A 57,671-nucleotide genomic window follows, 5' to 3' on the forward strand; every position below is an offset into this window, starting at 1 on the left:
TATTGCCAAACTGTTACAAATAATTCCTCAATTTTTAATTAAGAGCTTATCTAAAGATTTTAGAGAAATTGATGATCTATTGTTTTCGCTACTGAGAGAATGTGGACTATCTATTTTTGAAGATTCCTTAGACCGAGTTTTAAACTTATTGTATAAAGACCAACCTACAGGTCATGTAACCAATCTCCAAGATTACGAAAAGTTACTGCCAGAAATTCCACTACCAGCGATCGCTAGTACTTATCAGCAAGATGAAGTATTTGCCTATATGCAGGTAGCAGGCTTCAATCCGGTAATGATTGAGCGAATAGAAACTCTAGGCGATGGCGTTCTGTCCACCGTAGGCGATCGCTTCCCCGTCACAGACGAACATTTCCAAGCAGTCATGGGTAGTGACGACTCTTTGAGTGCAGCCGGGCAACAAGGTAGACTTTACTTAGCAGATTATGGAATTTTGGAGGGTGCAATCAACGGCACATACCCACATGAGCAAAAATATCTCTATGCTCCCTTAGCGTTGTTTGCCTTACCCCAAGGTTCAGAATCGAACCGTCTCTTGCGCCCTATAGCTATTCAATGTGGACAAACCCCAGGCCCAGACTACCCCATCATTACCCCGCAATCGGGTAAGTATTCTTGGCTATTTGCCAAAACCGTTGTGCAAATTGCCGATGCAAACTTTCATGAAGCCGTCACTCATCTAGGTAGAACTCACTTGTTCGTCGGCCCCTTTGTGATGGCAACCTATCGACAATTACCCACCAATCATCCCCTACGTATTTTATTACACCCCCATTTCGAGGGAACTTTAGCAATCAATGATGCGGCACAAAGGATTCTTATTGCTCCTGGTGGTGGGGTTGATAGGCTACTTTCATCCACTATTGATAACGCTAGAGTTTTAGCTGTGCGTGGTTTACAAAGTTACAGCTTTAATAATGCCATGTTACCAAAACAACTCAAGCAACGTGGTGTAGATGATCCGAACTTGTTACCTGTATATCCTTATCGAGATGATGGGCTGTTGATTTGGAATGCTATTCATCAGTGGGTATCGGACTATCTAAAACTTTACTACCCTACAGATCAAAATATTCAAAAAGACACAGCACTGCAAACATGGGCAGCCGAGGCACAAGCTTATGACGGGGGACGTGTGCCTGATTTTGGCGAAAATGGTGGTATTCAAACGCGCGATTATTTAGCTGATGCTGTTACTTTAATTATTTTTACCGCCAGCGCCCAACATGGAGCAGTCAACTTTCCCCAAAAAGACTTGATGGGCTACGCTCCAGTACTACCTTTAGCTGGTTACTTACCAGCTTCTACCCTGAAAACAGAAGTAACAGAGCAAGATTACTTAAATTTACTGCCACCTTTGGATCAAGCGCAAAGACAACTAAATCTTCTATCCTTACTAGGTTCTGTCTATTACAACAAGCTTGGTGATTACCAAAAAGAATACTTTACCAACCCAAAGGTAAAACCATTGTTACAAGCCTTTCAAACAAATCTCCAACAGATTGAAGATACCATCAATCAGCGTAACTTACACCGCCCATCTTATGAGTATCTTCTACCTTCACGAATCCCTCAAAGCATCAATATCTAACTTAACCTCATAATACTATGGAACTTAAAGATAAAATTCTCAAAAACCACGATCGCCAGATCAAACTCTCCTATACTTTAGCTAAAGTCGGCTATGATACAGCGATCGGTAAGTTGTTGCGCTTACGTGCTTACTATGGTGATGCCTTGATCATGCTCAAAGCATGGAAAGATTTTCTTTATACTCGTAAGGAAAATATCGGTGACAAATATTTTGCAGTAGATCATGCAATTATGCACACATCCCATACTCAAGTGCAGGAATTGATGCAAACCGAGCCGCAAATTCGAGGAAATGATTTAGGTATCATCAGAATCTTGGCTCCTAGCTACTTACTCAACAATCCTCTCAGTTTGGGGACAAACGGTAATGAACATACAGGGGTTCGTGCTATATTTTCGCAAGTCTTACCAGACCCATCAGCACAGATAGATATCTTAGGGCGTTTAGTAGAGCAAAGTCTATCAAAAGCTGCCAATCAAGGGAAATTACACATTGGCGAAGATTTACCAAGCATGATGCTGGACATTCTGCATCAACTGATTCTGCAAATATCTTTAACTGAAGCAGAAATCAAAGCATCACGTACCTATATTCAAGGTTTACCTTTAGCATCTATTCCTAACTTTATCAGTAAATATTTACTAGCATTTAAAACAGCACCAAATATTCGACATCGCCAGCATCTAATTAATAAGTATAAACAATCTCCTCAATGGGCATTCATTCTAGAAACAGGAACAAAGCATGGACTAAATGAACATCAAATAGCTAACAGTGTTTTCGATATGATTCATATTGCCGGAACTGCTGGTACAAGTGCATTGTTAGGCTCTGTAATTGGTGTTTTGTGCCTAGACAATACTTTAAAAAACCACGTTTTATCCGAAATTAATACTGTTTGGAACTCCCAAGAAACCCTAAATGAATCTGCCATTGAACAGTCCCACCTCATGAATCAAGTAATATTAGAAACTGCTCGGCTCTATCCACCTGTAAGATTTGTTAGCCAGCTAACTACTAACTCAGGTGAAGTCGAGATAGGGGGAACAAAATGTCCATTCCAAAAGGGAACTCGCTTACTTGGCTCTATCTTTACAGCAAATAGGGATGCTAATAGATACCAAAATCCAGATAGTTTTGATGTTACACGAGATTTTTCTGATATATTATCTTGGAATGGATATGGTCATGAGCGAGCTTGTCCCGGAAGAAACTTATCAGTTGGCTTGATTAAAGTTTTCTGTCTCTACCTTTTTAAAAATTATAAATGGCAATCATTTACAGAAGTAAAATGGGATTTTGCTAAAGTGACTGCTGTTACTCCTAATGATTTAGTTTTACAAGGTTTTGCTAAACAAACTTAGATGGTTGATCACTGATTTGCATATAAGGAGACAGGTAATGACTAGAAAAATCGAGAAAAAACAACTCGATAATATTGCTACATGGATGAAACCAGTTAAAGAAACGGACTTACCATCTGTCCTTGCAGGTGTATTCTTTATGGATGGCAATCCGCTTCCAGATGATTGCATTACAATGTATAATTTAGAATGGGATATCCAAAAGCAAACCCTAATCTTACCTGTTTTTGCTCCTTTACAGTGGACTTTTCACAACACAATTTTTGGATGGCTATTACTTAGCTTATCTCGATTATTTCGATTTACTTACAAAATAGAATTTGCTGATAAAACTTTACAGCACGGTCAAATTACGCCTTTTTTGTTAGGATTGCAGATACCTAAATGGTTTATAGATGCCACAATGCACCAAGAAGAAAACTCTCCAAATGGGAATGTTTGGTATCGAAAAACCCGTTGGTTTGGTGGTCTTTTAAGACTTGGTGAGTACACTCTACGTAAAGTGGTGGATAAAGATGGTAATTATACTCCTGCTTTTAAAGAAATGCTGGCTAAGGTTAAAAATGACTGTTTAGTAATTGTCTGTGAAAATCAAAGTTCTGTTGAGAAAGTATAGCAATCTTCAACGCCCTTCTGGAGAGTGACAGCAGCTGTTTACGGAGGCTATCTCGTTCAAGCACAGAGCAGAGAATAATCTAAATGCTGAACTTGAGATGATTGCAATGGAGAAACATGGGCAGGACAAATTTCTGCTCCACGCTAAAACAGCGATCGCCGCCGATAAATGACTAACCAATTACCAATGACTAATAGCTAATGTAATATTTACATCTGTCGGAAGCTACGGTAAGCATTTATAACCACAGTAGGGTTAATCTCCCTAGCTCAATTTATAAGATTTTGTGAGTGAGGTGAGTTTTGTAGCCTCAGCAATTATCAATACACAGTTCTTATTCAGTAATCGGAGATTTACCATGACTTACGCTACCGATGAACGCACCCAAAAAGCCATAGAACAATTTCGCGGCTTTGATGTTGATACACAGTTAGCTTTACTGTGGTTTGGCTATCTTGACATTAAAGAGCAGCTACAAGGAGAAACAAATCAACCTTCTGTACAAGATACAGCCGCCGCTTTATATGATCAGATCCGCGCTTTACCAAAAGAGCAACAATTACAAGCTCAACGAGATATCGCCAGTGGCGCAAGCACCGATATTAGCCGTGCTTACAGTGCATTACATTCCAGCCCCAAAATTGACTTGTGGTTGAGATTATCACGGGGTATGGAAAACGGCGAAATTATCCAAGTCCCTGGCGATTACAAGCTACCACAACAAACCAACAGCTTTGTTGATACTGTTAAAGGCTTCGACTTTCAACAACGCATTGACTTCATTCGCAGCATCGTTTTAGAAATGGGCGCAAAATAGTATAAATAATGGGGAACTCACTTCCCCATTAGTCATTAGTCCATAATTATTAATTTATCTCCCTCATCTCCCCTCACTCCCCCACTCCCCACTTTGTAAAGCCATATTGCATAAATAGACAGTTGATACTGAAAAGCTCTACAATCTGACTGGTTGTAGTAAATTTACCTATTGCCCCATCAACTCAAACATAGTTAAAGATTTTCTAGCGATTCTGCTAGGTTGGAAAATCACGCTATTAATATAAGTAAGTCTTAGTTAGAGAGTGACCACCAATGGACGTAAAACTAATTTTAATCGGTCTAACCGTAGTATTTACTGTTTCGTGCCTATTCTTTGGGACGAAAAACGGGTTTTATGACTCAGATAACTATCATGGCAATGGTTCTGCCCACTGAAAAATGACTGGTTGCTGAGAGTAGGCAATCAGAATTTTGTGACAGTACAAATGCAAGAGGCAAATTCTCTTAGTCCCCAATTTAAAGGCTTCTCCTTATCCAACTTTTACGAACCAGTACGAGTTCGCAAAAGGTGTCTGGCTTTAGGGGCGCACTACCAAAATTTCCCCCAAGCTAGGAAACCAAAAGCTATGTAAATCTTGGTTTTGCGGATAAGTTATTGATGAGGTTGGACGGGAGCGGAGTATGAGGGATAATTTGTCAGCATATTCGAGTATCGATACAGGGGAAGCAACGACTGAACTAGAATGTTTTCCCTATAGTGTCCAGCACCATGATGAGGGTGTGTGTCTACTTGTGCGAATGGGGCCGCACCGCATCCTGCTAGATTGTGGTTTGGCAGATATTTCATCCCTACAAAAACGTTTAACTCCATCCACAAAGCGGGCTACTCCCCCCTTACCAGCCGATTTAGTCTTAGTTACCCATGCCCACCCAGACCATGCTAGAGGTTTGCTGGCACTACATCAAGCTTTCCCTAGTTTACCTATCTATGGTAGTGAAGTAACTAGCAAGTTGCTACCTTTGAATTGGTTAGACCACAATCCCGAAGAGATTCCCCAGTTTTGTCACGCTTTGCCATTGCGATCGCCTGTAGAACTGCAAGATGGGTTAGTCGCGGAAATCTTCCCAGCCGGACACTTACCAGGTGCAGTGGCAATTCTCCTCACATACACCAACGAACAGCGCTCCTACAAGTTACTATACACAGGGGATTTCTTCCTATCTAACTCCCGCCTAGTAGAAGGTTTGCGCTTAGAAGAACTGCGTGGTCTAGATTTGAATGTGTTGATTATCGAAGGAACTTACGGCACATCCCGACACCCCCACCGCCGCAACCAAGAAAACCAACTAGCCGAAAGAATAAATCGAGCAATAGGCGATCGCCACTCTGTCATCCTTCCCACCCCCGCTTTAGGCTTAGGACAAGAACTGTTGATGTTGCTGCGTTCCCACCACCATTTCACTGGCAGGGATTTAGATATTTGGGTAGATGGGGCGGTTGCTGTTGGCTGCGATGCTTACTTAGAACTATTATCCCATTTACCAGCATCAGTACAGAACTTCGCCCGTCATCAACCCCTATTTTGGGATGAGCGTGTGCGTCCTCGTGTGCGCCGCTTGCAGCCAGAAAACCGCGCGATAGTAGGCAAATCACCCTGTATTATCCTCACAGATTCCACAGCAGATTTAGAGCAATATTGCCAAGCAGAAACCGGGCCTTGGCTGATATTATTGCCAGAAAAAATTGATATTAAAGTTAATCAAAAATACTCAGCCCCCACCACAATAGAAAGTTATCTGCTGGCTCAACACAGTGATGGGCCGGGAACTACTCAGTTAATACATAACCTCCGCCCCCAGCACGTCGTCTTCGTCCACGGTTCCCCCGCCTACCTAGCTGATTTAACCTGCTTAGATGAGTTACAGAACCGTTATCACGTCCATTCACCTGCGGCTGAGACTAGGGTAGAGTTGCTAATTGGCGAAACTTTCGTCCAACCAGCCGCACCAGAAACTAACTATGAAGGTGAATTAACAGAGTTAGGCACAGTTATCACCATTACCATTCCTGAAGCCATTACCGCCGATCCCAGGTGGCGACAATTTGCCGACACTGGTTTAATCGAAGCGCGTTGGCAAGGGGAAGAACTGGTACTGCGGGGGTTAACCCAAAGGGAACTACTCAATCAAAATAGCGATCGCAACATCTCTCCCACCATTGACTGTTGCGGCACTTGTCGCCACCAACGCGGACAACGCTGCTGGAATCCCGCATCACCTTTATATAACTTCAGGGTAACATTAGAAGGTTATTGTCCTGCTTTTGAGCGGTTAGTGGAATAGAAGTGGACAATTGACAGTGAACTTAACCTGTCAACTGTCAATTGTCAACTATTAACTGTCAACGGCTCAAGAAATTTGAAGGCGATCGCATGGGCATCAGCCGCAGGAACTCCTAGTGTTTTGAGGATTATTTTAGCGATTTGCTCAGGATGATTTGGCTGAGTGTGTCCTTCGAGAATGCTACGCATTGCCATAAAACATGTTCCTAAAATCAAATCAATGGCGGCTGGTACACAATCTATCTGAAAACGTTTGAGTTGGATACCTGCCTCTAAGTCAGTCATTACGCCTCTTTCGATGGTTTCACTTAAAGGGGCGGCTACTAATCCTATGCGGACAATGAACCAGCCCCACGTTGCATCGCCAATTGCTTGATGGAGAAATTGACGAATAGCGATCGCCATACGTTCAGATGGATCTGCGATCGCCGCAGACTGCGCCCAAATCTTTTGATTCATTTCATCGCTTAAAGCTGCCGCCACCGCCTTCAACACATCCTCACGGGTTTGGAAATAGTTATAAAAAGTACCCCTGGCAACACCTGCCTCGGCAATGATGTCGTCGATTGTGACGGCATCTGCTTCCTTTCGCGCAAACACTCGATAGGCAGCATCAATCAAATTAGTTCGCGTCCGTTCTCGCTTTTCTAAACCAATGGATGCTCGACGAGATGATTTCATAGGGCGGTTTGAGAATAGCTCCAAACCTAGCATACCTTGGCATTGATGCTATTATCAATATGACATAAATGTCATATTGACATAAATGTCATCGACAGAACCAATCCTATAAAACAGGAGTACCTGTGATGCGTATCGCTATCATTGCTTTGGGCAGTCAAGGAGATGTTCAACCTTATGTTGCTTTAGGGAAGGGTTTAAAAGCTGCGGGTCATTTTGTCCGTTTATTAAGTCATGAGAATTTTGCCGGACTAATCAATTCCCACGGTTTAGAGTTTTGCCCGATGTATGGCAATGTACAGGAAATAGTTAAATCTCCAGAAATGCGTAAGCTTTTGGAGACAGGAAACTTTTTGAAAATTACCGCGTACACCACAAAAGAAACCCAACGTGCAGCGATTAATTGGGCGCAAACAGGTTTAACGGTTTGTCAAGACATAGATTTATTAGTGGCTGGTGTTGGCGGACTATACCTTGGTATGGCATTAGCTGAGAAGTTGGGTCTGCCATTGTTACATGCCTATGTCTTTCCCTTTACCCCAACCACAACATTTCCGGGTGTACTTTTCCCACAGTCCCTAGCCAAATTCGGCGGTGCGGTAAATTGGCTCTCCCATCATGTAGTGAGACAAATTCTGTGGCAAGGTTCTCGTTCAGGTGATACATTAGCTCGAAAGCAAGTACTCAACTTGCCAGCATCCCCATTTTTTGGCCCTTATAAGCCTACTCGCTATCCGACACTCTACGGTTTTAGTCCTTCTGTCATTCCTAAACCACCAGATTGGCAAAATACCCATGTCACAGGCTACTGGTTTTTGGATGCTGCTCCTAATTGGACTCCACCCCCCACCCTGGTAGATTTTCTCCAAGGGGGTAAACTACCTGTATATATAGGATTTGGCAGCATGGGTATGCGCCATCCAGAACAAACCGCCGATTTAATCTTGCAAGCCCTAGCACAAACAAAACAACGAGCCATCATGCTTTCTGGTTGGGGTGGTTTGCATAAAGAGAATTTGCCAGATAACGTCTACTTGATAGACTCCGTTCCCCATTCATGGCTATTTCCACAAGTCGCGGCTGTTGTGCATCACGGCGGCGCAGGTACTACAGCCGCAGGACTCAGAGCCGGAGTGCCTACAGTGATTATTCCCTTTTTTGGGGATCAGGAATTTTGGGGGCAACGAGTAGCAGCATTAGGCGTTGGCACAGAACCCATTCCCCAAAAACAATTAACCCCAGAAAAACTAGCCCAAGCCATCCAAAAAGCTGTGAGCGACCAAACAATGCGTCAACGTGCGGCCGCCTTGGGAGAACAAATCCGCAGTGAAGACGGCATCGCCAATGCTGTTGCTGTTGTGGAAGAAGTGAAAAAATCTCTGTTCAGTTCAGTTGACAGTTGACAGCGCTGTACTAAGCTTACCGTACTACTCCGTGGTTCGCGGTAGCGTTGCGTAGCAAAGCAAGCTACGCAGAGCGTCTTGTAGAGAAGTGTTGACAGGTTAATTTAACTGTCAACTGTCAACTGTCAACTGTCCATTCCCTCATCCCCCAAAATAACGAATCCTGAGTAGGATAAGTTACTCAGGACTCAGGATGTCATAGCTTGTAGGAAATCAGTAGAGCAGATGGAGTGGGAGGATGTAAACTCTCCCCTTTGCCTTCTGCCTCTCTTATTCAGGATTAGAATCGGGGTAATGGTTACGAATACGCTCGGCTTCGGGACAATCTTCAGTCATGAGGGGTTCGACATTACCGCGAGGGACTGAAGCTAATTTTTGGGTAACAGCACCGATGCTTTCGAGACGAACCATCTCTTCCCAAGAGCAAACTTCATCTTCTTCGTCGGTTTCATAGCGCAGGGTTACTAAATCTCCCTCTATATCGATGATGCGGGCGCGTTCTATCCAGCGTTGCTGGTCCCGCAAGAATACACATACCTCCCGCCCATCGCAACACAGTTGATAAATCTTGCGGTGTAGCATGTACTGCTTCTGCCTTTTTAAACAACGTAGTTAAACTTTGAAAAATTTGGGTTTTACCCCAATAAAATAACACCCTCAAGAGTTGAGGAATTTGGTTCAGCATCAGTGTGTCTTTTGACCCTGCCCAAAGACTTACTTGATTATTGGTTTTAAGGATGTTTTGGGTCATAAACTTGTGCTTACTGCACCAAAATTTTATCTCTTTTAGGGTGAATCAGCTATTGTTTGCTTCATAGAAGTCAAACAATTCTGGTGTGGTTTTTACCAAGTGAATAGTGTCTGGTAAGTCATTCCTACCATTATGTAATAATAAATACTCCAAAACAAGCGATGATTGCGGTTGTTTAATTTGCCTAATTGTAATCATTGGCATTGCTGAGAAGCCTGGGGATTCGGCTTGACGTTTACCCCTACGTATTTGATCTTAACTCATTCTCAGGCTGACCTTCATGGTTTTCGACAACAATCCCACAGAATAGTTATGAGTTGAAGATTTTTTCTGCTGTTGTAAGACTATCTGCAAAAGAGAATTTGGCTGCATTAGCGAGATTTGAACCGTGAGAGAGAGTCTATAAGTTTTTGCGAGGACGCTTCTCGTTTAATTTTACCTGTAGTAACAGCATCATATAAGGATGCTAGGGCTGCGGAATCTTCTGGTTGATAGCACCGAGTAGCCAGCACCTGATGGAGTAAACCTTCAGATTCAACACTAAGATAACCAGTTTGAAAGGCAGATTCAACAAGTGCGCGAATCATCTTGTCTTGGGTAGAGTAAGCAATTTATTACCTCCAGTTTGGAATAATTTAGGCTCTACCTGACTGATATGAAACGGCAAATACTCGTGATTCTAATTACGTACTTTTGTGATCCATGTCACATACATTTAGAAGGAAATCTATTTATCAGCAATGTTATGTCTGAACTCCCAAGTTTCACTGTGATTGAGTAAGAGCAGAATGATCTGACTTTGAGTGTACGTAAAAGCCCAAGAGATAGAGGATACTTAGGAGTTGAGTGTTAACTATGAGTTAATGACCACTTTGAAAAAATTGACGGAAATCCTCATCGTGATTACTTAATTGTACCAAATCTAAATCTAAAAAGCGGAATTTTTCTACTAAGCGATCGCACGCTGGGCGTTCGGTGGCATAATGTCCAGCATCGATGAGAATTAAACCGCGATCGCGGCTTTCTTGGAACTGGTGGAATTTACAGTCAGAGGTAAGGTAAGCTTCTGCGCCTGTTTTAACTACCGCCGAAATATAGCTGGCTCCCGAACCTCCCAATACTGCCACTTTAGAAATTACCTGCTGTAAATCGGCATTGGGGGAAAAGATTAAATCGGGAGGGGATAGACGCTTTTGAATTACTGTCAGTAGTTCTTGTAAAGTTAAAGATGGTTCTAGCAACCCAACACGCCCGTAACCTAGTCCGTTTTGCGTCGGAGCAATGGGGGTAACATCTTTGAGTTGCAGAATTTGGGCTAAAACGTCAGCCGTACCATCTTCTACTTGATCGAAGTTGGTATGGGCGGTGTAAACGCCGATGTTATGGGTGAATGCTAACCTTACCATATCGGCGATCGCTTCACCACGGCACAGAGATTTGAGCGGATTAAAAATTAGGGGATGATGGGCAAAAATTAGATTAGCATGGAGAGCGATCGCTTCCTCCATTACCGCCAAAGTTGGTGTAAGGCAAACTAAAACCTTAGCCTCTTGTTGTAGTATCCCTGGTTCAATTTGCCAGCCGCAATTATCCCAACTTTCACACCATGTTGGATTTGCCCAAGATTCAAACCAAGTAATTAACTCAGCAATTTTCATCAGCGTTTCTGTGATTGAATATTCAATTTTAATGCTAATTCCTCACGCAAATCTCCAAAAGGTTGATTCCATATAGGAACGGCGTTCCAACTCCAGGCGGGTACGGGAATCAGTCTTTCTTTGGCAAGATGAGTAAATAATAGATATTCATCTTTGGGTTCGCGGGAAAAACTAAAAGGATTGCGAAAACCTTCTGCACATAATTTATATTCTTGACAACGGCCTTGCTGAATACGTTGCGTTAATTCCTGACTTTTATCTAATAAATAATCTATAAAAGTTAAACTAAAAGGTTGTATATTTACACGCTTTTCTGGTACTTTTTGTACCCATCTTGCCCACTCAAACCCATAGATAAAATCATGGACGTAGCGAAATCTAATTTCACTTTGAATCCCAAATAACTCAGTTAAAGACACCATCTTGTGTGCAAACTGCTCTAAAAAAGCAATAGCACCATCTTGTTCTGCTAAGGCTTGGTGTAATATCCCACTGACCATAAAATCAAAATCCCAAAAAATATTTTCGGGAAAGTTTCGCAACTGAGCGCAGACTATAATTTCCAATGTATTAATTAGGGTAGTGATGATTTGGTTATCCCTAGTTTCTTGTGTGATTAAATTACCCAATTCCACAAAGCTAGTTATAGATTTCTTGTGGGGATTGAGCGTAAATAAATTTACTGAAGCTTGATCGAGTATTGCATCAAGTAATTGGAAATTATGAGTTGGTGCTATGTGCTGCTTCATCATTGGTAAATTAGCCTAAATGGCTATGATTCAATATTATTTTATAACCTTGAATATATTAATTTTTAAAAAAATTAAATGATTTTAACGTTTCTATTTATAAATTAATACATACGATATATCCTCCACTCCCTCAAGAAGTAGAGGATATTATCTAGGCGATAAATAATTATGACTATTGGGAAATATGCACAACTAATTCCCTGATATGATTGCGCTGGCGGTGTTCCCAAATATATATTCCTTGCCAAGTTCCTAATACTAAATGACCACTATTAATAGGTATATTTTCAGAAGTATGAGTTAATGCAGTGCGAATGTGGGCTGGCATATCATCAGCACCTTCAGCATCATGGATATATTTGCCTGATTCTGGTACAAGTTTAGTCATATAATTCGCTAAATCTACAAGTACATCAGGGTCGGCGTTTTCTTGAATCACTAAACTAGCAGAGGTGTGACGTAAAAATAAAGTACAAAGACCAGTTTCCACACCGGATTCTGCAACTATGGACTCGATTTTAGCAGTAATATTGTGGAACGATTTGCCGTTAGTAGAAACTCTCAGTAGTTTTTGGTAATGTGCCATATTTTAGATGTGAGTAAATAACTAAGAAAAGGGTCAGCAGATAGATTTATTTTTTTGATTCTATCTAAATGTTGCAAGAGAACTCCCAGCACAGCTAACGTCAATTTGTCAAAGAGATGAATTACAACCAATATAAAACCAAGCGTAGCGAGGCTTCTACATGGATTAACCTTTGAGTCGCAAGTATGGTTATTTAATATAGAAATCTCTACTAACGGCATAGAGGCGATCGCACAGTTAGCAAAGACATGGTTAATAGCTTTATCCTTTTACAGTTGTGGCACGAAGTTGGATTACCCAGGAGATGTTCCTTCGTTTAACTGGGAACTTATCACAGCCATACCGAAAGACACTGTAATAGCAGCCAAGCATTTAAGCCAACTATGACAACAGCAACTCCCCAGGCTAAAAACTTTAACCACAAAGGATTAACAAACTCACCCATCAAACGGCGATTACTAGTAAACATCACCAATGGAATCACTGCAAATGGTAACTGCAAACTGAGAATAACTTGGCTAAAAACGATGAGGCTACTTGTACTATTTTCACCAAAAAGAATGATTGTAATTAAAGCTGGAATGATTGCCAGCAGACGGGTTATTAAACGGCGTAACCACGACGGAAAGCGAAATTGCAAAAAGCCTTCCATCACAATTTGTCCTGCTAAAGTTGCAGTTAGTGTTGAACTTTGACCAGAAGCAAGTAAGGCAATCCCAAAGATGGCACTAGCAGCACTAACTCCTAACAATGGTGAAAGCAGTTTGTAAGCATCTTGTATTTCTGCCACATTATGATTCCCAGAAAAATGAAATGTGGCCGCAGACACAATTAAAATAGCTGAGTTGATAAACAGTGCCAACGACAGAGCAAAAGTTGAATCAATTGTGCCAAACTTGATTGCTTCCCATCTTTTTTCAGTATTAGGTTGCCAATCACGGGTTTGCACAATTGAGGAGTGTAAATATAAATTGTGTGGCATCACTGTTGCCCCTAAAATGCCGATAGCAATGTAAAGCATTTCTGGATTCTGTAAAATAACTTTTTTGGGCAAATACCCTAATAAAATTCCCTCTATATTAGGTCGAGAAAACAAAATTTCTGTAGTAAAACAAATACCTACGGTGGCTACCAGTATTATTACCAAAGCTTCTGTATAGCGAAAGCCCTTATGTTGCAGAAATAGCAATACTAATACATCAAGTGCTGTGATGCAAACCCCCCACACTAAGGGAAGCCCAAAGAGAAGTTGCAGAGCGATCGCACTACCTAATAATTCTGCCAAGTCACAAGCTGCGATCGCCATCTCACACAATATCCATAAACAAAGGCTTACCCTTCGGCTGAAATAGTCCCGACAAGCCTGCGCTAAATCTCTTCCTGTAGCGACTCCCAAACGTACACATAGAGATTGGAGTAATATGGCCATCAAGTTGGACAGGAGGATGATTGTTAGCAGAGTATACCCAAACTTTGACCCCCCAGCGATATCTGTTGCCCAATTTCCAGGGTCTATGTATCCAACCGAAACCAAATACCCTGGCCCGGCATAAGCCAGCATTTTGGGCCAAAAGCTCTTGCTGTTAGGGACTCTGATGCTGCGGTGAACTTCTGGTAAGCTGGGTTTGTTTTGTGGCATAGTCGTTTATTCTGCCGAAGAAACTTGCAGATTCTTTTCACAATGTTAATAAATCTGGCATAAATATCAATTTACTCGATATGGATATTTATATTGACAAAATTCTCAGGAACGGGCTTTAGCTTCTCAGCTATTACCCTTTAGTTTTATTCTATTACTCAGTTTTAACTCAAACTAAGTAGGGCTTGCTGAAAAAGTCATTTCAAAGGAAGAGAAAAATTGATTAAGTAGTCAGTCCAGAAAAAAGATAAGTTTTTGTTGTTTAAGGTTTAATGAAATATCAGTTTCGATAATAGAAGAAGTAAAAAAAGACTCAGTTTTGAAAAATAGGCAAAAAAATACACAAAAAAGCCGTAATAGCAGAGTAGAAAGATTCATAACTAAAAAAGTTATGGCAATAGCGGTGAAAGAAGTATGAGGAAGTTTAGCCATAACTCTACCAAGGCTAAATCTTCGTTTACCTTGTCCAAACTTGCCCTCAATACAATTACGAATCCTTTCGTCATAAGCGGCTTGTTTCTTCTTTTCAGGGCTGACATTTTGGGGGGGTCTACCTAGTGGTGGGCCACTAATTCTAATTCCCCTTTCTTGACACCAAGCTCGATTCTCCCTCGTCCGATAAATCTTATCAACATGAACTGATTCAGGATAATATCCGGTGTAGTTTTTGTATGCTTCTACTTGTGATTTTAAGTCTCCTGATTCGTTAAAGTTGTCCCAACTAATATGGTCTAAAAATACATAGCCATCATAGTAACTAGCTGAAAACTTAGCCCCAAACTCTACTGTTCTCCCGGCTTTACCTCGGATAATCGGACGAATGTGTGGTTGGTTTAAACTGACAATGCGGTCTTGTATACTAATTTTTTGATTTTCATATAACCATAACTGTTGACGATAAACTTCTGCTACTACTAGCAACATCTTATATTGACTGTTGCTCAGTTTTAATAGTGACGCACCTAAATTTATTAGCTGCTGAATATGAGTTAAATTTCTGTTGATATATTGCAGTTGCTTTCTGATAGCTTTCCTTCTTTCTTTAACTGTTGGTTTTCTTTTCTTGGCTACTGCTAAATAATCCTTTCTTGCTTTGTTTCTGTAGGTTCTTGGTTTGTTGATATTTCTTACTAATAAGGACTTATATAATGTATCTATGATTGTTTCTGTTTGCTTTCTGGCTTGATTTAATAATCCTAAATCTGTCGGATAACTTATGTCTGCTGGCGCACAACTAGCATCTAATATTAATTTTCCTCTATTGGCTGGCTTACTTTTTGAATCCTCGACCTCTGGCTTTTTTGCTCTTACTTCTACCTCCTGTTTATTTTCTAACATCTTCCTGACTATTTCTTGATTGATTTTATTGACTAATTCTATATCTATCCTTTCTCTAAAATGAACTAGCATTGACGGGTCAAATGCAGATTCATTACTATATGCTGACATTCCTATAAAGTATTGCAGATACGGGTTCTCCCGAATTTGTTCTACTGTCTCTCTGTCACTTATTCCTAATTTTTCTTTAATTATTAATGCTCCCAACGCCATTCTAAATGTTTTGGCTGGCGCTCCCATTCTTGCTGAAAATATTTCTGCGTACTCTGCTTCAAATTTTGACCAAGGTATCATGTTCGCCATGATTACCCATCGGTTATCTGACGCTAGTTTTCCCCCAAAGGGTAGTTCAAAGTTTTCTGCTGCTTTTTCTTGCTTTTGCGCTCTTCGATACATTTTAACGCAACTTGCTACAAGGATTTTTACTTATCTTACCCTTTTTCTTTTCACCTTATTTTTCTTTCCTGACCCTGAAACTCTTCATTCTGCTATCTTTCGCCCTTATTCAGCCAGCCCTAAGTAATAGTGATAAATAAGTGTGTCATAAGAAGTAACAGACCACTCTCAAGTTAGAGATAGAATATTTATTATGATAGAGAAAATTGTAACTGTATTTAGGTAGATTATTAATTCTGAGCAACAATTTGCACAATCTATTTACCCAATATTTATATAAAATTATATGCTTTCTGATTCATCATCAAACAAAATGGAACAAACAACTAAAACAATTGATATAGATGGTCATCGTCCAGTAGATCCTAGTAACGTGGAAATTAAGGAAACAATTGACATAGATGGTCAGCGCCCAATTGAGAAGTCTGAAAATTACTCAGACAAAACAATCGATATAGATGGTCAACGCCCAATTGCTAAAAGTGATTTGCCAGACGGTGAGATGCTAAACGTAGATGGCAAACGTCCAATTGACCCTAATGAATTAGAGATAGAGGAAATCTTGGAGATAGATGGTCAACGTCCAATTACTAAGAATAGTTTTCAATTTCAAGATACTTTAGAAGTAGATGGTATTCGTCCAATTTCAGATAGTACTGTTGAAAAACAAATACCAACAGATTATATCGATTAAGATTACAAGTTTTTTAGGCTAGTCAATTGATAAGACAAAATTGCAACCTGCCCATCATCAGGAGCCACAAAGTGATACACACTTTCTCTATGACCTATTAATCCTAGCCTTCCCACATACGATAGTGGTCAATCTAAACTTATTCTCCATAACCCTTCTAACGAATTAGACTGTTGCAATTGACTACCAGTAGTATTAGTCCAATCATTATCATATGCCAAGCCTACACTGAGTATATTACTGACAGGATATTGCCCTAACTTGCCAAAACCTTCAATATTATTTGAATCAACGATTACCGGATTATTCAACCGTATAGTTATCTGGTTGCCGTCTTCAAAATAGATTTTGGCTAGTTGTTTGTCAAAGATTACTTGAACTTTGTATACTCCACCAGTCGCATAATAGTAAGCTCTCGCAGGGAGCTTTTGTCCATCAATATTTTGCCCTTTAAACTCAACTGCGATCGCTGGTGTGTTAAGTATCAGTAAAGCAGGCACAACCAAACCTAATATTCTCATTGCTTTTTTAAGAAAAATTAGTTATCACCTATTTTCTACTTTAAAGCATAAATTTTATCTATGATGCAGATGAATGAATCACCTGCAAATTGGCACTCAATGTTTTGCTGTTGCAGTTTCAATAGAGATATCAAAATACTGGAATAAACAATAAGTTGTAATTACAAAAATGAACAACAAGCAGGAAGTTTACTAGCACTTTATCAACAAACTCAAGCGATTTATGTCATGACCTGCCGCACCGGAATTTGCACGACGAACTCGGTTCCTTGTCCTACAGTAGAATGACACTCAATTTTACCACCGTGTTTTTCGGTGACAATCTGATAGCTAATTGATAGCCCTAAACCAGTTCCTTTCCCAACGGGTTTGGTGGTAAAAAAAGGATTGAACAGTTGAGAGCAAATCGATTCTGGAATGCCGACTCCATTATCAGCAATGCCAACTGTGACCCAGTTGGTATCGATAACAGAAGTACGGATGGTGATGGTAGGGGAGGTGATGTTTGATTCTTCTAAAGCATCGATCGCATTACTCAAAATATTCATAAATACTTGGTTAAGTTGACTGGGGTAGCATTCAACTTCCGGTAACTGTGCGTAGTCTTTAATGACTTGAATGGCGGGAAAATTCGGTTTGGCTTTAAGACGGTGTTGTAAAATCACTAACGTGCTATTAATGCCTGCATGAATATCGACGGGTTTAAATTCGGATTCATCCAAACGGGAGAAGTTACGCAGAGAAAGGACGAGGTGGCGAATACGCTCACTGCCCATTTCCATCGAACCCAACATCTTCAACAAATCCGCTTGCAAAAATTCCACATCCAAGTCTTCGGCCCGCTCTTGAATTTCCGCTACTGGGTTGGGATAGTGCTGTTGGTAGAGTTGGACAAATTCCATTAAATTTTGAGTATATTCCTTGACATGGGAAAGATTGCCGTGGATGAAATTTACAGGATTATTGATTTCGTGGGCAATTCCTGCCACTAACTGACCCAGAGCCGACATTTTTTCACCCTGTACTAAATGTAGTTGGGCTTTTTTAAGGCTTTCTAATGCTTGATTGAGTTCTTGTGTGCGCTGTTCCATGCTACGAGTAGCATGACGCAGTTGCAGATGTACCCGGATGCGTGCCAACACTTCCTCATTCTGAATCGGTTTGGTGATGTAATCCACTGCACCCAGGCTTAAGCCTTTGACTTTATCCACTGAGTCAGAAAGAGCGGTCATGAAAATCACCGGAATGTCGCCAGTGGCAGGATTGGCTTTGAGTCGTTGACAAGTTTCAAAGCCATCGATTCCTGGCATCATCACATCCAATAAAATCAAATTAGGTTGAGACATTTGCAGACGTTGCAGGGCAGTTTCACCATTTTTGGCGATCGCTACTCGGTATCCCTTTTCAGTAAGCAAATCAAACAAAACTTGTAGATTGGTAGGGGTGTCGTCCACAACTAAAATTGTATTTTCCTGAGCCAAGCAATCAACAGACATAGTTACATACCTAAAATCAATAGAGTGTTTCGGCGTAAGGTAGATGATTATATTGCCCTTTCCAGCAAACGTAGAATGGCTTCATCATCAAAGTTATGGCACAGTTCCAGAACCCGGTTAGCAAAAGCAGCATATTCAGGCGCTAATTGCTTAATTCGCTGTGCTTGTTGTTGGACATCGGTCATAAATCCACCTTGGATAGCGGTGTAAAGGGCAGTGAGTTCTGTCGGTGGGGGTAGCACTAGGTCAGCTTCATTGTCAGTTGTTGCAACGGCTGGGGCGGTTTCTGGTAAAGCTTCATAAACCCATTGCAACTGTAAAAGTCGCTTTAATTCAGCTAATAACCCTGTATACTCGATGGGTTTTGGCAAAAAGATATTACATCCAGCCTCCAGACTGCTGTGCATATCCACTTGGGAGAGAGTGGCGGGAGAAGCGATGATGGGGATGGTGGCAAAGTCAGACAATTGGCGTAGGCGACGAGTCATTTCTAAGCCGTCCATAACAGACATATGTATGTCAGTGATGATCAAGTCGGGACGCATTTGTAAGGCGGTGTTAAAACCAGCTTGTCCATCGCTGGCTTGTGCCAACTTAAAGCCCAACGGTTCCAACATATTGACTACAACCAAGCAGTTTTCTAAGTAGTCATCAACTACCAGAATTTTCCGTCGTTCGCCTTGATAACCAATCACTTTTTCATGGTTGGTCTGTTCTGGTGTCCAGTCGGAAGCTATAGGCAAATCTACTTCAAACCAGAAGCAACTTCCCTGACCAAGTACACTCTCAACTCGAATGGTACTGCCCATCTTCTCAATTATCTGCTGGCTGATAGCCAAGCCCAAACCAGTACCTTCAATATTGCGTTCTCGTTTTCCTGCCTGTTCAAAGGGTAAGAAAATCGTTGCCAGTTTGTCTGGAGGAATGCCGATACCCGTATCTTTGATTTGGAAACGAATCCGGCAGATATGGTCTGATTCAATTGGTACATCAACAACTTCGATTCGAAAGCTGACTATGCCGACATCGGTGAACTTGACGGCGTTACTGAGCAAATTCAATAAAACTTGCCGCAACCGCTTGTCATCGGCGTGGATGGCAGTAGGTAGGTTGGCGGTTGGCTGATAATAAAACTCCACACCCTTTTGTTCAGCCTTAACTCGGCAGATATCAACGGTGGAGGCGAGGAAATTTGCTAAGTGGAAGTCCTGGGGATAGAGTTCCATCTTCTGGGCTTCCAACTTCGACAGATCCAAAATATCGTTGATCAGGGTTAACAAGTGGTAAGCGCACTGGTGAATTACACCCAGTCCTTTAAGTTGTTTTGGGGTAGTAGCAGAGTCACGCAGGAGGATTTGGGCATAGCCGAGAATGCCATTGAGTGGAGTCCGCAGTTCGTGGTTCATGTTGGCGAGAAATTCGCTCTTGGTGCGGTTGGCGGCTTCGGCGATTTCCTTGGCCTGTTGCAATTGATCTGTCCGTTCTAGTACTCGATGCTCTAGTTCTGCCTTACTTGTTTCTAAAGCAGTGAAGGATTCACGCAGTTGCCCGGCCATTTGGTTGAAGGAATGGGTAAGAGATTGCAGTTCTTGAATGCTGCTGCCGATAACTATTTGGTCTAAGTTACCATTTGCTACTGCCTGACTCGCCTGATTAACGCGCAGGATGGGAATTGCTAACCAACGTGAGGTGAAAATCCCGCTCACCGTTGCTATTGCCAATGCTCCCATACAAAGCCAGATAGTAGTTTGGGTATTAGCGTTGATTTGTGCCATAAAGCTACTTTCTGGCACGCTGGTAATGATGAACCATTCCAAGCCATATTGGTCACGCCAAGGCGCAATATTTGTATAGTACTTCTGTCCTTGAAAATTGATTTTGAGGTCTTGAGCATGAGTGAGGGTATGCAGGTCTGGAAGACGCTTTTGGATATCTTTTGCTAAAGCGCTCACAACCGGATTGGGGCTGTCTGTGGCTTTGATGCGTTTAATTTCCTGACTGGTAACAGTAAAAGGCTGTTCTAGAGCGGAATTTGCTACCAACATGCCATTTCGCTCTAGGATAAATACTTGCCCAGAGCGGCTGATATCTAATGTGCGGAGAAATTTACTCAGTTTTAACAGATGAATATCTACCCCTACCACAGCCAACAATTGACCTTTAGCATCATAAACTGGGCGACCTGCTGATGCCGCAATGTAGGGTGGATATGTAGATTGGTAGTAGGTGTAGATTCTACTCCAGATAGGTTTTCCGGCTTTGATGGGTTCGGTGTAAATAACCTCGTTAACAGTGTCCCAAGTCGACGTATCGATAACTTGAGTAGGATTGCCATCGTGATCTGTCAGATAAGTGGTGTTGTTTTTAGGGTTACTAGATGTATATTTAGTCGTATCATCAATGGTGACAGTTTTACCATCGTAACGTGCTGCTCCAGCACCTTCCCCTGTAGGTAGATTCAGGCTAATGTAAGTCACATCATAAGCCTGCATTTGCTGCCAGAAAAATTTGGCAACATTTTGGCGATAGCGTACATTTAAAAATCCCAAACGTATGGCATTAGCATTGATTTGGTTGATTTGATGCGGAATTGCCAAATAGGTTTCTAGATGGCTATTTACTTGGCTGCTAGTACGTTTCATCAACTGCTTTGCCAAATCTTGAACCGCTTTCTCACTATTTTTGAATGACACATACCCAACCAATCCTACTGCCCCAAAAATCTGCAATACGAAGGGTACAATTAATACCAACTGCAAGGGGAAAGAGCGGGTTTTTAGAAAAGATAAACTCTTCTTCATAACTGAAAAAGCCCAGGCATCACGAGCTGAGGTGTAAGTATCAGCCCCAACATGGCAGATCCTAGAAATGATAGGTCAACAGACAACGATGACGATAGCCCAAGCTTTGGTATGTATTGTCTTAACCACCTTTCAAGTGAAAGATGTCCGTTTTTTGTAGATATTAAACCTATTATTCGGTTCGTTACGCTCATACGTGATTTTTGCCCAATCCTCAAGGAGAACTACAATATCCAACAGATACTGCCATTGCTCACAAACCAGTTAAGTTGAGACAATATCTCTCATCAGATATAGTTCCCAAATTGAGCGCTCAAACTACAACATTTGTACAGTGATACCATTTTGGATTTTAGATTTTAGATTTTGGATTTTGAAATGCTTCATTAGTGAACTTTTCAGTAATCCATTTGTCGCAATCATTTTTCAAATTAGTATGAGTTTTTAAATGTTGCAGTGTCAAATTAATATGATTAAAGGTGTAAAGCTTGTACTCCCTAACTTTAAGCTCAAAAGTACCACTGGGAGCTTACAAGTCACATAACAGAAGGCAACGTATTCCCTGCATTCAAGCTTTGAAAATGTCCGCGCACTGTGTGGCTACAGCTATATCAACGCAAACATCTGCAAAACTACGTAAGATTTTACTCAAGTGACATTAATTTTAATATATACACCGACTATATTAGCACTCATTCCAGAAGCGATCGCCTTTTCTATCATCGCAGGTGTAGATGCAAAAGTTGGGCTATATACCTAAGACAGGATGCTGGATTTTTCGTTACTTTTGGGGTTAATTAAGTCGGCTGCCTTTTCACCAATCATGATCGTAGATGCGTTCGTATTTCCAGATGGAATGGTTGGCATTACAGAGGCATCGACAACGCGCAATCCTTCAATTCCGTGAACTCGGAGTTGAGCATCAACTACCGCCAGTACATCGTTGCCCATTTTACACGTACCCACAGGATGCCAATAGGTATTAGCAGTTTGTCGAATGTAATCAGCGATCGCTTCATCACTGGTTATATCTTTACCGGGAGCCACTTCCTCCCTCAAGACTTTATCAAAAGCAGCAGAATGAGCAAGTTGACGGGCAATTTTCATGCCTTCTCCCAGCACTTGTAAATCAGTCTCAAACTGAAGATAGTTCACTTGAATAACGGCTGGATCGAGTGGATTTGTTGAGCGCAGCGTCACAGTACCACGACTTTGAGGTTTGATCAGACAAACAACCAATGTGGCTCCTGAAACATCATGGGTAAGAGTTGGAGACAACAGAGCCGGGCTAAAGAGGAACTGTAAGTCTGGTGCAACTTCGTTAGTTTTACCGCTATGCAGAAATAGCCCAGCTTCGACTATATTACTGGTAGGTGCGATCGCAGGTTGCGCTTGACTCGATTGGTAGCCAACAACCGCCAGTAGATGATCTTGCAGATTTTTACCCACCCCAGGCAAATCAACAATCACTGGAATGTCGAAGGCGTGTAGATGTTCCGCCGAACCAATTCCAGAGAGCATCAATAGCTTGGCAGAATCGAACACACCTGCCGATAGAATCACTTCCTGATTGACATAAACTTGGTGCAGTGTTCCTTGGTGTAAATATTCAACCCCAACCGTGCAAGTTCCCTTAAACAATAGTCGAGTCACTAATGCACCAGTTTGAACAGTTAAATTAGGACGAGCCAGAATCGGCACAAGAAATGCGGCGGCGGCACTATGTCGCTTACCATTTTTGATAGTTAATTGATATAGTCCCGCACCTTCTTGTTGTGCGCCATTGAAATCGGGATTGCGGCCGTAGCCGAGTTGCTCTGCTGCTGTGATAAATTGCTCTGACATGACAGCAGGCGCGAGCGGATTAGTAACGCTCAAGGCTCCATCAACACCGTGAAATTCGGACGCGCCTCGCTGCTGGTTTTCTGATTTCTTGAAGTAAGGTAATACTTCTGCGTAACTCCAGCCGGGATTGCCGAGTTCTTGCCAACAGTCAAAATCGTGGCGATTGCCTCGAATGTATATCATGGCGTTGAGTGAACTGGAGCCACCAGTGACTTTACCACGGGAACACAAAATTTTCCGCTTATTGAGGTGTTGTTCTGGTTCACTCCAGTAAGCCCAATCAACCTCCGTTCCTAGCAAGCTTGGCCAAGCTACAGGAATCTGGATCTCTGGTTTAGTCGCCGGATTGCCTGCTTCGAGTAACAACACTGTTGTTTCACCATCTTCTGTCAAACGGTTGGCAACAACACAGCCTGCTGAACCAGCACCGATTACCACATAATCGTATTGAGTCATAACATCCTCACTTGTATATTCAACTTCATGTATGCAGAAATGCAAGATTTTCCAAGGCATGGAGCGCATGGTGGGTGTTTGCAGGCAAATAAACAAATACTCCTGGTTCCAAAGTAATTTCACGTCCTTGCAGAGTAAGTACTCCCCGTCCTTCGATTACAGTCACCGAAATATTCCGAGGAGCAGTATGCTCAGGCATTTTTGTTCCAGCCGTCAGACAGAGTAAAGAGAAACTGTGTTGTTCATCTTGTACTAACGCTTTGCGAGTCACTCCGGGTTTCGTGTAATCTGCTAATTCCCGCAGATTAGCTGTCATTTCAGGATTATTTTTGGAGGGGTATACCATGATTTATCTCCTGTTATTTCAAGGTTTATGGAATCAATCCTGTTGTTCGACGCTGGTAGGAACCAATTCAAAAACAGTATGGGGACTTTTGAAAGTTTGCCGTGCTTCTGGTAGCTGGAGCGCCTCCATTGTTTTGACGTGTTCGCATTCGTCATCTCGAATATTCACGAATACGTCGTAGAGATTATCCACTTTCGGGCGGCGAAATTTATGATCTGATGTAAACTGGGTTTCTTCAAACATATAGAGATCGCCATCGCGGTAGTAGTTAATTGCGACTTTGGGCGCTGTTTGAGCTTTCAGTTCTGTTTCATGAGCTTTCAAGTAGTCGTCGTAGGTATGGTAAGCATGATTTTCAATCAGTTCCATTAGGTAATACGCATACTTGGGAAACAGCATATAGATGAGGACGACTACCCAGTAGTATGCTACTGCAATGTGTTGAGCAACGAAGCGATCAATCCAATAGCGATCACCACCCATTGATTCCATAATTAACAGATGATGTAATTCGTTCCAAGTTTCGGCGAAATGAACTTTCAACAAGTCAGCTTTGCGCCAGTAACCCAGCGTCTCGTAAAGATGCAGCACCGAGAGATAGGAAAAATAAGGAACGCGAGCGATTGTTTCCAGCACATAAAACCGAGGGTAAGAACGATTTCCGTAGACGAAATCGACAATAAATACAAAAAAACTGACGATCGCTTGAATCAAAACTTTCATACTGTATTCCTCTAGAATCAGAACAAATCCCTGATTTGACGATTTCGAGATATTATTTGCGCCAGTAGTTATTAGCAGCTGCGATCGTGGCAAACTCTGTTGCAACCGTCTGTCCAACGGCAATTAGCATCATGGCATCATTGCCATAAACATCTCGCAGTTGGTTGCGTTTTTCTTCATCCGGCTGAGTCAATTTAATAATTAAGCGTGACATTTTGACTGCTAGTTGTCGTCCTTCTTCTGGTGTCTCCGTCAATAGTGAGTTATTAGGAACCAATGTAACTTCGGGTGGTATTACAACGGGTGAATTGGTCGGATCTATTACATTATCCATGTCTAAATTTCCTGAATTAGTATTTACTTGTTGAGAACAATTTCGATTCCACGACAACAACTAAGGCAAAAGCTTGAAGTTTATGAATTTAACTTTTGCATTACCACCAATTCATAGCCCATTCTTAATGAACTACTTGAGCTTCATTGACCACGGGTACTTCAGATTTAAGAGCAACTGGAGTATAAACAACATGCACGGAACAAGGAGCATGGTGAAAAACATAATTACTCACACTGCCTAAAATCAATTCATTCAAACCAGAATGCCCTCGACGACCGATCACAATTAATTCAGCGCCCCAAGTTCGAGCAAGTTCACAGATATTCCGGCTGGGATTGCCAGAATTTTGGGTAAATTCAGTGCTTACCCCTGCATTGGTTGCTGACTCTGTATACGATCGCAATAACTTGAAACCCTCTTCTTCGTAACTTTGCCACTGCTTCCAATAATCCTCTAGAAGTTCTTTATGTAATGGGTGATATTCAAGAGTAAGCAGTGTAGGTGTTTGGGGGCTATCTTTTTCTTCACTAGATAGGATATGCAACAGCATCAGGCTTGCTTTAGTTGCCTTTGCTAGAGTCAGCGCTTCATCAAAAACAGCATTACCATTGGGGGAACGGTCAATTGCAGCTAGAATCTTGTTAAACATAAAATCTCCTGAATCAAACAAGTCAAACAATTTTAGATTTTGGATTGATGATTTTGGATTGACTGCACCCACAAGGGGATGCAGCTTGGAGATTTTGGATTGACGAAGCAGCGCGATTTGTTCCGCCCACCAGGGGCTGGGCTTGAACAAAAAATCATCCAAAATCCAAAATTTAAAATCTAAAATTAGTACGGTCAAAGAATTTTCCAACCATAAATGGCAGTAAGAACGCAGACAATCTTTTGCACTTGTATTTAGCCTCTAGTAGAAAACAATCCAGCCTTTTGTCAATCGCCCTGAAACGAAACGTTTTTCTCAACGGACTCACGGCTTATATGCAGATGATTAGCGGGAAAATCAGGATCGGAATAGCCAACGGCTAAACCACAAATGATTAATAATTCCGGTGAGATGTTCAATTCGTTACGGATGATTTCGGGATAATCCGCTAGCGAAACCTCTACGCAAGTGCCAATGCCACGAGCAGTTAAGCTCAACACCAGCGTTTGTAAATACATCCCCACACTTAAAGCATCGGCAACGCCCAAATCTCGGTGCATACAGACAATAGCAACCATTGGTGCGCCAAAAAATTCGTAATTACGCAAAACGGCCAACTGTCTATTCGCTTTATCGTCACGAGTAATCCCCATCGCCCCGTAGACTTGCGCTCCTAATTCCTGGCGGTAATGCTGGAAGGCGGAAGGCAAAGGAGAGACGTTAGGCTGCTGCTTGGCTTGGTTTAGTAAAGCCTCTTGCAAGCGATCGCGGCATCCACCTTGGGCAAACACCAACCGCCACGGCTGGATGTTTGAATTTGATGGTGCTAATTGCGCTAGAGTGAGAGCTTCATCGAGCAAAGCCCGTGGCACTGGTTGAGATAAGAATTTGCGTGTTGAGTGGCGGTCTTTAATAGTTTGGTCAAGATCAAACATATCTTATCAACCTCTATGAGAAATAAATGCGATCGCTAAACCGGGATTCCAGGAATTTACCCCTGACTTATGCCAATTCTCTAAAATCAAGCAACAGAGCCAAGCTCAGGATAAATCCGGCTTGCTGAATTACGAATTGGTATTAGGCATTCACCTACGGCAGTTATGCGCTGAACCCTCCATCAATCATCAGGTTTGCACCTGTGATGTAACCGGACTCAGGGCCAGCCAGATAAGCAACCAGCCCCGCAACCTCGTCAACCGTGCCGTAGCGAGCTACCGCAATGTGCTTTTTGAGCATCTCGGCAAACTCTCCCTCCGAGGGATTCATATCCGTAGCGATCGGCCCAGGCTGCACGTTGTTGATCGTAATTCCGCGTGGGCCAAGGTCACGCGACAGCCCTTGCACAAGCCCTTGCAGAGCAGATTTACTCATGGCATATACGCCGCCGCCAGGAAATGGCATACGTTCGGCGTTAGTGCTGCCGATGTTGATGATGCGTCCGCCCTCTTTCATGTGCTTGACTGCGGCTTGCGTCGCCACAAACACGGCACGCACGTTAATGGCAAAGGTTCGATCAAAGTCCGCCAACGTGAAATCGTCGATTGGGCCGATCGCCAGTACGCCTGCATTGTTGACGAGAATATCAATGCTGCCTAATTTGTTCACAGTGGCTTCAACAGCCGCGACCACCGCACTGGCATCGGCACTGTCGGCTTGGATAGCAAGAGCTTGGACACCTAGCGCCTGTACTGCCTGCACAATTTCGTTAGCTCGATCAGGTGAACTAGTATATGTGAAGGCGACATCAGCGCCTTCACTTGCTAAACGCTTGACGATCGCTGCCCCAATGCCGCGACTGCCTCCAGTAATGAGTGCGCGTTTATTCTTGAGTATCTGGTTCATTTAAATACCTTACAATGAGAAATTGGCTAATTCAGTGTGTACTTCTAATGAAAGAAAACTGCTCTAAATTAGAAGCAAGTAAACAATAACAGATGATGGTGGTTAAAATAATCGCAACAATTCATATAACCTTTTTTGGTTCCTGAATGGTTTTCAATGCCCAAATGCCAATCCAACAGCCAAATCCATCCACAATTAATGTCAGAATGGCTGTGATTTGGAATAGCAATCCCCAACCTGCAAAGGAAACTTGAGACACATGATCCGAACTAATTACGATCAAATGATTGTAGATTCCAAAAAGGATTGATGCTGCCATTGAAAAAAGTAAGATCCAGCTACCAATACGGTAAAACTGTGTCCAAAGTAAAACGACTGCAATGATGGGAATCGCATAAATCACAATACCCACAAATAAACTTTGAAGTATTGAGAGGGGAACTGGAATTTCCACATGTGCTAAACCATGCAGTCCATGTACGATCGCATGGATGACCACGATCGCTGTTCCATATTGAGCAATTTTCATCTCTCTTCTCCCCTAAATTCTTAACTGGTATGAGCCACGGCGCTGTTAACCATCCATTCCAAAGGTCGGGGCTGAAAATTTAATTCGCGTTTTGCTTTAGCATTGGATGCGCCTCGCATCTGAGTACCATAATAGACAGCATCCGCACCACTAATTCGCAGAGCATCCTCAACCGATACCTGCGGAGGTGGTGGAGCATTGAGCCATTTGGCATATGCAGGAAGCCACTGACGCACGGCTACGGGTTGATCGTCTGTAATTAGGTAAATGCCAGAATTGCCTCGTTCTGCTGCTGCAACTGTGGCGATCGCTGCATCTTCGATATGAATCCACGACCAGACACCTTCCCCATTCCCAACGATTGGGAACTGTTGCTGTCGCACCTGTTGGGCAACATCACCATCGGGAGCAAACCAAGTACCAGGCCCGTAAAGGAATCCATAACGCACCGCAATTCCTTCTAGGTTGGGGTTCCCTAGTAAGTCACGCTCGATCTCCGTGACTATGTGAGCATCTGCTGCAACCGCAGGCGAGGCATCAAAAGCTAATGGCGTTTCTTCGTCTGCCAAGCCTGCGCCGGGAATCGCCCAGAATGCGATCGACTGCCTGAGATAACGGCGCACACCAGCCCCTTGCGCTGCTGCCAGCACATTGGCTCCCCCTTCTCGACGGATGCGTGTATTCAGGGCTGAAGCTGCGCTCATCGACTCGCTAGTATAGGTTTTGGGCAGGGAAGTAAGTTGTTCAATCACTACTTCCGGCTGAGTGCGAGTCATGGCAGCTTTCACAGCATCGGCATCGAACACATCTGCGATCGCCAATTCCACGCCTTGTTTAGCTAAAGTTTGTGCTTTTTCTAAAGAACGTGTCAACGCAACTATTTCATGTCCTTGCTCTAGCAGTTGCGCGATTAAGGGACGACCGATCGCCCCTGTTGCCCCTGCAACAAAAATCTTCATTTGTGAACCTCCTGTTGAAACCTGTGGAATATTTGTGACAATATGAGTTTCAAACTGGAAATAGCGATCGCTATTTCACTAATAAACTTGAGCAGTAGCATGTTTAAGTTCAGCCGTGCTATGGATATTGGTTGAAACAACAGATTTTTAGCTTGCGTGTTGGCGTAACTTCTAGTCGAGCATCGCTGCAAGTAATCTCTCTGTATCCCAAGCATCCCTATAGCGAACTCCGTTAATAAATAAAGCTGGCGTATTACTGACACCGCTTTGTATACCGCCTTGAATGCTCTGAGCGACCCGCTCGGCATGAACATGACCCGTCATGTCCTGAAGGAATCGATTGATATCAAGCTGTATCTCATTGGCATACTCTAGAAGATGTCCATTGTTAAGAGCATATTGATTCTCAAATAAGAGATTGTGCATCTGCCAAAACTTATTTTGCGCGGCGGCGGCTTCTGCGGCTTCTGCTGCCTTTTGTGCTTGAAAATGAATGTGTATGCGCGGGAAATGGCGGAATACAAAGCATAATTGGATCTGTTGCTGAATCTCTTGAATCATCCTATGAACCTCACCACAGGAAAGACATTGATAGTCACCGTATTCAACTAAAATGATTTGTGCATCTCTTGTTCCTTGAATGTTATCGTATTTTGAAATTGGTATGAGCAGCCCGTCACCATCGCTTGTCTGGCTCATCGTTTTTTCATGCGGTCATAAATAGTATCGTTGCGATGAAAACGCTTAAAATAAGAGTAATAAATTGAATGTTGTTTCTTTATTCTCAAAATATGTGAATTTCTCCCTCTTTGTCGCATCCCCTGGGAGGAGTCTTTGCACTACCCCTAATGATAGCGATGACGTACTTTTAGGGCTAGAAATAACCTATCCTCAAGAGCAGGTGATACTCTCAACAGATGAATAGGTTGCTCTAGCTAAATTCTTAAAGTGTAATGATACCGCGCTTTAGAGCAACAATCATTGCTTGAGTGCGATCGCCCACTCCCAACTTACTCAGAATATTTTTGACATGGAATTTGACTGTTCCCTCAGCGATCGCCAAGGCAGTACTAATCTCTAAATTACTTTTGCCAGTTGCCATCAGACGCAGCACTTCCAACTCGCGATCGCTCAGTTCTGGGCTACCTATCCGCTCTGCTAATTTTGCGCCCACAGCCGGGGGGATGTACTTTTGCCCGTTGTGAACTGCCCGAATCGCTGTCAGTAGTTCCTCCGGTTCTGCATCCTTTAAGACATAGCCCTTTGCACCTGAGCGCAATCCCCGATAGATGTCTTCGTCTCCATCGTAGGTTGTCAGGACAACGATTCGAGCGTCGGCAAACTCAGCGCAAATGGTAGCGATCGCTTCAACCCCACTTAGCTCAGGCATCCGCAAATCCATCAACGTTACATCGGGTTGATGTTGACGGAACAATTCTACTGCTTCGCGCCCATTGCCAGCTTGTCCAACAACGGTCATATCCGGTTTATAGTCAATTACGGCTGCTAGACCTTCTCGCATAAATGGATGATCGTCGCTAATCAAGACGCGGATAACAGAGGAGTTTGGTGTAGGAGTTGATCTGTGCCATTGGGTCATAGTGTTTCTACTCTGACAATGATTTCTGTTCCTTGCCCAAGGTGGCTTTGAATCGTCAATTCTGCTCCAATTCTTTGAGCGCGTTCAGTCATTCCGAGTAATCCAAAGCCCCGACCAACCGACAGACTACTGCTTTCAAATCCTTGCCCATTGTCTTTGATATGCAATACCAGATGCGTTGGCGTAGCCCGCCGCAGACATCGCTCATAGCGCAACTCAAGACGGATTTCGCTGGCATTTGCATACTTAAAAGCATTGGTTAAGGCTTCTTGTCCAATGCGAAACAGATTCGTTTCGACCTCTTTCGCTAAAGGATATGATTCACCAAACGCTTCGCAGATCACCTGCACTGAGGTATGAGAAAACATCTGAGCCACGAGACGATTGAGTGCGCTATGCAAATCGCCTTCTTCTAATATTTGCGGGCGGAGTGCTTCCACCGAGCGACGGGCATCGGCAAGACCGGAACGCGCCAAGATACGCCCTGTTTTTAGGTGTGACTGGGCCGCATCTGGATCGAGCTTGATTCTCTGGGAGGCGGCATCTAAGTGAACGATGATACTAGTAAAAGCTTGTGCTAGTGTATCATGTATTTCTCGTGCCATACGGTTGCGTTCTTCTAAAATTGATGTCTCTTCGGCGCGTTGGCGTTCACACAGTGCAGCTTTTCGCTGTTCACTAATATCTGTAATCAGACCATAATATCCTCTCACCTGAGCATTGAGATCGAAATCGGGGATAGAGGTGACAGCAACATACTTTTTGCCCAACGGGAAAGAGACTTCTGCCTCATAGGTGATAATCTCCCCTGCTAGCGCTCGATTCATGTATGGTTCAATAATTTCATAAGCTGCCTCGCTCATGACTTCACGAACCTGCTTACCCAAAATTTCATCTCGACTACGACTAAAGCAGACTTCATAAGTTCGGTTGACAAATTGATAGCGCCGATCTGTATCTATATAACAGATACAAGCGGGGAGAGCGTCGGTAATCAATCTTAATTCCTGTTCTCGCTCGCGCAGTTCTGCTTCGCTTTTTTGTAAAGCGGCTGTTCGTTGAGCTACTTGTTGCTCTAAGGTACGATGATAATTTGCTAACAATTGCTCTGCTTGTTTGCGTTCTGTGATGTCTTGAAAAGCTGAGATCGCATAAATCACATTGCCCTGTTCGTCAAAAATAGGAGTTCCCCACCCTTCAACGGGAATGGTTACATTGTTTTGACGGATTTCTAAATCGTCAATTCTTGTGCGATCGCCACTCAACGCCCGCATCACTGGCAAGTTCTCAATGGGATATGGTTGGTCTGTTCCCGCTTGATAAAGTTGATAAATTTCTGCAAGTTGCTCTGGTGTCGCACCAGGAATAATCCCTTTGCCTAATAGTTGAATTGCCTGTTGATTAGCGTAGTAAGGGCGACCCAGCGTATCTACGACTCCAATTCCTACTGGTACAGCTTCCAGGAATTGCGCCATCTGACTTTCGCTTTTTTGTAGTTTTGAGTAGAGTTTGGCATTTTCAATGGCGATCGCTGCTTGGGTTGATAACAGATTCAAAACTTGTAATCGGTCTTGGGTAAATGCTCCAGTTGCTAATTGATTTTCGAGATACAATACGCCGACGAGCTTACTTCGATTCAGTAGTGGCAAACAGAAGATTGATTGAGTGTGGTTGTGTTGGATATATGGCTCATTGATAAAATTACCTTCACGAGTCGCATCATTTAAAATGACACATTCATGAGTACGAATAACATAATTAATAATCGATTCCGGTAGGCGATTTGCTGTCGGTATAGATTGCAGCACTTGCATAATACAGACATTCGCACCGTTATTGAGTTCGCCAGCAGCTTCAATTACCCACTCTCCTGAGTTCTCCAAAATTAGAAATCCTGTTTGTGCACCAGCATTCTCAATTAAGGTTTTCATCAAGTAGTTGAGCAATTGATTTAGTTCAATTTCACTCGAAATCGCCTGTGATGCTTTTAGCACAGAGGCTAAATCAAATGCGATGGGTGAGTTGTTAGAAGTAGTTTTATCAGCTTTAGGAATTAAGGTGTGATTTACATCTGATAACTGAGTAAATAACTGTGAATAGCGAGTTTCTAAATCTCTGACTTTCGCAATCGCTCCCCAACGTTCATAGCAGTAATGAGCTTCCTTCATATATGTTTGGGCAAACTTTTCTCGTCCTCGCGCCAAATAATGTTTTGCCGCCAATTCATAAGCTAATGCCTCTTCTTGGATATATCCATTTTCTCTCGCTCCAAGAATTGCTTGCTCGTATAATTCTTCTGCCTCTAATAATTGACCTACAACTTTTGCAATCTCTGCTTGTACTAAGTGATATTTATGCAAATGATTCATAGGCGCATAATTAGCCCATTGCTTTATTTTTTCTTGATTAACATCAACATTTTTGAGGATTTCCGCCTGCGCTTGAGGGCTACTTGCAGAGTATATTGCCAGTTTTGCTAGAGAGTCATAGAGGTAGTATAAAGGATAAAGTGCTGTCCCTCTTGCTTTGAGTAAATGTCTTTGTGCTTTGCTAGCGTTTTCAACTGCTTGAGAATATTCAGAAAATAGATAGCATAGGAAAAGTTTGTTGAAATTTACTAGAAAAATTACGGCTCCATCTTTTTCATCATCTGGGAGTCTATTGCCTTCATTATAAGCTTCGCCTAACAGACTCGTTAAACTGATCGAGCGTCCCATCAAATTTAAGACACACTGCTGAAATATTTGATTCCAGGCAAGTGGTGTTTCTTGTTTGATTTGATGAATTGCTTCACCGTAGGTTCTCAACTCGTGTTCAAGTTCCACAAGTTCCTTGCCGGCGATAAAAGATTGCAAGCAATAAGTATGAGCGCAATAGGCAGCAAACTCTAAATCTCCAGTTTCTAGTCCATTTTGATAACCTTCTGGTAGTTGCTGCGATGTTTTTCTAATATGTTCTTTCCAGTGGATAATGAAGACATAGACAATGAAAAATGTCTTAGCTGTGAGTGCATGGGTCTTGGACTGGGACAACAACCCCAAAGCAAGATGTCCAAATTGGTAGCCAGATTCGATATTTCCGACCATCCCACAAAGAATTAGCCCAAAGTTGGCGTATGCAAAAGCAGAAGTAAAGGCATTGCCATACTGGATTGACAAGTTGACTTGTTTCGATGCTAGTAGCGGCATCAAATCTGGAGCAGCTATTTGGGCAGCAATCATGATGCTTGATAAAATTCGCATTGCTGCTAACTTCTTTGGATCGGTCATTTCTGGTAAATGCCTCAAGTCTCCAATTGGCTTTTCACCCAGAAGTGATGTAATTGTATCTATCTCAAGCTGAATATCTGACTTACTTGGCAGTTTGGGAAAACTAACCCCTAGTTGCTGTAAAACTTGCAATGCAGTATCAATCGCTTTCAATGGCTGGCTCTGCGCCATGTGGGTTTGAATTTTAACTTCGTAAACTTTTATGAGGTCGAAAACTGTTTTGGCTGATTGTAGAATGATTACAACCCAGTATTCTACCTGCTCAAAATCGCCACACAAATACGCAACTTCTGTTGTTTCTATATATAAATCTAAGGTCAAATCATAGTTGGTTTGCCAGCTAGACGTTGCCAACCATTCTCTTGCTGTGGCTAAATATTTTTTCGCCATACTGTAGGCGATCGCAACTTTTGCTTTCTGACCTGCCATTAAATTTAATCGAGCAATTTCATTTCTTTCTGGTTGTTCTATGACAAGCTCAATTCCGTAATTCAGATGATCGACAATTTCCAACAGCCTATCTATTAGTCGCTCTGGCAAAGTTTTTTCTAGTAAATTGCGACCAATTTGTAAATGAATAACTTGTTTTTGCGACTCATCAATTAGTGCATAAGCTGCTTGCTGCACGCGATCGTGCAAGAACTTGTACTCTTGAATTAACAAGTTTTCATCTAATTCAGAGAGGGGTTGAATGAATCCACCTTGTATGGCTATCAGTATATTTAGGAAAACTGCTTTTGGAGTTTGCTCACAAACAATCGATAGTGTATTTAAATCAAATTCCGCCCCAACACAAGCGGCTAAACGAAGAATTTGCTGAGTAGCTTCTGGTAGTTTTTTCAATTTGTGAAGCATCAACTCCACAACATTATCGGTAATATTTTGAGTTTGAATCTGAGCCATGTTCCATTGCCATCCTCCTTGTCTCTTACCAAGGGGGATGGATTGAGGGGGGTCAAAAGTCAATAAATTTTCGCTATACAGCATTGTTAAAAATTCATTGACAAAGAAAGGATTGCCCTCAGTTTTCCGAAGCACTAACTCCGCTAAGGGACGAACGGTGTCTGTATTCCGATGCAGTGTTTCAGCAATCAACTGACTCAACGGCTCCAGTGTCAAAGGAGCCAAAATAATTTCCTGAAATACTACCCCTTGTTTTCGCAGCCTCTCTAGCATTAATGATAATGGATGCGTTGGCTGCACTTCATTATCTCGATAGGCTCCAATCAAAAATAAGGATTGGATTTGCTCATCCAGCAGCATCAACTCAATTAACTTCAACGTTGCTGAGTCTATCCACTGCAAATCATCTAAGAAAATCGCCAGGGGATGTGACTCCGAACAAAACACCCGCACAAATTGTTGAAAAATTCTATGAAAAAGGTTTTGAGCTTCAGTTGCTCCAACTTCAGGTATGGGTGGCTGCTTGCCAATGATTAACTCAACTTCCGGGATGATATCAATGATAATTTGTCCATTGTTTCCCAAAGCTGTGAGGAGACGCGATCGCCACTGTTGCAACTGCTCATCGGGTTCGCTTAACAGTTGTTGCACCAATTTGTGCAGGGCATGGGCGATCGCGCTGTAGGGAATATTGCGCCCAAATTGGTCAAACTTACCAGAAATGAAGTAACCGCGTTTTGCCGTAATGGGTTTGTAAATTTCCTGCACCAATGCTGATTTCCCAATCCCAGCATAGCCAGACACCAACATCATTTCGACTTTGAATTGAGAATTTTCTCTGCCTTCCGCTTCTTGGCAGACTTCGCCAACACTCCTCATTTGTGAAGCTGTGTCAAATGCCGCTAATAATGCTGCAATCTCTGCTTCGCGTCCATACAATTTTTGAGGAATTTGAAACTGACTCGGAACGTCTTGAATACCTAGTTGAATAGGTTCAATCTGTCCCGTTTCTGTAAACTGGCGAAGACACGTTTCTAAATCTGTTTTGATTCCCCAGGCACTTTGATAACGATCCTCGGCGTTTTTCGCCATCAATTTCAAAACGATATCGGAAACAGCTTTAGGGATCGCTGCATTCAGCTCATGAGGTGGAGGTGGCTGTTTAGCAATGTGGCAATGGACTAGCTCAAGGATGTCTGTTGTGGGAAACGGCAGATGTCCGGTTAGAAGTTCGTAGAATGTCACACCAAGGGAGTAAAAATCGGTGCGGTAATCGAGCAAACGGTTCATCCGCCCTGTTTGCTCTGGAGATAAGTATGCAAGTGTCCCTTCTAAAACATGAGGGTTCTTAAAAGTTGGATTCGTGCGGTTAAATTGAGTAGCAATCCCAAAGTCAATAATTTTGACAACGCCAGTATCCAGATTGAGAACAATGTTTCCAGGGTTGATATCTTTATGAATGACACTGGCTGCATGGATTCTGCCCAAAATATCGCAAACAGCGATCGCCAAACCCAGAAAAGTGGGTAAAAGCATGGGGCAGAAAATATCTGGACGCTTGTGCATCCATTGCTCTAGGGACTCTCCCCCAAAATCTTCTAAGAGAATCACCAGAGTGCGTTGATAATCCTGCTGGCTGTAAGCCTTGACAACTCCTTCCAGATTCAGGGAACGGGTAATTTTATATTCCTGTCTGTAGCGGGTTAGTTCTTGAGGAGAGGGATAATCAAGCTTGAGAATTTTTATGATGAGCGCTACTCCATCGTCTCTGATGCCTCGATACACGAGAGAATTACAACTTTCGTATACCTTGCTTTGGATAGCAATACCAGGTAGAGCAATCATAGAGCAACTCTTGAGAGTTTGATCTCGAATACCTCAAACTATACAGCAATTCTCATACTGAAAATAATTACTTTTCTCAAGATACACATTGTTTTGAGTCAGAAATGTCAATAAGTTCCAAACTTGCGGTATTTGTTCTCACTGTCGTTGGAGCATTTAAGTAGCTCAGTGTTAAAAATTATCGCTATGGCAAGGCAGGAGGCAGGAGGCAGAAGGGAAGAGGGTTATAGCTTTGTTTACCTTTCTTAACTTAGTTTTGTTTTTTCCCACCGACTTACTTACTTTTGATGGTGATGTTGCAGATGTCTCAACTCTCTATGCTTAATCGGTGACTACAAGGACAGCCTCTGAATTATCTACCACATCTTGGTAGAATTGATTGAGTGCCATGAAATCGCTGACTATCCACTCCCATGCCTCGTTAGTATCGATCGCCTGTTGCCACTTGTAAAGCTGTGCGTCTTGCATAAGTATCGTTTCGTACTTTGACTTAATGTCTTCTACAGCGATATCACTTAGCCAAATGTGAATCAATTTGCATTTATCAGGAGGAGTCCAACGGATGGGGAATCCCTGTATACTGCGTGCCGAAGGTAATACGTTTGAATGGCCAGTAATTGCAGTGACAGCTAACAATTCTTCCTCTTGATCCAAAGCACATTTCATCAACAACCATTTTATACAATCGAATCGCCGATCAAGATCGCAGTAGCGATGCTCAATTCCAGGGTGCGTTTCCACAAGTTCCTCAAGAGCATCGACAAACCGTTTATATTCAGCCTCACCGTAAGGAAACTTGTTGATTCGACTTTGCTGTTGGCGGCGTAAACGAAAATAGCTCCGTACAAACGTAAGATATTCAGCATCAATATCACCGTTGAGGACGCTTTCGAGTAAGGTGCATTGTGCGGGGATGGCGTTCAGTTCGAGTTCCCAACCCATGTATTCTCCTCTGTCAATCTTGGCTCTATGAGGCTGTGAAATAGTTAATAATAGCTTGGGCGATCGCCATATTTCCATCCTTAGCAATTGGTTGTGTTTCCTTTGGTGGTTGCACTGGTTGAGAGAGGAAATCCCAGTTACCATCAAAAAATTCTTCTGGAGTCAAAATTTGATGGGAATTATAGTTAACCAATCCCTTGAGTAAAAAAGCAGCTTCCGCAAAGTCATCACGGGGAATAGTGACAAGAGGTGTATCTAAGAGGGTGGCTTCAGAAAACGTACCGTAACCAGGTTTGGAAATAACTCGCCCACAAATAGGCATAAAATCGACTGGGCGATATTTGCGGTCTGTAATTTTGATTAAATTAGGTAAATCTGGGGCTGATTTATCAAAGATAATGAATTGCCAATCGGGAAAATGCTTGAGGTTGTTGTAGGGAATTTGTTGTAAACCTAAACCGCCAAAAGTGAGGAGGATAGTTTGATCTTTGGGTGCGGTGATACCCCAAGTAGAACCCAGTTCCTCAGCAGAGTAACGAGGAGAACCACCAGTTAAACCCACATCTGTGATATTGGGGAAAGCGGATAACGGTTCGTGGAAGGGGAGACGAAACAGGCGATCGCACCCAGAATAACATTCACTAATCCAATCAGCAATAGCTACAAATTCCCCTCCCCAGTCACGGTAGATAAAATCCCAGCCAAAATTACTCATCATCCAGCAAGGAATACCTGCGGCTTTGGCAAATAATGGTGCGAGAAAGGGAATATCAGCAAATATCAAATCCACCCTATTTTGGCGGATGAAATTGACTTCGGAAGCAATGAGGGAATTTTGCTGCTTTTTAATTTCTAATAATTTCGTCTTAGTTGCTTCCTTATCCATATTCAAACTATCAGACTGGACTACACCCAAATCAAAAGCGCGTTGACGATGGATAAAATCCCCTTCTATATAGCATTCCAGCAACCACCGAGGGGCGGTAGTCACTATAATTAACAGCACTTCTGGATATAACTTTTGAATTGTGGCGGCGACTGAGGCGGTGCGAGTAGCATGGCCGAAGCCGTGGTTGGTGATGGCTATATATAAGATGGGGCGTTTCATAAAATTATAGTTAGTAGCATTGCCTATGGAAAAAATGGTTTGCTTCCGGCTTACCAGGGGTTGACCTGACCAATGCTCAAGGCTTAAATAGAATTGAATTTATACAGTACAACTAAAAATTAAACAATTACTTATAAAGTTTGGCATAAGTAAGAAACAGAGTTAAGAAAAATTTTATTACTCTGCTAGAAAGCTTTACTTATAAGGATTACAAGAGCCAATGCTGTGCAACTTCCTTGCTCGATCATGCCGAGCAAGCTCTTGGAGTGCGATCGCGTTTTTTGGATGTCGTGAAATTGGTCGAAGTTAGGCAGTTATACCATTTCCAAACATTTTTGTAACAGATGAATTGCCTATAGGGGCGCAAAGCTTTGCGCCCCTGCTCCCAAATTGGGATGCTTGCGGGTAAAAAAGTGATCGCTAGTCATTTTGACCCGGCTGTATCTAAACAGTTAAAACAACTAGCACTGGAGCAAGACACCACAGTTCAAGCTTTGTTATCTGAAGCATTAAATGAACTGTTTGAGAAATACGGCAAGAAGCCAATAGCTTGAGTTGGCGAGATCCTCCAATTTCCATCTACAGATGTAAACCAGACAAGATACCAACAAAAAACCCCAGCGAATTTGCTGAGGTTTAAGATATCAATTTTAGGAGACAATCATGGCATATATTGACACAAATCAAAAAATGTTAGCTATGGTTGCAGTTGAGTAAATTCATCGCTAATTAAAAGACCGTTTCTGGTGGGATGATGGAAAGGGCTGGAAGAATATTCTTAATAATCTTCACTTAATTATTCAACCCTTTACCTTATTTAACTTAATCTTACCCTGGTTAACAGTTTTTCCTATCTCTCAATTATCTCAGGGTTTTTCTCAACTCCAATCTATTGTTTATAGCCTCACATCTCCAATTTTTCTACTCCTGATTCACCCTGAATTCTATTTTTCTTCTGCCTAGAGTGACTAAACAGGGTTAATACCAGGGGGAAAGTAGTAGGGGGGACAGTCCGTATAAAGTGTTCATTAGCCCTGACGAGTCTATCGCTACTAATCTTAGCAAGCTTTTCAGTCGAGATTTCAAGATCCGTAATTTGCAACATAATTGTGTTCTTTTTAATTAATTAAACGAGGGTGAAGAATGAAGTCGCACTTTTTACAGTAGGAAAATACGGTAACTTCCTCTTCTATCTGTGAACTTGATGATTAGCTCTTTCTATTCTCTTTAACGAATACCCAATGCAAAATATTCCAAAATTAGCCATGACTTTGCCTAGAAGAACTCAATTTAGGCAAAGTTCAGTAACTACAGAACGAAAGAATAGGGGTTTTAGCCCGCATTTCTCAGGTGTGTCACCTTATGTTTTAGATAAAGGTAGTTAGATTGCTCTTCATAATAGTTAGGCTATATCTACACCTAATAGTAGTTTCCTGTAACGCTAATAATAGGCGCAATACCTATTTCTGCAATCCTAAAATTTTTCTTGTCAGTTTTGGAATATTTTGCATTGGGTATTCGTTAAAGGAAATAGGAACGGTTCACGATTAAGTTCACAAATAGACAAGGAAGTTTGGCTATCAGCAAACATTTTACTTGGATATTTACCTTGATGTGAACTGTGACTGTTAGCGATGTGTGTACGTTTTCGTTATGAAAAAGTACCACTTCACTCTTGATCCTGATGCTGTTAATTAAGGAAAACACGATTATGTTGCAAATTATCGACCTCGAAAATAACGAACTGTTTACCCAAGTTTCTTCCGAAGAATCTGTTAGCGTTAGTGGTGGCGATCTCGCTTCTGCTGCGAATTATAATATAGTAGCAACTGCGTTTGCTGTTGCACCAGCTCTACGTAGAAATACTACATTGCTGTTTACAATTGACGCGCTAACACCCGGACACTAATAACCATTTTTTGTTCTCTCTTTAGCTTGTTCAGAATGCGCCCTTGCTCACTCTTAACAAATTTGACACAGTACTCAAGATTTAAGAGTGAGTGAGGTTGGCGCATTTAGTTAAACCTCCTACGAGAATAGACAGCTTCCTCATTAAATGTTCACTATCCCTACCTTTTTTGAATAAATTAAGTTTTTCTGCCATTTTTCAGAGGGTAGAGTAGTGAATAATTACTTGACTTTCTGACTACTAATAGGCGAAATGCTTATTTTGCACTTACCGCAATTTTTGTTGCCAATTTGGAATATTTTGCATTGAGCATTCGTTTAAGAAAATAGGAACGGTTCACGATTAAGTTCACAAATAAACAATAAAGTTTGGCTATCAACAGCAAACATTTTACTTGGATATTTACCTTGATGTGAACTGTGACTGTTAGCGATGTGTGTACGTTTTCAATATGAAAAAGTACCACTTCACTTTTGATCCTGATGCTGTTAATTAAGGAAAACACGATTATGTTGCAAATTATCGACCTCGAAAATAACGAACTGTTTACCCAAGTTTCTTCCGAAGAATCTGTTAGCGTTAATGGTGGCGATCTCGCTTCTGCTGCGAATTATAATATAGTAGCAACTGCGTTTGGTGTTATAGAACCTCTACGTAGAGATACTACATTGCTGTTTACAATTGACGCGCTAACACCCGGACAGTAATAATCATTTTTTTCCTCCCCTTAGCTTGTTTATCAAATGAGGTGAAGAACGCGCCCTTGCTCACTCTTAACAAATTTGACAGAGTACTCAACACTTAAGAGTGAGTGAGATGGCAGCGTTTATTAGACCTCCTATGACAATAGACAGTTTCCTCCTTAAATGTTCACTATCCCTACCTGTCTAGAATAAATTACGTTTTTTGGCAATTTTTCAGAGAGTAGGGTAGTGAATAATTATTTAACTTTCTGGCTAATAATAGGCGCAATGCCTATTCTGCACTTCCCCCATTTCTTGTGGACTATTTGGGAATATTTTGCATTGAATATTCGTTTTCACTGTTCATTTTCATTTTGTTAATTAAACAGAAGATATTATGCAAACTATCACTATCCAAAATCACGAACTGTTAAAGGAAATCTCCAATGAAGAATCTGCTATTGTCAGTGGCGGTGGTATCGAAACTGCTGCTGCATATCTTACCGTTTTACGCGCATTCAATCCTCGTTTAGCAGCTAGCCCGGAAGCACTAAATACAGCGTTTCTGTTTTTAATTGATGTGCTGCCCGCTCCTGGCAGTAACAAAAGCCCATAATTAATATGTAACATCCGATTAGCTTATTTCCATCATTTAATGTGAAGAAGTCAGCCTCACTCAAATACCAGAAGTTCGAGTGGATACTCACAGCTTAATAGCAATTCTCTATATATTACGGACGTTTATATTAAATTCAAACTTTTCAACCTCGTATATATGATGTCTAACCTGGAGATGATCCAGGTTTTTTATTGTTAACAAAAAAATAAACTTGCGCTTCTTCTGTTTGGAGGATGTTTAAAAAAAATCTTGGTATTGAACCGAGATATGCGGCTCAATACCTAATTAGCGAAAATATTTATAAAAATATCACTAATGATTAATACTTAGAATTAATTCCTTAGTTAAAGTCTAGAAAACATTGGAAACAACATGAATAACTCATGTTTAATTCAGCAAAATTATGACTGGCAATAAATCTAGCTTTTTATTCATACTTATTTATCCCAAAAGCCAGAAGTTTTTTATATCTTGATTAAAAATATAAATGTAATAATCTATGTAGTTTTGTCCAATATCGTTGTCTAATTATATTGATTTTTAGTTGTTTGTTGAAAAAAATTAGTTTAGAAGCAAAGGATTTTTAGTTGATAGCTTCAAGCTTTTTTTTGCAAAAACATGACTAAAAATTAAATCAAGAGCAAAATATATACAGTGTAGAAATTGAGAGCCATATAGTTAGTGTGTTTTCTAAGGTGTGACTGCATCTAGCTTCTCAAATTAATTTTACCTAAGAACTTATGCTATTAGAACAGAAATTATTGTCTTCTTATCAAGGTATTCTAGTCAGCGTTGACTATCAGCAGAGATTAGAAAAGATTGCACGCAAATACACTAGGGGAACAGGTTTATCTTGGGAGGATGCTTTTCAGACTGCCTATTTAAAAGTATTCTCGGCTTTGCAAGCAGGAAAGTTCCGAGAAGGGGATGTAGAACAGTTTTATTACTGGGCTGTTGCTGTAGCTAGATGTGTAATTATTGATTTTATTCGCAAAGAAAGTCTGCGGAAGTCCCAGAGTTTAGATGATAACATCCCAGGAACAGATATGTCTCTATTAGACACAATTCCTGATGAGTTTAGCACATTGGATGCAACAGAGCGTGCAGATTTAATTGTTAAAGCACTAGAGTCTATTTACCAACTTGATAAATGCTATCCACACCGAAATTATCTCAAATTATGGCAAGGTAAAGTTGATGGCAAAACACAAAATCAAATTGCGGCAGAATTAAGGATTAGTCAGGGTGAAGTCTCCAAGAGATGGCAAGAACTTTTAGGACGTATTACTGAATTATTAGGACTATTGGAAATTAAAGATGTGAAGGATAAACAGCTAGAAGCTCGTCAGCAAAAGACAGCATATAAGCGCTCAACAAAACAGTGGTAAGACAATAAAATCGCGCCTCATGGACATATTATCAAGATTAGAATGAATTAACATACTTGAAAACCTTTACTTGTTAAATAATATATGGATTTGCTACTATCGTATTTTAAAGATTGCCTCTTCAGTCATCGTTATATAAAACTACAAACATATGCAGATAAACTTGGGTGAATTTAGATTTTTCAATAAGCAAAGGTATAATATATCAACGCCACAACCCGGAGAAATTTGGGAAGTGAGTCGCTTAGTACAAAGTCCTTTAAAGTTCTCAATTCAAGAGCAACAAACTTTGTACTCTCCCTTAGCACAAAGTTTTTTAGCAGGCAACTCACTACCGCGCTATGTAATAATTGTCCAAGAACCTGAACTGTCCATAGAAATAGAAGAGCAATCTTTGATTGTTTCTGTGATGTTGCTATCAGTAGAGACCGATTTGATTAGTGATGTAGATTTGCTAATTCCTGTCAAAATATCTGGATTATGTCAAGATTTATTAGCAGAGACTTGGCATATTATTCCTGCGCTAGTTTGTAACTTACTACAGCCAGTTGGTAAACGACTCTCCCGCCAGATTTATGACTATCTGCTGACGGTAAGAGACTATCATAATGGGTTAATTTCTGAACTGCCTTCAATATCAGAAATCCAGCACTTAGAGTTAACAGATGAGAGCTTATGCTCTGCAAACAACTCAAAAATTCAAGATTTTCATCAAGCAGAACAAGCTTGGAGTGATGTATTGACAGTGCCAGTGGCAGCTTACCATACTTACTTAAAAAGTATAAAATTTACAAATGCAATAGTAGATGAAGCATTGCAATTAGAACAAGACCTGCAACCTGATAGATGATTCACCATGTACTACACGGGTGCGAAGCAAAATTTATTGATAGCAGCCGCGACCGCGCATCTTTATTGCGCGGTCGCACTTGTCGTAAACCTTGAAAAATCGAAGTTTTCTCTCCAGACAGTAAGAAACACAGTGGAATGGTTTCTTACTGCCCACCTTCGTGACCAATGACTAATGATTAGAGTGAAAACCTAGCTACAGCTTCAACTAATTTGTCGATTTCTGACTCCAGTGTTAGATAATGAACAGTTACCCGGATACAGCTTGGGTCGGCAATTGTGCGGGTTAATATCTTTTGAGAGTCGAGATATTGTACTAACTTAAGGGATGGGGTTTGGTGGAGTTGGAAGGAAACTATACCCGTTTGGGGCGGTGTATTTCGTAAACATTTGACATTAGGTATCGCCGTTAATTTACGCCAGAGGTATTCACTGTTGTGGCGAATTTGCGTGTAACGTTCCTGTGGTGTTCCCCATTGCTGATGAGTGGCGATCGCTTCTTTCAATCCCAAGTACAATGGATAAGCTAGGGTAGAAACTTCATATCTACGCCCGTCTGGTTTCCAGCTTACAGGTTTGGCTTGGCTATCGACAATCACCCCATACAAGCCGATAAATGTAGGGTTGAGGCTTTCTCTGACCTCTGGACGCACGTACAAACCACCTACGCCTTCCGGGCCGCATAGCCACTTGTGACCAGTGAAGGCATAGAAATCTACCCCTAACTGGGTTAAATTCAAAGGTAAAGCGCCAGCAGACTGGGCAGCATCTACAAGTAAGAAAGAGTTATTATTTCTGCATACCTCCACGATTTTTTCCAGAGGTAGCACCTGTCCAGTATTCCAGAATACATGACTTAGTACCACTAAGCGGGTATTAGGGCGGAGGTGTTGAGCGATAATTGCCACTGGATCGCCTTCGTTCAAGGTATCTTTGAGGGGACAGGTAGTCACTTCTATACCAAAGCGGCGGCTAATCTCTTGAGTAGTAGCAATTACCCCTGGATGTTCGCAGTCTGATAGGAGAAGATGGTCGCCTGCTTGCCAAGGGATGCCCCAAAGAGCGATATTACAGCCAACTGTGACATTATCTGTAAAAGTGATTGTATCAGAGGGGGCGTTTAATTCTTGGGCGATCGCTTCTCTAACTGCTTGAGTTTGTTTTGTGATCCAATTACCAGCCTCAGTCCCAAAGGGGCCAATTTCTTGGATGTAAGCCAGAGATTGGGTGATAGTATCCAATGCAGCTTGAGGCATCGGCCCCTGTCCACCATAGTTAAAATAAGTTTTATTAGCTAAAGCTGGAAACTGTTGGCGATGGTGATGCAACCTAGTCTGTAAAGTAGAAATAGTAGTCATAATAGTCATTAGTTATGAGTCATTAGTCATTAGTCCACAGTCAACAGTCCATAGTCAACAGTCAACTCCCCAAATGAATGCTTATTAATGCTGACCATCTGCTGCAATACCAACGTTGTAAACGTCGTCCTGTTTTAGATATTCACGGTGATAGAAGCCAACGAGATGCGCCTAGTGAATTGTTGCTGAAACTGCAAGAGGATAAATTTGCTCATCAACAAAGTATTGTGGCTCATTTTACATATCATAAACCTGATTATCCAAAACCAGATTGGGCAGCAGGGCAGTCCGCTACCATAGAATTGATGCAGCGTGGGGTTGAGTATATTTATCAAGGTGTACTGTTAGCTAATTATCATGAGCTAGTAGAAACAAATGAGACAAATTATACTTGTCTAAGTCGTCCAGATTTGTTGGTTAAACAGCCTGGACAATCTATATTTGGTGATTGGGTATATGAACCAGTGGATATTGAACTGGGTAAGCGTCCTAAGCAGGAATATCAAGTAGTTACAGCCTACCACGCCCAAGTATTGGCTAAGGTACAGGGAGTGGAAACTCAAAATGCTTGGTTGATGTTGCGGGGTAAAGAAACGTCTTATGGGGTAGATTTATGGAGATGGACACCCCAAATGCAGGGGATTTTACAAGAACTGATTCAAGCGTTAGAGTCGGAAACTACACCAGAAGTATTTATTGCCCGTCAGAAGTGTAATCTTTGTCTCTGGTACAGTCAATGTTATGCGATCGCCCAATCTCAGCAGCACCTTTCTCTATTACCTGGTGTCACACCCATCCGTTACAGCCAACTGCAAACCCTTGACATCACCAGTGTAGAATCTCTCGCCAATACCAGCCCAACTATTTTAGAGAATCTTGTAGGTTTTGATCCAGACGTTGCAGCTAAGTTAGTAGTACAAGCGCAGTCAGTTCTCCAAAAACAACCGCTTATATTACCATTCCCACCACCCAAGGGAAATCTCACCTTCAATTCTTCAGTAGAATTGTATTTTGATATTGAAGCGCAACCAGACTTAAATTTAGATTATCTGTTAGGGGTGTTGGTTGTTAACAAACAAACAAACACCGAACAATTCTATTCTTTTGTTGCCGAAAAACCGGAAGAAGAAGAATTGATTTGGCGACAATTTCTAGAATTAGTGTGGCGATATCCTGAAGCCCCAATATACCATTTTTGTGTGTACGAACTAGATACAGTCAAACGCCTAGCAAAGCTGTACCGCACACCATACGCCTTAGTAAGTCCAGTTTTACACAGATTTGTCGATATTTATGAACATTTAACCCAAACTGTAGCTTTACCTATAGAAAGTTACGCCTTAAAAGCCATTGCGCGGTGGCTGGGTTTCGAGTGGCGTGATAAAGAAGCCACAGGTGCTAAGTGTATATATTGGTATGATCAGTGGTTAGCAACAGGCGATCGCAACTTATTAGAAATCATTCTCCGCTACAATGAGGACGATTGCCGCGCTACCCGCAAAGTTAAAGATTGGTTAGTCGATTTTGTCCAAGATAAGTATGATTTGAGGCGTGTAGGTTAGTATGGCGTTTATCCGACACACCACCTTTGATTTTGCCACCCTTCAAATGTACGGGGCTTTTTCAGAAATCAAATATTAGATACTATTTATAAAGTAAATCTTAAGTAGGGTGTGTTGAGGCGTTAGCCTAAAGCACCGTATGATTTAGCGGTGCTTTAGGCGCTTAAGTTATTCTTTTCGTCAGACATCATCTCCCAATGTGCGCCTAACACACTCTACGGTAATTTTATTTTTACTTTATAAATAACCTCTTAGTCCTATATCTAAGGTTAACAGTATAGGAGAATGCAGAGTAATAAATTCAATTATGAAGTTATGTAACAAGTGCATAATCGTTTTATTTACACCTGATTAATAAACATGGCTAAACAATTAGCCGGGAAAAACAATACAAGGTCTAAATCATGAAAAACAATCGTAACAACAATCAAGCATTTGCATCTGTAGCAACTGAAGACGAACAAATTTCTTTTGAATTAAGTGAAGCAGAAATCTCAGGAATGAGCTTGATACAACAACGTAATACTGTCTCTAACAGAATTGTTGGTGGTCTGAGAACTGCTGTACCAGGCTCTTTGCTTTAATTAATCGACTGAACACGCCTTGAATAACTGTGGCTAATTGTATAGCCAAAAAACAACTAATAAATACTAGCGAGAAACCATGAAAACCAATCGTAACAACAATCAAGCATTTGCATCTGTAGCAGTTGAAGACGAGCAAATTTCTTTTGAACTAAGTGAAGCAGAAATCTCAGGAATGAGCTTGATACAACAACGTAATACTGTTTCCAACAGAATTGTTGGTGGTCTGAGAACTGCTGTACCAGGCTCTTTGCTTTAATTAATCAACTGAACACGCCTTAAATAACTGTGGCTAATTGTATAGCCAAAAAACAACTAATAAATACTAGCGAGAAACCATGAAAACCAATCGTAACAACAACCAAGCATTTGCATCTGTAGCAGTTGAAGACGAGCAAATTTCTTTTGAACTAAGTGAAGCAGAAATTTCAGGAATGAGCTTGATACAACAACGTAATACTGTTTCCAACAGAATTGTTGGTGGTCTGAGAACTGCTGTACCAGGCTCTTTGCTTTAATTAATCGACTGAACATTGCCTGAAGAACTAAACCATCTGCAAGTCAGATTGTTCCTGACTTAACTCTCGATTTTAATCCTGCTAAGGCAAAGTTTACTAAGCATAGCTTTAATCTTAGCAGGATTTTTTATGACAAATCTAAAATATTCATGAATTATGGAGATATTAAATGGTTATTGCTGCGCGGAAGATTGAAGCTTTCTCTATTGATCCTAGCGAAAAATGGTTATTTGCTGGTAACGTTTCTGGGCAGATTTCAGTTATTGATATTGACAAGTTTTCTATTATTAGCGAAGTTCAAGCACATACTGGCATTATTCAAGCGATCGCAGCTCATCCTCAACTACCATATATAGCTGCCTTATCTACAGACCGTACCACATCTATTTGGCGATATGACCCAGCCGGAAACCTCAGTTTGGTGTGTCAGGTTTTACTGCGTGATATCAAAGCATCCAATGATACTGTCGATATTCCTTATGTTCAGTCTACAAGTCAAGCGATCGGTTTCCATGACAAAGAGCGTCGCCTTGTTACCCGCAGTGGAAATGCCGGAGTATTAGAGTTAACATTTGATGATTCTGGCAATTGGCAATTACTTTATTGTGTTCGGCTACATGGGGAAGCAGACCTAATCAGTGCGCGGTTTATTAAAGATACTGATATGGTTTTAACCGGCTCAATAGATGGTCAATTAGTTTTATCACAAAAAGGGGAAATTATTCGCTATTGGCAACTTAATCAAAATGGTAACGTTCACTGGGCGGAATACGTAGAAGATACCACTTATCTACTAGCCAGTGATATGCGTTGCATAGTACGTTTTGATGTGAACAGCGACGAAGAGCCACTGATTGGGCCAATCTTTACCCGTGATGACCTAGAACACGTTACTTACAATCAAACCTCTAAACGGGCATTCGTAGCGAGCTTTGATCGTAAAATCTATGAGATTAATCCTGAAACCTGCGTACCCACAAGAATTGCATTTAAACCGCCTTTCAAATGCCGTTGGATCAAAACTCTGGAACGTTCACCATCCACTATTCTTGTACAATGTCGTGACGGTGGAATTTATAAAGCTAATGTAGATACAGGTGCTTGTGTAGCCAGTATTAAAGAAACTCCTGATAGCTTGTGGACAGGTGTAAATGCTCTAGATGGTAGCATCCTGTTAACTGGCGATGGTGAGTTTTTGCTAAGTGTAAAAACAGTCTCTATTAACCCTGCTGCTCGTAAGCCAGTCTTTGCAACAAGTCGCATTACACTGGATGTTCAACCTGGTTCATATACAAAGCGAATGGTGCAACATCCAAGCACAGGTCATTTGTTTTTGGGTCGGACTAACGGTGATATCGATATAGTAGACCATGATATAGTCAAACATCTGACAAATTTAGGTTCAGCAATACGTGATATTGATATTAATCCGTATCAAGCTGAGGTATTTGCAGCTTGTGAAGACGGTCATATATATAAAATTCATGGAGAAACTGGAGAAACGCTACTAGAGTATATGTCTCCTAATGGCCGGCCGATGTGGTCTTTAGCTTATAGTCCTGAGAGTGACTTAATCAGTTTTGCAGAACGCACAGGTCATTTATCAATCTTATCAGGTAGGGATTTTTCTCCAGTTGTCACTAATATTGTCAGTGGACGACCAAAACGCATCAAGTGGGTGAATGAACATATATTGCTCTATAACAAACTTGACCAACTGTATAAATACGACTTGAATACCAATAAAGAAACTCTTTTAGTTGACTCTGTTGGCAACACCATTGAAGATTTTATTTGGGATGCTGGCAAGCAGTATCTTGTGTTCATTAGTTACACCTCCAATGTTTATCTTTGTGACTTTAATACTGGAGATTTAATCAATTGGATACCTGATCAAATGGATTACTCCAAGGGTTTGCTATGGGTAGAAACTGCCAATCACCCAGACCTCTATCCTTTAGATTTCCTCACTTTTGGACGCTCTGGTACAGCGCATCACTTCCGTATACACGATGAAAAAATTCTCGCACTTGGGCCTGTGGAGTTTTTTCATCAAAGGTAAGCTGGAGAACATCTATAGGACTCATACTTGATTTTTGAAATATACGTAGGGGAGCCACTGCGTTGGGCGGGTTTCCCGACATAAAGCAAGTGGCGTTGGGCAGTGCAGCGCCAAAGATATGATACGGTGCTGCACTGCCCACCCTACAAATACTGAGATTTTTATGGCTACGCTCCTGTAAGGGATACAGAAATCAAATCGGATTCCTATAGTTAAAATTCCCATTTCACTTATCATCTACTTCATTAGTCAAAGTATATCTATTTTTATAAAAAACTTAACTTATTTAAAGGTACTAATAGATATATTTTTTCTAAAAATTAGAATCAAAAATATATTTTAACAATTTAATGTATTCTACAAAACTTTATATTTGAAATTTATAGTTTATTATATTCTGATTGATTGAATATCGATACTCTCTCTAAAAAATATGTAATTTAATTAAACCTCATTAACCCAGTTTTACCAGAATAATAAGTGAGGAAGTGTACCTGTAGTGTCCACATTAAAAAATTTAGACAATAATAAACAACAAATTCAAACTGTACCACCTAGCTTTAATTTTTTAAAAGATGTAGGTTTAATAGCTGGCGGTACAATGTTATCAATTACAATGTTATCAAGTGCTATTCTGGCTGGTGGGGTAGTGGGTTTAGCCATAAGTTTCTGTGATTTACCAGATGTTAGACAATTACGCAATTTTTGGCCTTCAGAAACAACTTATATTTATGATATTAAAGGTAAACTTTTAGCTCGGATACATGGGGAAGCTAATCGACAGGTAGAGTCTTTAGACAAAATTTCTCCAAATTTAAAAAGGGCTGTATTAGCTAGTGAAGATAGCAATTTTTACGAGCATCATGGCATTTATCCTGTAGGTGTTGGACGTGCAGTAATAGCCAATTTAGCAGCCGGGCAAGTCCGAGAAGGTGGTTCTACAATCACCATGCAGTTAGTAAAAAATCTGTTTTTATCTCAAAAACGTGCTTTTACTAGAAAGATTACAGAAGCTGTCTTAGCAGTACGCTTAGAGCAAGTTTTGAGTAAAGATGAAATATTAGAAATGTACCTCAATCAAGTTTACTGGGGTCACAATAACTATGGTGTGCAAACGGCAGCACGCACTTATTTTAACAAATCAGCAGCAAATTTAACTCTGGCTGAATCAGCAATGATGGCAGGCTTGATTCCTGCGCCGGAAAATTTTAGCCCATTTGTCAATATGAAATTGGCTAAACAAAGGCAGGAAGAAGTATTGGGACGGATGTTAGAACTGAATTGGATTACCCAGCAAGAATATAATAATGCCCTCAAACAAAAAATAAAACTTGGTAAAATTAAGTCATTTCAAGGTAGTGCTTTACCTTACGTTACCAATGCTGTAGCACAGGAATTGATTAAAAATTTCGGGCGGGAAACTTTGCTCAAAGGTGGAATGCGGGTACAAACTACTATAGATACTAACTTTCAGCTAATGGCAGAAAAAACTGTCAAAAAGTGGCATCGTATTCTTGAAGACCAAGGGTTAAACAAGAATCAAATGGCTTTAGTCGCGGTTGATCCGCGTACACATTTTGTTAAGGCGCTGGTGGGTGGTATAGATGCGAAAAAGAGCGAATTTAACCGAGCAACACAAGCCCAACGTCAACCAGGCTCTTCTTTCAAACCGTTTGTTTACTATACTGCTTTTGCTAGCGGTAAATTTACACCTAGTAGCACCATATTAGATACCCCAGTTGGATATCGTGATGGTAACAGTTGGTATTATCCAAGAAACTATGATGGTAGCTTTATGGGAGCAATACCCATTCGTACCGCTCTGGCTCTATCTCGTAATGTCCCGGCAGTTAAGCTGGGTAAAGCTGTGGGGATGAATCGAGTTATTGCAACTTGTCGTACCTTGGGAATTATGAGTCCGATGCAACCAGTGACTTCACTACCTTTAGGTGCGATCGGTGTTACACCATTGGAAATGGCAGGCGCTTATGCAACTATAGCCAATTATGGCTGGCAATCACCGACGACAATTATTGCTCAAATTACTGATAGTAGCGGCAATGTCTTAGTAGATAATACACCTAGACCGAAGCTAGTTCTTGACCCTTGGGCAGCAGCAGCAACTTTAGACGTGATGCAAACAGTTGTTCAAGAAGGAACTGGGAAAAATGCAGCTATAGGTCGTCCAGTTGCCGGGAAAACGGGTACAACCTCCTCAGAAAAGGATATTTGGTTTGTTGGTACAGTACCGCAGTTAACAACTGCTATTTGGGTAGGAAGAGACGACAATCGCCAATTAGCTCACGGTGCTTCAGGCGGAGTTATGGTTGCGCCTGTCTGGCGAGATTTTATGCAGAAGGCACTTAAAGGTGTGCCAGTAGAAAGGTTCCAGCCACCAGCTAAATTTCCTCGTCCTCAATCCAAGTAGAAGTATTAAGGTTAAGCTGAAGTACCTTAAATGCGCGGATGGGTAGGTGTTTAAAATCAAATTTCGAGTGATAAGCTTTAAATTCTTTCAGGACAAGGGTTTTTCAAAAAACTGTTACTCAAGTATCCGCGTCCCTTACACAGACTAGGTTTTAGGCTTTTCTCCACTACTCAAATTGTATTCTTTATGGTATGATTAGCTCACCCGCGCAAAAGAACCTTGAAAACCAAATAAGTAAAGGCTTTTGGGCTTCCGCCGTTAAAATTTCGGTTACTCCCTATTAGGGATTGAAACATAGATTTCATCAAGTTTATCCGCGCAGACAAGACAGGTGTTAAAATTTCGGTTACTCCCTATTAGGGATTGAAACTTCCTTAAGTGGCGACTTTCTTAAAGATGCTTTAGGTTAAAATTTCGGTTACTCCCTATTAGGGATTGAAACGCTACTAATCTTCTACCTGATCCTCTTTCTACAGGTTAAAATTTCGGTTACTCCCTATTAGGGATTGAAACCCAACGTAAACAGCTTGAAATTGATTTGTATAAATGTTAAAATTTCGGTTACTCCCTATTAGGGATTGAAACGATATACTTTGAAGTTTCCAATCGGGTAGGAACATTTGTTAAAATTTCGGTTACTCCCTATTAGGGATTGAAACATCTGGTGATGCCCCCAGTGGTGTTCCCGCCACTACGGTTAAAATTTCGGTTACTCCCTATTAGGGATTGAAACGTGGGATAGACGGTAATCCTTCATTGCTGAGGAGTTAAAATTTCGGTTACTCCCTATTAGGGATTGAAACACCATCGACCAAGCCAGTAAACACGGTAGCAGGAAGTAGTTAAAATTTCGGTTACTCCCTATTAGGGATTGAAACATCGTCTCATCTATTTCTTTGGCGATATTTAGGGGTTAAAATTTCGGTTACTCCCTATTAGGGATTGAAACTTTTTATATCTATTGACTATTACATTTTACTGTAGTTAAAATTTCGGTTACTCCCTATTAGGGATTGAAACCTTTAAGCTCGGATAAAGATTTCCAGCAGAGATTTAAGTTAAAATTTCGGTTACTCCCTATTAGGGATTGAAACCGAATCTCTATCTCTCCGCTTCCTTATTCAGTATAGTTAAAATTTCGGTTACTCCCTATTAGGGATTGAAACTGATGAGTGCGGCGTATTTCTTAATGCTCGGAGATGGGTTAAAATTTCGGTTACTCCCTATTAGGGATTGAAACATTTCATCGTTGATCAGTTAGATGATGGTAGGTGGAGTTAAAATTTCGGTTACTCCCTATTAGGGATTGAAACCCACTGTCTGTAGTGTCTTTGATAGCTTGTATTACATCTAAGGTTAAAATTTCGGTTACTCCCTATTAGGGATTGAAACATACATACTATGTACGTCTGCCATTTACCAAAGGAGTTAAAATTTCGGTTACTCCCTATTAGGGATTGAAACATAATTTTCATAACAGCTTTAACCTTGGTTTGTAGCGTTAAAATTTCGGTTACTCCCTATTAGGGATTGAAACCTTCTGAAGAAATTGAGACAACGCAAACAACTATTGTTAAAATTTCGGTTACTCCCTATTAGGGATTGAAACGATGAGGCTGCGTGGTGGGCGGCTTATGGTACTACTGTTAAAATTTCGGTTACTCCCTATTAGGGATTGAAACCTGTTTTTAAGGCTTCAATGATTGCATAAACCTGTTAAAATTTCGGTTACTCCCTATTAGGGATTGAAACAGTGAAGTTCCCTCAGCAGCAGCACCAGCAGAAACGTTAAAATTTCGGTTACTCCCTATTAGGGATTGAAACCCAACTTTTATCTACTCTACCTTTAGCTGGAATTGTTAAAATTTCGGTTACTCCCTATTAGGGATTGAAACGATTCGGTGGTTTTCTTCACTTTTATTCCTGTATGGATATGTGGTTAAAATTTCGGTTACTCCCTATTAGGGATTGAAACCTGCTGTATTAACTCTTTGCTGACTTATATGGAAATCAGCGCAGTTAAAATTTCGGTTACTCCCTATTAGGGATTGAAACCTTTTGGATTTAATCTAATTGTGGCGATTGCCACGTTAAAATTTCGGTTACTCCCTATTAGGGATTGAAACAAAAGAGAGACAAGTCAAATCATAATAAACTGTAGTTAAAATTTCGGTTACTCCCTATTAGGGATTGAAACGGACTTGGATTGAATGGATTAGGAGCATAATAAGGAGTTAAAATTTCGGTTACTCCCTATTAGGGATTGAAACTCTGGAGTTCCGAGAAAGTCTATGATTGCGTTGACAGCAAAGCAAAGTTAAAATCTTAATTAATCCCTAATAGGGATTGAAGCTGGATTCAGTACGTATATCCTAAGCGATCGCAGAATGTTAAAATTTTAGATGCCTGAGTGAAGTCTAGTTAAAAAGAAAAACTTAAGAACTAATTTCTAAATTGTAATGTTGACAGAGATTTTTCAGCTTTTCCAGCATAAGAGAACGCACATTCTCTGGTGCTAAAATTACACAATCTGGTGCATATTGCATTACTTCTCGAATAAACCAAAAGGTACTAGAGACACGCCTAACAACTCGCCTTACTTTTTGCGTTTGGGGAAGCCATTCATTTATTTTGTCTTCGGATTTGGGTTGATATGCAAAGGCTAAACCAGCAAACAGTTGCATTTCTACGTCTATTTCTGCTAACCCTAAGCGCCACTCACCAGTAACAGGTAAAATTACAGCGTCTTGTATTCTATCTAAACGTAAACTCCAATTGTGCTGTAATTCCTTGACATCTAAGTTACCCTCAGTCTCCTCACACCAGCAATCAAGGTATTGGCGTTTTTCATGAGGGTTAACTTTGGCGTAACGGACAGTAAAGTCAAATACTTTATGTGTAGCATCTTGATAAGAAAGTTGAAAAGGTTGCTGACGGAGAATATAACGGTCTATTTGTACTCGCCAACTTGGAGGGGTTTTCTCTAAGAAGGCTTGAATTTCATTGCGCAAGGGAATGGATAATTCACCCCGTTCTAGTAATAACTTAGCGATAATTTGGGCTTGTTCAATTTGACCGATATCTGTCAAAGCTGCAATACATCTATGTAGTGCGCGGATGCGCGACTCTTCCCAATCATTATTTTTCGTAATGTTCAGCTGCCGTTTAGCAATTGCTTTGATAAGTTTGGAAATATTGGGGTCATCTCCCCACATCATACCGAACTCATAAGCGATCGCTTCTAGTTCAGCTTTATCTTGTTCGCTTACCGACAGGGTTATAGACTGACCTTTACGACTCATAAAAATATACGGACACTTTTGTACTGATAAATCTTGCCAAGTAATATTTTGCGTGCCAATATAGTTTTTAACAACTAGTTACGGACACTATTTAAGTGTATGTCCGAAAGTTACAAAATTACTCTTAAACCCGTTTATTCTCAAACAGTCCCTACACCTGATGGGGTGCAGATACCTGAGAATTGGTCACTTTCTTGGCATCAAGCTGCTACTTTAGAAGCACTACGCAATCCAAATATTGATGTAGTATTTAACACCGCAATGACAGGTGATGGTAAAAGCTTGGCTGCATATTTAGAAGTTCTCCAGGGTGAATTTTCTGCGATTGGGCTTTACCCAACTAACGAACTAGCCCGTGATCAAGAAATACAGATTCAAGGATATATAAAGATATTTCAACCTCAAGATCAACCACGGATAGTCAGATTGAGTGGGGCTGATTTAGAAATTTATGCAGAAAATGAAGGATTGAAAAAAAGTGCCGCAATTTCTACTCTTACTAGCCAAAGAGAAGCATTATTAACAAACCCAGATATTTTCCATTATTTGCATAGGGGGGCTTATATAATTCGTGGCGATAGTCCCGATAAACTCTGGGGAAAAATTGATAAGGATTTTGATTTATTTATTTTTGATGAATTTCATGTTTTTGCAGCGCCACAAATAGCTAGTGTAGTTAACACTATGTTGTTAATTCGCTGCACAAATCGCCGGAAGAAATTTCTGTTTCTTTCTGCTACTCCAGATAAAAATTTAATTGATAGATTAAAACTGGCTGGATTTCGTTGTCAGGAAATTAACCCTATTGAGGAAAACAAATATCAATTTCCCGACACACCAGCACAAGAGGAGAAACTGAAAAACCAAGGATGGCGACAAGTTGCGCGGACAATTTCATTTAATTTTATCCCTTTAGAACCGAGCTTTAAAGCATCGGAAACTTGGCTAAAGGAAAATAGTAATTTAATTTTGAAACAGTTTCAGCAATATCCAGGAAGTAAAGGGGCAATCATTCTTAACTCAATCGCAGCCGTTAAACGGTTGACTCCATTTTTTCAAGTAATTTTGCAGCCTTATGGATTACAGGTAGGAGAAAATACTGGATTATCAGGAAAGGGAGAAAAAGAACAGAGTTTGTCGGCTGATTTAGTTTTAGGGACTAGCACTATTGATGTAGGTGTTGATTTTAAGATTAATTTCCTAATTTTTGAATCATCTGATGCTGGTAACTTTATTCAACGCTTGGGACGCTTAGGTAGGCATGATGGTTATGAAAAGGATGGGCAAGAAATTAAGTTTCAAAACTTTACTGCTTTTGCTTTAGTGCCTAACTTTTTGGTTGAACGTTTATTTCTGGGTGATACACCACCTTTAGCGGTGAATAGTATTTGCGATCGCCCAACTTTTCATAAAATTATTGCTGATAAATATCGCCAGATTAATGATTTTCGCGGCTATTACAAACGTTGGGGTGCAGTACAGTCATTTTATTTGTTCTGCAAATTAGGCGATCGCACGATTAAAGAACAGTATGCCCAAAGCCGAGAACAGTTTCAAAAAGCCTGTGAAGAAGTATTTGATACCAGTTTAAAATCGGTGGCTGGGCGTGTTTCAGGATGGGCG

At 41.1% G+C, this 57,671-nt stretch carries 48 protein-coding genes, 1 pseudogene and 1 CRISPR repeat array (2 of these 50 only partly in view); of the genes and pseudogenes, 21 read left to right on the plus strand and 28 right to left on the minus strand.

The window, feature by feature from the left end; translation table 11 throughout:
* The 5 genes from NSMS1_RS24115 to NSMS1_RS24135 form a co-directional block, all read left to right on the plus strand.
* Nucleotides 1-1,612: the 3' portion of a lipoxygenase family protein gene (locus tag NSMS1_RS24115; protein ID WP_224087226.1), read on the plus strand. 305 nt of this gene lie to the left of the window's left edge; the window shows 1,612 of its 1,917 coding nt (coding positions 306-1,917); the start codon falls outside the window, past its left edge; its stop codon occupies nt 1,610-1,612.
* A 17-nt stretch (nt 1,613-1,629) separates the two neighbouring features.
* On the plus strand, nt 1,630-2,979 hold the full coding sequence (locus NSMS1_RS24120; RefSeq protein WP_224087227.1) for a cytochrome P450: 1,350 nt from the start codon (nt 1,630-1,632) through the stop codon (nt 2,977-2,979).
* Between the two features lie 37 nt (nt 2,980-3,016).
* On the plus strand, nt 3,017-3,595 hold the full coding sequence (locus tag NSMS1_RS24125; RefSeq protein WP_224087228.1) for a hypothetical protein: 579 nt from the start codon (nt 3,017-3,019) through the stop codon (nt 3,593-3,595).
* A 358-nt stretch (nt 3,596-3,953) separates the two neighbouring features.
* Nucleotides 3,954-4,412 (plus strand): orange carotenoid protein N-terminal domain-containing protein, encoded by a 459-nt coding sequence (locus NSMS1_RS24130; protein ID WP_224087229.1) that lies wholly within the window; start codon nt 3,954-3,956, stop codon nt 4,410-4,412.
* A 644-nt stretch (nt 4,413-5,056) separates the two neighbouring features.
* Nucleotides 5,057-6,718 carry an MBL fold metallo-hydrolase gene (locus NSMS1_RS24135; RefSeq protein WP_224087230.1) on the plus strand — a complete coding sequence of 554 codons (1,662 nt, stop codon included), beginning with the start codon at nt 5,057-5,059 and terminating at the stop codon, nt 6,716-6,718.
* 44 nt (nt 6,719-6,762) lie between these two features.
* Here the strand turns inward: NSMS1_RS24135 and NSMS1_RS24140 are convergent, their stop codons facing one another.
* Nucleotides 6,763-7,398 (minus strand): TetR/AcrR family transcriptional regulator, encoded by a 636-nt coding sequence (locus tag NSMS1_RS24140; protein WP_224087231.1) that lies wholly within the window; start codon nt 7,396-7,398, stop codon nt 6,763-6,765.
* A 128-nt stretch (nt 7,399-7,526) separates the two neighbouring features.
* Here NSMS1_RS24140 and NSMS1_RS24145 point away from each other — a divergent pair, with 128 nt between their 5' ends.
* Entirely contained in the window at nt 7,527-8,801 is a 1,275-nt protein-coding gene (locus tag NSMS1_RS24145; protein WP_224087232.1) for a glycosyltransferase, read from the plus strand.
* A gap of 270 nt (nt 8,802-9,071) precedes the next feature.
* Here the strand turns inward: NSMS1_RS24145 and NSMS1_RS24150 are convergent, their stop codons facing one another.
* From NSMS1_RS24150 to NSMS1_RS24185, 8 genes are all read right to left on the minus strand, one after another.
* Entirely contained in the window at nt 9,072-9,383 is a 312-nt protein-coding gene (locus NSMS1_RS24150; protein ID WP_224087233.1) for a DUF6679 family protein, read from the minus strand.
* A 214-nt stretch (nt 9,384-9,597) separates the two neighbouring features.
* Nucleotides 9,598-9,756: a hypothetical protein gene (locus tag NSMS1_RS24155; protein ID WP_224087234.1), complete on the minus strand. Its 159-nt coding sequence runs from the start codon at nt 9,754-9,756 to the stop codon at nt 9,598-9,600.
* 167 nt (nt 9,757-9,923) lie between these two features.
* Nucleotides 9,924-10,139: a hypothetical protein gene (locus tag NSMS1_RS24160; protein WP_224087235.1), complete on the minus strand. Its 216-nt coding sequence runs from the start codon at nt 10,137-10,139 to the stop codon at nt 9,924-9,926.
* Nucleotides 10,140-10,412: 273 nt separating this feature from the next.
* Complete coding sequence (locus NSMS1_RS24165; protein WP_224087236.1) at nt 10,413-11,210, minus strand: Nif3-like dinuclear metal center hexameric protein; 798 nt, start codon at nt 11,208-11,210, stop codon at nt 10,413-10,415.
* Nucleotides 11,210-11,959 (minus strand): hypothetical protein, encoded by a 750-nt coding sequence (locus tag NSMS1_RS24170; protein WP_224095336.1) that lies wholly within the window; start codon nt 11,957-11,959, stop codon nt 11,210-11,212. Before NSMS1_RS24170 ends, NSMS1_RS24165 begins: the two co-directional genes overlap by 1 nt.
* A gap of 175 nt (nt 11,960-12,134) precedes the next feature.
* On the minus strand, nt 12,135-12,548 hold the full coding sequence (locus tag NSMS1_RS24175) for a secondary thiamine-phosphate synthase enzyme YjbQ (RefSeq protein WP_224087237.1): 414 nt from the start codon (nt 12,546-12,548) through the stop codon (nt 12,135-12,137).
* Nucleotides 12,549-12,879: 331 nt separating this feature from the next.
* A complete protein-coding gene (locus tag NSMS1_RS24180; RefSeq protein ID WP_224087238.1) occupies nt 12,880-14,187 on the minus strand; it encodes an Nramp family divalent metal transporter in 1,308 nt (435 codons plus the stop codon).
* A gap of 231 nt (nt 14,188-14,418) precedes the next feature.
* Entirely contained in the window at nt 14,419-15,921 is a 1,503-nt protein-coding gene (locus tag NSMS1_RS24185; RefSeq protein ID WP_224085439.1) for an IS5 family transposase, read from the minus strand.
* A 313-nt stretch (nt 15,922-16,234) separates the two neighbouring features.
* Here NSMS1_RS24185 and NSMS1_RS24190 point away from each other — a divergent pair, with 313 nt between their 5' ends.
* Nucleotides 16,235-16,615, plus strand: coding sequence for a hypothetical protein (locus NSMS1_RS24190; RefSeq protein WP_224087239.1), 381 nt, complete (start codon nt 16,235-16,237; stop codon nt 16,613-16,615).
* Nucleotides 16,616-16,743: 128 nt separating this feature from the next.
* Here NSMS1_RS24190 and NSMS1_RS24195 read toward each other — a convergent pair whose 3' ends face one another.
* The 17 genes from NSMS1_RS24195 to NSMS1_RS24275 form a co-directional block, all read right to left on the minus strand.
* Nucleotides 16,744-17,136: a hypothetical protein gene (locus NSMS1_RS24195; RefSeq protein WP_224087240.1), complete on the minus strand. Its 393-nt coding sequence runs from the start codon at nt 17,134-17,136 to the stop codon at nt 16,744-16,746.
* 221 nt (nt 17,137-17,357) lie between these two features.
* The gene (locus NSMS1_RS24200) at nt 17,358-18,632 is read right to left on the minus strand and encodes a sensor histidine kinase (protein ID WP_224087241.1); all 1,275 of its coding nucleotides are present in this window, start codon (nt 18,630-18,632) and stop codon (nt 17,358-17,360) included.
* A 47-nt stretch (nt 18,633-18,679) separates the two neighbouring features.
* Complete coding sequence (locus NSMS1_RS24205; RefSeq protein ID WP_224087242.1) at nt 18,680-21,433, minus strand: hybrid sensor histidine kinase/response regulator; 2,754 nt, start codon at nt 21,431-21,433, stop codon at nt 18,680-18,682.
* A gap of 756 nt (nt 21,434-22,189) precedes the next feature.
* Entirely contained in the window at nt 22,190-23,734 is a 1,545-nt protein-coding gene (locus tag NSMS1_RS24210) for a GMC family oxidoreductase (protein WP_224087243.1), read from the minus strand.
* 25 nt (nt 23,735-23,759) lie between these two features.
* Nucleotides 23,760-24,080, minus strand: coding sequence for a cupin domain-containing protein (locus NSMS1_RS24215; protein WP_224087244.1), 321 nt, complete (start codon nt 24,078-24,080; stop codon nt 23,760-23,762).
* Between the two features lie 33 nt (nt 24,081-24,113).
* Nucleotides 24,114-24,803: an alternative oxidase gene (locus tag NSMS1_RS24220; protein WP_224087245.1), complete on the minus strand. Its 690-nt coding sequence runs from the start codon at nt 24,801-24,803 to the stop codon at nt 24,114-24,116.
* A gap of 52 nt (nt 24,804-24,855) precedes the next feature.
* Nucleotides 24,856-25,137, minus strand: coding sequence for a hexameric tyrosine-coordinated heme protein (locus NSMS1_RS24225; RefSeq protein ID WP_224087246.1), 282 nt, complete (start codon nt 25,135-25,137; stop codon nt 24,856-24,858).
* A gap of 124 nt (nt 25,138-25,261) precedes the next feature.
* Entirely contained in the window at nt 25,262-25,987 is a 726-nt protein-coding gene (locus tag NSMS1_RS24230) for a universal stress protein (protein ID WP_317986532.1), read from the minus strand.
* 89 nt (nt 25,988-26,076) lie between these two features.
* The gene (locus tag NSMS1_RS24235) at nt 26,077-26,724 is read right to left on the minus strand and encodes a nitroreductase (RefSeq protein WP_224087247.1); all 648 of its coding nucleotides are present in this window, start codon (nt 26,722-26,724) and stop codon (nt 26,077-26,079) included.
* Nucleotides 26,725-26,887: 163 nt separating this feature from the next.
* On the minus strand, nt 26,888-27,631 hold the full coding sequence (locus NSMS1_RS24240; RefSeq protein ID WP_224087248.1) for an SDR family oxidoreductase: 744 nt from the start codon (nt 27,629-27,631) through the stop codon (nt 26,888-26,890).
* A gap of 121 nt (nt 27,632-27,752) precedes the next feature.
* Nucleotides 27,753-28,160 carry a hypothetical protein gene (locus NSMS1_RS24245; protein ID WP_224087249.1) on the minus strand — a complete coding sequence of 136 codons (408 nt, stop codon included), beginning with the start codon at nt 28,158-28,160 and terminating at the stop codon, nt 27,753-27,755.
* Nucleotides 28,161-28,180: 20 nt separating this feature from the next.
* The gene (locus tag NSMS1_RS24250; protein WP_224087250.1) at nt 28,181-29,119 is read right to left on the minus strand and encodes an NAD-dependent epimerase/dehydratase family protein; all 939 of its coding nucleotides are present in this window, start codon (nt 29,117-29,119) and stop codon (nt 28,181-28,183) included.
* 171 nt (nt 29,120-29,290) lie between these two features.
* Nucleotides 29,291-29,818, minus strand: coding sequence for a DsbA family protein (locus tag NSMS1_RS24255; RefSeq protein ID WP_224087251.1), 528 nt, complete (start codon nt 29,816-29,818; stop codon nt 29,291-29,293).
* Between the two features lie 244 nt (nt 29,819-30,062).
* Nucleotides 30,063-30,719: a response regulator gene (locus NSMS1_RS24260; protein ID WP_224087252.1), complete on the minus strand. Its 657-nt coding sequence runs from the start codon at nt 30,717-30,719 to the stop codon at nt 30,063-30,065.
* Nucleotides 30,716-36,736: an AAA family ATPase gene (locus NSMS1_RS24265; RefSeq protein ID WP_224087253.1), complete on the minus strand. Its 6,021-nt coding sequence runs from the start codon at nt 36,734-36,736 to the stop codon at nt 30,716-30,718. The genes NSMS1_RS24260 and NSMS1_RS24265 overlap by 4 nt, the downstream gene beginning before the upstream one ends.
* Before the next feature lie 321 nt (nt 36,737-37,057).
* Complete coding sequence (locus tag NSMS1_RS24270) at nt 37,058-37,756, minus strand: DUF1877 family protein (protein WP_224087254.1); 699 nt, start codon at nt 37,754-37,756, stop codon at nt 37,058-37,060.
* Nucleotides 37,704-38,786, minus strand: coding sequence for a glycosyl transferase (locus tag NSMS1_RS24275; protein WP_224087255.1), 1,083 nt, complete (start codon nt 38,784-38,786; stop codon nt 37,704-37,706). The genes NSMS1_RS24270 and NSMS1_RS24275 overlap by 53 nt, the downstream gene beginning before the upstream one ends.
* 395 nt (nt 38,787-39,181) lie before the next feature.
* Between NSMS1_RS24275 and NSMS1_RS24280 the strand changes: the two genes are divergently transcribed.
* From NSMS1_RS24280 to NSMS1_RS24310, 7 genes and pseudogenes are all read left to right on the plus strand, one after another.
* Complete coding sequence (locus NSMS1_RS24280; RefSeq protein ID WP_224087256.1) at nt 39,182-39,340, plus strand: ribbon-helix-helix domain-containing protein; 159 nt, start codon at nt 39,182-39,184, stop codon at nt 39,338-39,340.
* 193 nt (nt 39,341-39,533) lie between these two features.
* Nucleotides 39,534-39,749: pseudogene (locus tag NSMS1_RS24285) on the plus strand (IS701 family transposase); the annotation flags it as partial.
* 748 nt (nt 39,750-40,497) lie between these two features.
* Nucleotides 40,498-40,695 (plus strand): hypothetical protein, encoded by a 198-nt coding sequence (locus NSMS1_RS24290; protein WP_224087257.1) that lies wholly within the window; start codon nt 40,498-40,500, stop codon nt 40,693-40,695.
* A gap of 509 nt (nt 40,696-41,204) precedes the next feature.
* A complete protein-coding gene (locus NSMS1_RS24295; RefSeq protein ID WP_224087258.1) occupies nt 41,205-41,402 on the plus strand; it encodes a hypothetical protein in 198 nt (65 codons plus the stop codon).
* Between the two features lie 373 nt (nt 41,403-41,775).
* The gene (locus NSMS1_RS24300; RefSeq protein ID WP_224087259.1) at nt 41,776-41,994 is read left to right on the plus strand and encodes a hypothetical protein; all 219 of its coding nucleotides are present in this window, start codon (nt 41,776-41,778) and stop codon (nt 41,992-41,994) included.
* A gap of 743 nt (nt 41,995-42,737) precedes the next feature.
* Nucleotides 42,738-43,385: a sigma-70 family RNA polymerase sigma factor gene (locus NSMS1_RS24305; protein WP_224087260.1), complete on the plus strand. Its 648-nt coding sequence runs from the start codon at nt 42,738-42,740 to the stop codon at nt 43,383-43,385.
* 151 nt (nt 43,386-43,536) lie between these two features.
* The gene (locus NSMS1_RS24310; RefSeq protein ID WP_224087261.1) at nt 43,537-44,235 is read left to right on the plus strand and encodes a hypothetical protein; all 699 of its coding nucleotides are present in this window, start codon (nt 43,537-43,539) and stop codon (nt 44,233-44,235) included.
* A 178-nt stretch (nt 44,236-44,413) separates the two neighbouring features.
* On the opposite strand, the gene NSMS1_RS24315 is transcribed toward NSMS1_RS24310, so the two are convergent.
* Complete coding sequence (locus NSMS1_RS24315) at nt 44,414-45,592, minus strand: aminotransferase class V-fold PLP-dependent enzyme (RefSeq protein ID WP_224095338.1); 1,179 nt, start codon at nt 45,590-45,592, stop codon at nt 44,414-44,416.
* A 77-nt stretch (nt 45,593-45,669) separates the two neighbouring features.
* On the opposite strand from NSMS1_RS24315, the gene NSMS1_RS24320 reads away from it, so the two are divergent.
* The 6 genes from NSMS1_RS24320 (at nt 45,670) to NSMS1_RS24345 (ending at nt 52,746) form a co-directional block, all read left to right on the plus strand.
* Nucleotides 45,670-47,154 carry a TM0106 family RecB-like putative nuclease gene (locus tag NSMS1_RS24320; protein ID WP_224087262.1) on the plus strand — a complete coding sequence of 495 codons (1,485 nt, stop codon included), beginning with the start codon at nt 45,670-45,672 and terminating at the stop codon, nt 47,152-47,154.
* A gap of 404 nt (nt 47,155-47,558) precedes the next feature.
* Nucleotides 47,559-47,738 carry a hypothetical protein gene (locus tag NSMS1_RS24325; RefSeq protein WP_224087263.1) on the plus strand — a complete coding sequence of 60 codons (180 nt, stop codon included), beginning with the start codon at nt 47,559-47,561 and terminating at the stop codon, nt 47,736-47,738.
* Between the two features lie 79 nt (nt 47,739-47,817).
* On the plus strand, nt 47,818-47,997 hold the full coding sequence (locus NSMS1_RS24330) for a hypothetical protein (protein ID WP_224087264.1): 180 nt from the start codon (nt 47,818-47,820) through the stop codon (nt 47,995-47,997).
* 79 nt (nt 47,998-48,076) lie between these two features.
* Nucleotides 48,077-48,256, plus strand: a complete 180-nt coding sequence (locus NSMS1_RS24335) for a hypothetical protein (RefSeq protein ID WP_224087264.1) — start codon at nt 48,077-48,079, stop codon at nt 48,254-48,256.
* Nucleotides 48,257-48,425: 169 nt separating this feature from the next.
* The gene (locus tag NSMS1_RS24340) at nt 48,426-50,318 is read left to right on the plus strand and encodes a hypothetical protein (RefSeq protein ID WP_224087265.1); all 1,893 of its coding nucleotides are present in this window, start codon (nt 48,426-48,428) and stop codon (nt 50,316-50,318) included.
* 499 nt (nt 50,319-50,817) lie between these two features.
* A complete protein-coding gene (locus tag NSMS1_RS24345; RefSeq protein ID WP_411908646.1) occupies nt 50,818-52,746 on the plus strand; it encodes a transglycosylase domain-containing protein in 1,929 nt (642 codons plus the stop codon).
* A 257-nt stretch (nt 52,747-53,003) separates the two neighbouring features.
* A CRISPR array of direct repeats spans nt 53,004-55,099; the repeat unit is 37 nt; unit sequence GTTAAAATTTCGGTTACTCCCTATTAGGGATTGAAAC.
* 82 nt (nt 55,100-55,181) lie between these two features.
* On the opposite strand, the gene NSMS1_RS24350 is transcribed toward NSMS1_RS24345, so the two are convergent.
* Nucleotides 55,182-56,048 (minus strand): WYL domain-containing protein, encoded by an 867-nt coding sequence (locus NSMS1_RS24350; RefSeq protein ID WP_224087266.1) that lies wholly within the window; start codon nt 56,046-56,048, stop codon nt 55,182-55,184.
* Nucleotides 56,049-56,147: 99 nt separating this feature from the next.
* On the opposite strand from NSMS1_RS24350, the gene cas3 reads away from it, so the two are divergent.
* A protein-coding gene (gene cas3, locus NSMS1_RS24355; protein WP_224087267.1) for a type I-D CRISPR-associated helicase Cas3' crosses the window boundary here: on the plus strand, nt 56,148-57,671 show its 5' portion. The gene runs 657 nt beyond the window's last position; the window shows 1,524 of its 2,181 coding nt (coding positions 1-1,524); its start codon is at nt 56,148-56,150; its stop codon lies off the right edge, out of view.

The sequence above is a fragment of the Nostoc sp. MS1 genome, assembly GCF_019976755.1.
Taxonomy (GTDB): domain Bacteria; phylum Cyanobacteriota; class Cyanobacteriia; order Cyanobacteriales; family Nostocaceae; genus Trichormus.

Coding starts and splice junctions, on each gene's coding strand:
- NSMS1_RS24310 (WP_224087261.1), top strand. CDS start 43,537: ATGCAGATAAACTTGGGTGAATTTAGATTTTTCAATAAGCAAAGGTAT.
- NSMS1_RS24205 (WP_224087242.1), bottom strand. CDS start 21,433: ATGAAGAAGAGTTTATCTTTTCTAAAAACCCGCTCTTTCCCCTTGCAG.
- NSMS1_RS24330 (WP_224087264.1), top strand. CDS start 47,818: ATGAAAACCAATCGTAACAACAATCAAGCATTTGCATCTGTAGCAGTT.
- NSMS1_RS24250 (WP_224087250.1), bottom strand. CDS start 29,119: ATGAAGATTTTTGTTGCAGGGGCAACAGGGGCGATCGGTCGTCCCTTA.
- NSMS1_RS24135 (WP_224087230.1), top strand. CDS start 5,057: ATGAGGGATAATTTGTCAGCATATTCGAGTATCGATACAGGGGAAGCA.
- NSMS1_RS24290 (WP_224087257.1), top strand. CDS start 40,498: ATGTTGCAAATTATCGACCTCGAAAATAACGAACTGTTTACCCAAGTT.
- NSMS1_RS24170 (WP_224095336.1), bottom strand. CDS start 11,959: ATGAAGCAGCACATAGCACCAACTCATAATTTCCAATTACTTGATGCA.
- NSMS1_RS24300 (WP_224087259.1), top strand. CDS start 41,776: ATGCAAACTATCACTATCCAAAATCACGAACTGTTAAAGGAAATCTCC.
- NSMS1_RS24215 (WP_224087244.1), bottom strand. CDS start 24,080: ATGGTATACCCCTCCAAAAATAATCCTGAAATGACAGCTAATCTGCGG.
- NSMS1_RS24295 (WP_224087258.1), top strand. CDS start 41,205: ATGTTGCAAATTATCGACCTCGAAAATAACGAACTGTTTACCCAAGTT.
- NSMS1_RS24280 (WP_224087256.1), top strand. CDS start 39,182: ATGCTTGCGGGTAAAAAAGTGATCGCTAGTCATTTTGACCCGGCTGTA.
- NSMS1_RS24175 (WP_224087237.1), bottom strand. CDS start 12,548: ATGGCACATTACCAAAAACTACTGAGAGTTTCTACTAACGGCAAATCG.
- NSMS1_RS24235 (WP_224087247.1), bottom strand. CDS start 26,724: ATGTTTGATCTTGACCAAACTATTAAAGACCGCCACTCAACACGCAAA.
- NSMS1_RS24150 (WP_224087233.1), bottom strand. CDS start 9,383: ATGCTACACCGCAAGATTTATCAACTGTGTTGCGATGGGCGGGAGGTA.
- NSMS1_RS24305 (WP_224087260.1), top strand. CDS start 42,738: ATGCTATTAGAACAGAAATTATTGTCTTCTTATCAAGGTATTCTAGTC.
- NSMS1_RS24220 (WP_224087245.1), bottom strand. CDS start 24,803: ATGAAAGTTTTGATTCAAGCGATCGTCAGTTTTTTTGTATTTATTGTC.
- NSMS1_RS24315 (WP_224095338.1), bottom strand. CDS start 45,592: ATGACTACTATTTCTACTTTACAGACTAGGTTGCATCACCATCGCCAA.
- NSMS1_RS24340 (WP_224087265.1), top strand. CDS start 48,426: ATGGTTATTGCTGCGCGGAAGATTGAAGCTTTCTCTATTGATCCTAGC.
- NSMS1_RS24260 (WP_224087252.1), bottom strand. CDS start 30,719: ATGACCCAATGGCACAGATCAACTCCTACACCAAACTCCTCTGTTATC.
- NSMS1_RS24145 (WP_224087232.1), top strand. CDS start 7,527: ATGCGTATCGCTATCATTGCTTTGGGCAGTCAAGGAGATGTTCAACCT.
- NSMS1_RS24165 (WP_224087236.1), bottom strand. CDS start 11,210: ATGAAAATTGCTGAGTTAATTACTTGGTTTGAATCTTGGGCAAATCCA.
- NSMS1_RS24255 (WP_224087251.1), bottom strand. CDS start 29,818: ATGAGCCAGACAAGCGATGGTGACGGGCTGCTCATACCAATTTCAAAA.
- NSMS1_RS24265 (WP_224087253.1), bottom strand. CDS start 36,736: ATGATTGCTCTACCTGGTATTGCTATCCAAAGCAAGGTATACGAAAGT.
- NSMS1_RS24200 (WP_224087241.1), bottom strand. CDS start 18,632: ATGTCTGTTGATTGCTTGGCTCAGGAAAATACAATTTTAGTTGTGGAC.
- NSMS1_RS24140 (WP_224087231.1), bottom strand. CDS start 7,398: ATGAAATCATCTCGTCGAGCATCCATTGGTTTAGAAAAGCGAGAACGG.
- NSMS1_RS24120 (WP_224087227.1), top strand. CDS start 1,630: ATGGAACTTAAAGATAAAATTCTCAAAAACCACGATCGCCAGATCAAA.
- NSMS1_RS24160 (WP_224087235.1), bottom strand. CDS start 10,139: ATGATTCGCGCACTTGTTGAATCTGCCTTTCAAACTGGTTATCTTAGT.
- NSMS1_RS24325 (WP_224087263.1), top strand. CDS start 47,559: ATGAAAAACAATCGTAACAACAATCAAGCATTTGCATCTGTAGCAACT.
- NSMS1_RS24185 (WP_224085439.1), bottom strand. CDS start 15,921: ATGTATCGAAGAGCGCAAAAGCAAGAAAAAGCAGCAGAAAACTTTGAA.
- NSMS1_RS24180 (WP_224087238.1), bottom strand. CDS start 14,187: ATGCCACAAAACAAACCCAGCTTACCAGAAGTTCACCGCAGCATCAGA.
- NSMS1_RS24130 (WP_224087229.1), top strand. CDS start 3,954: ATGACTTACGCTACCGATGAACGCACCCAAAAAGCCATAGAACAATTT.
- NSMS1_RS24210 (WP_224087243.1), bottom strand. CDS start 23,734: ATGACTCAATACGATTATGTGGTAATCGGTGCTGGTTCAGCAGGCTGT.
- NSMS1_RS24195 (WP_224087240.1), bottom strand. CDS start 17,136: ATGAGAATATTAGGTTTGGTTGTGCCTGCTTTACTGATACTTAACACA.
- NSMS1_RS24320 (WP_224087262.1), top strand. CDS start 45,670: ATGCTTATTAATGCTGACCATCTGCTGCAATACCAACGTTGTAAACGT.
- NSMS1_RS24275 (WP_224087255.1), bottom strand. CDS start 38,786: ATGAAACGCCCCATCTTATATATAGCCATCACCAACCACGGCTTCGGC.
- NSMS1_RS24350 (WP_224087266.1), bottom strand. CDS start 56,048: ATGAGTCGTAAAGGTCAGTCTATAACCCTGTCGGTAAGCGAACAAGAT.
- NSMS1_RS24155 (WP_224087234.1), bottom strand. CDS start 9,756: ATGCCAATGATTACAATTAGGCAAATTAAACAACCGCAATCATCGCTT.
- NSMS1_RS24190 (WP_224087239.1), top strand. CDS start 16,235: ATGGAACAAACAACTAAAACAATTGATATAGATGGTCATCGTCCAGTA.
- NSMS1_RS24225 (WP_224087246.1), bottom strand. CDS start 25,137: ATGGATAATGTAATAGATCCGACCAATTCACCCGTTGTAATACCACCC.
- NSMS1_RS24335 (WP_224087264.1), top strand. CDS start 48,077: ATGAAAACCAATCGTAACAACAACCAAGCATTTGCATCTGTAGCAGTT.
- NSMS1_RS24245 (WP_224087249.1), bottom strand. CDS start 28,160: ATGAAAATTGCTCAATATGGAACAGCGATCGTGGTCATCCATGCGATC.
- NSMS1_RS24125 (WP_224087228.1), top strand. CDS start 3,017: ATGACTAGAAAAATCGAGAAAAAACAACTCGATAATATTGCTACATGG.
- NSMS1_RS24240 (WP_224087248.1), bottom strand. CDS start 27,631: ATGAACCAGATACTCAAGAATAAACGCGCACTCATTACTGGAGGCAGT.
- NSMS1_RS24270 (WP_224087254.1), bottom strand. CDS start 37,756: ATGGAAATATGGCGATCGCCCAAGCTATTATTAACTATTTCACAGCCT.